Origin of the sequence: Pseudomonas sp. Sample_23, from assembly GCF_004307595.1 — a bacterium.
GTDB classification, from domain to species: domain Bacteria; phylum Pseudomonadota; class Gammaproteobacteria; order Pseudomonadales; family Pseudomonadaceae; genus Aquipseudomonas; species Aquipseudomonas atacamensis.
The window spans coordinates 1-57671 of record NZ_RCNX01000075.1; the positions used below are offsets into that span (position 1 = coordinate 1).

Annotated in this window: 45 protein-coding genes (1 of these 45 running past the window's edge); 19 read left to right on the forward strand and 26 right to left on the reverse strand. The window is 59.6% G+C overall.

Annotated elements, in window-relative coordinates; all coding sequences use genetic code 11:
* The 10 genes from D8U82_RS19350 to D8U82_RS19395 form a co-directional block, all read right to left on the reverse strand.
* On the reverse strand, positions 1-1672 hold a 1672-nt coding region (locus D8U82_RS19350), incomplete at its 3' end, for a S8 family peptidase (RefSeq protein WP_153189130.1).
* Between the two features lie 296 nt (positions 1673-1968).
* Entirely contained in the window at positions 1969-3339 is a 1371-nt protein-coding gene (locus tag D8U82_RS19355) for a TolC family outer membrane protein (protein WP_130902765.1), read from the reverse strand.
* Between the two features lie 2 nt (positions 3340-3341).
* Entirely contained in the window at positions 3342-4691 is a 1350-nt protein-coding gene (locus D8U82_RS19360; protein ID WP_130902766.1) for an HlyD family type I secretion periplasmic adaptor subunit, read from the reverse strand.
* Positions 4688-6463: a type I secretion system permease/ATPase gene (locus D8U82_RS19365; protein WP_130902767.1), complete on the reverse strand. Its 1776-nt coding sequence runs from the start codon at positions 6461-6463 to the stop codon at positions 4688-4690. Before D8U82_RS19365 ends, D8U82_RS19360 begins: the two co-directional genes overlap by 4 nt.
* Before the next feature lie 178 nt (positions 6464-6641).
* The gene (locus D8U82_RS19370; protein ID WP_153189131.1) at positions 6642-7064 is read right to left on the reverse strand and encodes an AprI/Inh family metalloprotease inhibitor; all 423 of its coding nucleotides are present in this window, start codon (positions 7062-7064) and stop codon (positions 6642-6644) included.
* 91 nt (positions 7065-7155) lie between these two features.
* Positions 7156-8601, reverse strand: a complete 1446-nt coding sequence (locus D8U82_RS19375) for a serralysin family metalloprotease (RefSeq protein ID WP_122706337.1) — start codon at positions 8599-8601, stop codon at positions 7156-7158.
* A 463-nt stretch (positions 8602-9064) separates the two neighbouring features.
* A complete protein-coding gene (locus D8U82_RS19380) occupies positions 9065-10150 on the reverse strand; it encodes a polyamine ABC transporter substrate-binding protein (protein ID WP_123442400.1) in 1086 nt (361 codons plus the stop codon).
* 55 nt (positions 10151-10205) lie between these two features.
* Entirely contained in the window at positions 10206-10550 is a 345-nt protein-coding gene (locus D8U82_RS19385; protein WP_024013066.1) for a cupin domain-containing protein, read from the reverse strand.
* Positions 10551-10581: 31 nt separating this feature from the next.
* Complete coding sequence (locus D8U82_RS19390; protein ID WP_130902768.1) at positions 10582-11988, reverse strand: FAD-dependent oxidoreductase; 1407 nt, start codon at positions 11986-11988, stop codon at positions 10582-10584.
* Between the two features lie 52 nt (positions 11989-12040).
* The gene (locus D8U82_RS19395) at positions 12041-12853 is read right to left on the reverse strand and encodes a nuclear transport factor 2 family protein (RefSeq protein ID WP_130902769.1); all 813 of its coding nucleotides are present in this window, start codon (positions 12851-12853) and stop codon (positions 12041-12043) included.
* Between the two features lie 265 nt (positions 12854-13118).
* Between D8U82_RS19395 and D8U82_RS19400 the strand changes: the two genes are divergently transcribed.
* Positions 13119-13391, forward strand: coding sequence for a DUF1652 domain-containing protein (locus D8U82_RS19400; protein WP_038862172.1), 273 nt, complete (start codon positions 13119-13121; stop codon positions 13389-13391).
* Positions 13392-13440: 49 nt separating this feature from the next.
* Here the strand turns inward: D8U82_RS19400 and D8U82_RS19405 are convergent, their stop codons facing one another.
* Complete coding sequence (locus D8U82_RS19405; protein WP_130902770.1) at positions 13441-15921, reverse strand: UvrD-helicase domain-containing protein; 2481 nt, start codon at positions 15919-15921, stop codon at positions 13441-13443.
* A gap of 257 nt (positions 15922-16178) precedes the next feature.
* On the opposite strand from D8U82_RS19405, the gene D8U82_RS19410 reads away from it, so the two are divergent.
* Positions 16179-16874, forward strand: a complete 696-nt coding sequence (locus D8U82_RS19410) for a pirin family protein (RefSeq protein ID WP_016774845.1) — start codon at positions 16179-16181, stop codon at positions 16872-16874.
* 54 nt (positions 16875-16928) lie between these two features.
* Here D8U82_RS19410 and pgm read toward each other — a convergent pair whose 3' ends face one another.
* The 4 genes from pgm to D8U82_RS19430 all read right to left on the reverse strand — a co-directional run bounded on the left by pgm (position 16929) and on the right by D8U82_RS19430 (position 23173).
* The gene (gene pgm / locus D8U82_RS19415; protein ID WP_095180093.1) at positions 16929-18575 is read right to left on the reverse strand and encodes a phosphoglucomutase (alpha-D-glucose-1,6-bisphosphate-dependent); all 1647 of its coding nucleotides are present in this window, start codon (positions 18573-18575) and stop codon (positions 16929-16931) included.
* Positions 18576-18683: 108 nt separating this feature from the next.
* Positions 18684-20084, reverse strand: a complete 1401-nt coding sequence (locus tag D8U82_RS19420) for a PLP-dependent aminotransferase family protein (protein ID WP_016774847.1) — start codon at positions 20082-20084, stop codon at positions 18684-18686.
* A 49-nt stretch (positions 20085-20133) separates the two neighbouring features.
* On the reverse strand, positions 20134-21600 hold the full coding sequence (locus D8U82_RS19425) for a hypothetical protein (protein WP_130902771.1): 1467 nt from the start codon (positions 21598-21600) through the stop codon (positions 20134-20136).
* 550 nt (positions 21601-22150) lie between these two features.
* Entirely contained in the window at positions 22151-23173 is a 1023-nt protein-coding gene (locus tag D8U82_RS19430; protein ID WP_016774849.1) for a zinc-dependent alcohol dehydrogenase family protein, read from the reverse strand.
* 270 nt (positions 23174-23443) lie between these two features.
* On the opposite strand from D8U82_RS19430, the gene D8U82_RS19435 reads away from it, so the two are divergent.
* Positions 23444-24358 carry a LysR family transcriptional regulator gene (locus D8U82_RS19435; RefSeq protein WP_016774850.1) on the forward strand — a complete coding sequence of 305 codons (915 nt, stop codon included), beginning with the start codon at positions 23444-23446 and terminating at the stop codon, positions 24356-24358.
* Positions 24359-24365: 7 nt separating this feature from the next.
* Here the strand turns inward: D8U82_RS19435 and D8U82_RS19440 are convergent, their stop codons facing one another.
* The 3 genes from D8U82_RS19440 to gcvA form a co-directional block, all read right to left on the reverse strand.
* Entirely contained in the window at positions 24366-25127 is a 762-nt protein-coding gene (locus D8U82_RS19440; RefSeq protein ID WP_130902772.1) for an SDR family oxidoreductase, read from the reverse strand.
* 29 nt (positions 25128-25156) lie between these two features.
* Positions 25157-25984 carry a DMT family transporter gene (locus tag D8U82_RS19445; protein ID WP_016774851.1) on the reverse strand — a complete coding sequence of 276 codons (828 nt, stop codon included), beginning with the start codon at positions 25982-25984 and terminating at the stop codon, positions 25157-25159.
* A gap of 75 nt (positions 25985-26059) precedes the next feature.
* On the reverse strand, positions 26060-26965 hold the full coding sequence (gene gcvA, locus D8U82_RS19450) for a transcriptional regulator GcvA (protein ID WP_130902773.1): 906 nt from the start codon (positions 26963-26965) through the stop codon (positions 26060-26062).
* A gap of 310 nt (positions 26966-27275) precedes the next feature.
* Here gcvA and D8U82_RS19455 point away from each other — a divergent pair, with 310 nt between their 5' ends.
* The 4 genes from D8U82_RS19455 to D8U82_RS19470 all read left to right on the forward strand — a co-directional run bounded on the left by D8U82_RS19455 (position 27276) and on the right by D8U82_RS19470 (position 33885).
* Entirely contained in the window at positions 27276-27728 is a 453-nt protein-coding gene (locus D8U82_RS19455) for a DUF805 domain-containing protein (protein ID WP_110600443.1), read from the forward strand.
* A 278-nt stretch (positions 27729-28006) separates the two neighbouring features.
* Positions 28007-29260, forward strand: a complete 1254-nt coding sequence (mexE, locus tag D8U82_RS19460; RefSeq protein WP_039761553.1) for a multidrug efflux RND transporter periplasmic adaptor subunit MexE — start codon at positions 28007-28009, stop codon at positions 29258-29260.
* Positions 29261-29275: 15 nt separating this feature from the next.
* Complete coding sequence (locus D8U82_RS19465) at positions 29276-32467, forward strand: efflux RND transporter permease subunit (RefSeq protein WP_024013078.1); 3192 nt, start codon at positions 29276-29278, stop codon at positions 32465-32467.
* Positions 32464-33885, forward strand: a complete 1422-nt coding sequence (locus D8U82_RS19470; RefSeq protein ID WP_016774854.1) for a TolC family protein — start codon at positions 32464-32466, stop codon at positions 33883-33885. Before D8U82_RS19465 ends, D8U82_RS19470 begins: the two co-directional genes overlap by 4 nt.
* Positions 33886-34118: 233 nt before the next feature.
* Here D8U82_RS19470 and D8U82_RS19475 read toward each other — a convergent pair whose 3' ends face one another.
* The 3 genes from D8U82_RS19475 to D8U82_RS19485 are packed head-to-tail and all read right to left on the reverse strand — an operon-like array spanning position 34119 to position 37393.
* Positions 34119-35063, reverse strand: coding sequence for an HlyD family secretion protein (locus tag D8U82_RS19475; RefSeq protein WP_071172553.1), 945 nt, complete (start codon positions 35061-35063; stop codon positions 34119-34121).
* Between the two features lie 4 nt (positions 35064-35067).
* Positions 35068-35268, reverse strand: coding sequence for a DUF1656 domain-containing protein (locus D8U82_RS19480; RefSeq protein ID WP_016774855.1), 201 nt, complete (start codon positions 35266-35268; stop codon positions 35068-35070).
* Positions 35258-37393 (reverse strand): FUSC family protein, encoded by a 2136-nt coding sequence (locus D8U82_RS19485; RefSeq protein ID WP_130902774.1) that lies wholly within the window; start codon positions 37391-37393, stop codon positions 35258-35260. Before D8U82_RS19485 ends, D8U82_RS19480 begins: the two co-directional genes overlap by 11 nt.
* A gap of 170 nt (positions 37394-37563) precedes the next feature.
* On the opposite strand from D8U82_RS19485, the gene D8U82_RS19490 reads away from it, so the two are divergent.
* From D8U82_RS19490 to D8U82_RS19500, 3 genes are all read left to right on the forward strand, one after another.
* The gene (locus D8U82_RS19490) at positions 37564-38619 is read left to right on the forward strand and encodes a tetratricopeptide repeat protein (RefSeq protein ID WP_130889124.1); all 1056 of its coding nucleotides are present in this window, start codon (positions 37564-37566) and stop codon (positions 38617-38619) included.
* Positions 38620-38752: 133 nt separating this feature from the next.
* The gene (locus D8U82_RS19495) at positions 38753-40255 is read left to right on the forward strand and encodes an ATPase domain-containing protein (RefSeq protein ID WP_024013082.1); all 1503 of its coding nucleotides are present in this window, start codon (positions 38753-38755) and stop codon (positions 40253-40255) included.
* On the forward strand, positions 40252-41922 hold the full coding sequence (locus D8U82_RS19500; protein WP_016774859.1) for an ATP-binding protein: 1671 nt from the start codon (positions 40252-40254) through the stop codon (positions 41920-41922). The genes D8U82_RS19495 and D8U82_RS19500 overlap by 4 nt, the downstream gene beginning before the upstream one ends.
* Before the next feature lie 46 nt (positions 41923-41968).
* On the opposite strand, the gene D8U82_RS19505 is transcribed toward D8U82_RS19500, so the two are convergent.
* Genes D8U82_RS19505 through D8U82_RS19525 form a run of 5 tightly spaced genes read right to left on the reverse strand, consistent with a single transcriptional unit; the run spans position 41969 to position 48495 of the window.
* Positions 41969-42346: a response regulator gene (locus tag D8U82_RS19505; RefSeq protein WP_016774860.1), complete on the reverse strand. Its 378-nt coding sequence runs from the start codon at positions 42344-42346 to the stop codon at positions 41969-41971.
* Positions 42347-42390: 44 nt separating this feature from the next.
* Complete coding sequence (locus tag D8U82_RS19510) at positions 42391-43605, reverse strand: hybrid sensor histidine kinase/response regulator (RefSeq protein ID WP_016774861.1); 1215 nt, start codon at positions 43603-43605, stop codon at positions 42391-42393.
* A complete protein-coding gene (locus tag D8U82_RS19515) occupies positions 43599-44192 on the reverse strand; it encodes a chemotaxis protein CheB (RefSeq protein WP_130902775.1) in 594 nt (197 codons plus the stop codon). Before D8U82_RS19515 ends, D8U82_RS19510 begins: the two co-directional genes overlap by 7 nt.
* Positions 44189-45022, reverse strand: a complete 834-nt coding sequence (locus D8U82_RS19520; RefSeq protein ID WP_016774863.1) for a protein-glutamate O-methyltransferase CheR — start codon at positions 45020-45022, stop codon at positions 44189-44191. Before D8U82_RS19520 ends, D8U82_RS19515 begins: the two co-directional genes overlap by 4 nt.
* Positions 45022-48495, reverse strand: a complete 3474-nt coding sequence (locus tag D8U82_RS19525) for a response regulator (RefSeq protein ID WP_130902776.1) — start codon at positions 48493-48495, stop codon at positions 45022-45024. The genes D8U82_RS19520 and D8U82_RS19525 overlap by 1 nt, the downstream gene beginning before the upstream one ends.
* Before the next feature lie 266 nt (positions 48496-48761).
* Here D8U82_RS19525 and D8U82_RS19530 point away from each other — a divergent pair, with 266 nt between their 5' ends.
* From D8U82_RS19530 to D8U82_RS19580, 9 genes are all read left to right on the forward strand, one after another.
* Positions 48762-49121, forward strand: coding sequence for a response regulator (locus D8U82_RS19530; protein WP_130902777.1), 360 nt, complete (start codon positions 48762-48764; stop codon positions 49119-49121).
* A gap of 117 nt (positions 49122-49238) precedes the next feature.
* Positions 49239-50543, forward strand: a complete 1305-nt coding sequence (locus D8U82_RS19535) for a glycosyltransferase (RefSeq protein WP_130902778.1) — start codon at positions 49239-49241, stop codon at positions 50541-50543.
* Positions 50544-50650: 107 nt separating this feature from the next.
* The gene (locus tag D8U82_RS19540; RefSeq protein WP_130902779.1) at positions 50651-51514 is read left to right on the forward strand and encodes a phospholipase; all 864 of its coding nucleotides are present in this window, start codon (positions 50651-50653) and stop codon (positions 51512-51514) included.
* 88 nt (positions 51515-51602) lie between these two features.
* Positions 51603-52508: an AraC family transcriptional regulator gene (locus D8U82_RS19545; protein WP_125926540.1), complete on the forward strand. Its 906-nt coding sequence runs from the start codon at positions 51603-51605 to the stop codon at positions 52506-52508.
* A 340-nt stretch (positions 52509-52848) separates the two neighbouring features.
* Entirely contained in the window at positions 52849-54159 is a 1311-nt protein-coding gene (locus tag D8U82_RS19550; protein ID WP_125926539.1) for a sugar ABC transporter substrate-binding protein, read from the forward strand.
* Between the two features lie 156 nt (positions 54160-54315).
* The gene (locus D8U82_RS19560) at positions 54316-55242 is read left to right on the forward strand and encodes a sugar ABC transporter permease (RefSeq protein ID WP_041480415.1); all 927 of its coding nucleotides are present in this window, start codon (positions 54316-54318) and stop codon (positions 55240-55242) included.
* Between the two features lie 8 nt (positions 55243-55250).
* Positions 55251-56081 (forward strand): carbohydrate ABC transporter permease, encoded by an 831-nt coding sequence (locus D8U82_RS19565; RefSeq protein ID WP_016774872.1) that lies wholly within the window; start codon positions 55251-55253, stop codon positions 56079-56081.
* A gap of 166 nt (positions 56082-56247) precedes the next feature.
* On the forward strand, positions 56248-57351 hold the full coding sequence (ugpC, locus tag D8U82_RS19575; protein WP_130902781.1) for a sn-glycerol-3-phosphate ABC transporter ATP-binding protein UgpC: 1104 nt from the start codon (positions 56248-56250) through the stop codon (positions 57349-57351).
* Between the two features lie 15 nt (positions 57352-57366).
* Positions 57367-57671: the start of a mannitol dehydrogenase family protein gene (locus D8U82_RS19580; RefSeq protein WP_130902782.1), read on the forward strand. The gene runs 1168 nt beyond the window's last position; 305 of the gene's 1473 nt are visible here — the first part of the coding sequence; its start codon is at positions 57367-57369; its stop codon lies off the right edge, out of view.

A 57671-nucleotide genomic window follows, 5' to 3' on the forward strand; every position in this document is an offset into this window, starting at 1 on the left:
CGCTGGCGCCGCTGACGGTTGCCGTGCCGCCGGCAACGATGCGGTCGCTGCTGGTAGGCGACAGCTCAACGGCGTACGTCGAGCCCGGGGCGAGTGTCACATCACCGCCGACGTTCAAGGTGCCGATGGAATTGCCCGGTGCGACCCGGCCACCGCTGTTGGCGGTCAACGCGCCGATGCGTCCGGAGCCGCCGAGGGTGCCGCTGTTGTTGACGGTGACCGCTGAGGTCAGCGAACCGTTGACCGTCAGCAGACCACCGTTGACCGTGGTCGGGCCGCGATAGGTGTTTGCGCCGCTGAGCAGCAATTGTCCGGCACCGGACTTGATCAGGCTGCCCTCGTACACCCGGTTCGCCGCTGCCGCATCACGCAGCATGCCGACGGCGTAATCGGTCTGCTCCTGCTGACTGGCGCCGGCCGGCACACCGTTCTGCCAGCCTTTGTCCTGCAGGGTTTGCTGCCAGGCGCTGTGCTCGGCGAGGTCTTCGCGCTGGCGCTGGGTCAGCGCCTTGTCGGAGATGTCATTGCTCCAGACATCGCGCTGCCCTGCCCCCAGATTGGCATCGAACGCACCGAGCAATTGCCCCGGCCCGCGCATCGCCCGGTCGAGGTTGGCGACGCCCCAGCCGACGCGCTCGTTCGGTGCGTTGGTGACCGAGCCATCGAGCTGGGTGGCGGTGGTCAGCAGCACTTCGAGCGCCTGCTGGTTGTTCATGTACGGATAACGCTCCATCACCAGCGCCAGGGCACCGGTCGCGTGCGGCGCCGCCATCGAGGTACCGGACTTGATCGCATAACCGCCGCCGGGGATGGTGCTGTCGATCTTCGCCCCCGGTGTGGTGATGCACCAGTACTTGGCGATGCCGCACTGGTTGTACTTCTGCTGATTGCTCTGATCGAGCCCGGACACCGCCAGCCAGTGACCTTCCAGATCCGGCTGAAAGTACGGCAGCGCCGAGCGTACGCTGGCGTTCGGGTAACCGCTGTTGCCGGCGCTGAACACATTGATCACACCGCGCCGCGAAACGTCGGCAGCGGCGTCGAGCCAGGTGCCCTTGTTCCAGTGCTGCGCGTAGGCGGCGTGCAGATCCGCCAGGGTGCGATAGCTGACATCCGGCGGCTGACTGCCCCAACTGTTATTGATCGCCCGCACGCCGGCGTCGGCAAGGCTGTCGTACACCGCTTTGAAATAACGCGGATCAGGGCTGGGGCCGAAGAGGAAACTGTCGTTCTTGTTGGTGTTGCCGACGTAGATCTGCGCGTTGTACGCCACCCCGTGCATGCCGCTGCCATCACGGGCAGCGCCCATGGTTCCGACCACGTGGGTGCCGTGGGAATCGTTGTTCGGGTTGAGCGTGCCGTCGACGTTGAACGCTGAGCCATCGACGTAGCTGCCGCTGGCGGTTACCGGGTGATAACGGTCGGCGGAGAATTCGGGGTGAGCGGCATCGAAACCGGAATCGAGCGCGCCGATCTTCACGCCCTTGCCGGTGATGCCGGCTGCGTAGGCCTGATCGGCCTGCATGCGTTGCAGACCCCAGTCGCGCAGGAACTCGGCACTGCGCCAACTGGCCGGATTGCCGGGCTGGCCGGTTTCCAGGTATTGCGCCTGCGTTGCCGAGGTCACCAGCAACAGCGTGCCGAGCGAAATCGGTTTGATGCGTACGTCCATGGTCATCACTCTCGTTTTTGTTGTTTTGTTCAGGGCTGAATTGCGGTGTCGCCTGTTCCCCTCACCCCAGCCCTCTCCCCGAGGAGAGGGAGCCGATTTGTGTTGATGTCAAAACCTGCGTCCAGCTCGGTGGTTCAGGTCGATGCAGCTATCGCAGGCCACTCGGTCAGTCCCCTGTCCCTGTGGGAGAGGGAGCCGATTTGTGTTGATGTCAAAACCTGCGTCCAGCTCGGTCGTTCAGGTCGATGTAGCTATCGCAGGCCACTCGGTCAGTCCCCTCTCCCCCTGGGAGAGGGTTAGGGTGAGGGCTGTTGCGCGACCACAAATGCTTCGTCCACCCGCGCCAGATCCTGCTCATTCAGCGTCCCGGCGTAGTAATGCAATTTGGTCCAGGCCATCAGGTAGTCGTAGCGTGCCTGGGCCAGGTCGCGGCGGGTGGTGAACAGTTGCTGCTCGGCGTTCAACGCGTCGAGATTGGTGCGTTCGCCGCCCAGAATGCTTTGTCGGGTCGAGACCACCAGCGCCTCGGCCGACTTCAGGGCCTTCTGATAAGCGCGCAATTTGCTCACTCCGGACAGGCAGGCGCTGAACTGGCGGCGCAGTTCGATCAGGGTTTCGCGGGTCTTGCCATCCAGTTCGTACTCAGCCTGTTCCATGGTGCGGCTGGCCTGCCGTGTGGAGGCCGACACCCCGCCGCCGGCGTACAGCGGCACGCTGACTTCCAGGCCGATGGTGTTGGTTTCGTAGCGCTGGTTATAGGTGTTGCCGCTTTCGGACTCGTTGTCGCGCATCGAGGCATAAGCACTGACTTTCGGCAGATGCCCGGCGCGGTTGCGTTCGACTTCGTAGCGCGCCACTTCCACGGCCTGCCGCTGCGAAGCGAGGTTCGGGTTGTTGCTGATCGCCAGTTCATGCCAGGTGTCGAAGTTGGCCGGTTGCAGGGTGAAGGTCTGAAATTGCTGACCAAGCGGCGCCAGATCGCCGATGTCCACCGCCGGCACGCCCACCAGCGCGCCCAGCTCGCGCAAAGCGGAATCCTGCTCGTTGCGCGCTTCGATCTCCTCGGCAGTCGCCAGTTCATAGCGCGACTCGGCTTCGAGAATATCGGTACGCGTGCCCTCGCCCTGCTTGAACATGTGTTCGTTCTGCTGGAACTGCTGTTCGTAGGCCTTCTTCTTCGCCTGGGCGATGTCGATCTGGTCCTGGGCGAACAAGGCTTTGGTGTAGTTATCCAGCACGCGCACCAACAGTTCCTGACTCTTGCCGCGAAACGCTTCGTCGGCGAACAACGACTGGGCGACACCTTTGCGATACGCCGCGTAAGCCTCGTAATCGAGCAGCGGTTGCTGCACCGTCAGCGCCGAGCCGTAACTGTTGTAGTTGCGCTCATCGGTGCGGTTGCGCGCACGATCATCCAGAGACGTCGCCTTGGAAGAATTGCGGCCCTTGTTGTAGGTGTAGCCGATCCGAGGCAGCAGGCCGGCGCGGCCAATCACGCGGTTTTCCAGGCCAGCATCGCGCTCCTTGATTGCACCGAGAAACACCGGATCGTTGCGCAACGCCTGTTCGTAAATCTCGAATGGCCCCATGGCCGCGACTGCCGAGTGACTCGCGAGCAGCATCATTGCCGCCCCCAGCATTGAAAGCTTATTCATACAGCCGAACATTCTTATTCCTCGGTCAACGCAGAACCGGCGCGATCGAGCAGCGGTTTGAACAAATAGTTGAGAAGTGAACGCTCACCGGTGCGCACGAACATTTCCGCCGGCATGCCGGGCTTGATCACCAGGCCGTTGAGCTTTTCCATGGCCTGATCGCTGACGCTGCTGCGCAACACGTAATACGGCACGCCGGTTTTCTCATCGACCATCTGGTCGGCGGAAATCAGGCTGACTGCGCCGGGCACGCGCGGGGTTTTGCTCTGGTTGAACGCGGTAAACAGGATGTCCACCGGCAAATGCGTGCCGACCTTGTCGATCAGGTTGATCGGCAAGTGCCCCTCCACTTCCAGGGTGGTGCCTTGCGGAACGATCTCCAGCAGGGTTTCGCCTTGGCGCACCACGGCGCCTTCGGTGTGCACACCGAGGTTGACCGCCACGCCATCGGCGGTGGCGAGGATCTCGCTGTGTTGCAGGTCGAAACCGGCGGAGGTCAGCTGTTCGGACAGCGTCACGCTTTTCAACTGCGCATCGGCCAGTTGCGTGCGCACTTCCTTCTGGTATTCCTCGCCGTGCTGCTGCAACTTCAGGCGCGATTCAAGGATGCCCAGCTCCACGCGGCCGCTTTCACCGGTGTTTTCTGCCAGCTGCTGCTGCACTTGCGACAGTTGCCGCTGGTAGTCCATCAAGCGGTTGCGCGGGATGTAGCCGTTGTCGGCCAGCGGTTGCAGATTGCTCAATTGTTGCTGCAAGGAACTGGCCTGAGCATTGAGGTCGCTGCGCGCGCGGCGCATGCCGGCCAGTTGCGCAGTGGCGCCTTCGATGTTGGCGCGCAGTGCCGCTTGTTCCCGGGAGAACGCTTCGCGGCGGCTGCTGAACAGTTGCCGCTGGCCTTCCAGCACCAGCGCCAGGCGTGGGTCCGGGTCGTTGCTCAATTCAGGCGGAAAGGTCACTTGTTTGAGGTTGTCGCGCTCGGCCTGCCAGCGCGCGAGGCTGGCCCAAGCCATGCGGTACTGCGCCTGCAGCGATTGCACATCGGCAGCCACTTGCGTCTGGTCAAGGCGGAACAACGGCTGGCCCTGCTTCACGATCTGGCCTTCGCGCACCAGAATACGGCTGACCACGCCACTGCTCATCGACTGCACAGCCTTGCGCTTGCCCGAGACCACCACCGTGCCCTGCACCGGAATGCCCTGATCCAGCGGCGCCAGTGCCGCCCAAGTGAAGAAACTGCCAGCGCCGACGATGGCCAGGATCCAGCCCAGGCGCGCGAAGAATTTCGCATCGCATTCCGGGCGCTCGGTGAGGTAGGCGTGTTCCATGTTCGCTTCGTTTTCAGTGTTCATGCTGGCGCTGCTCATACACCCGAATTCCTTGTCGTGGGCTGATACTGCCGGCTCATGCTGAGCCCGCCCGGTGCTTGTGCGGCTTTTTCGCGTTGCTGTTCCTGCTGACCGGAAAGTGCTTTGAGCACATCCTGACTCGGGCCGAACGCCTGCAAACGACCATCGTTGAGCACGAGCAATTTGTCAGCCTGAGCCAGCACCGAAGAACGGTGCGTGACCAGAATCACCGTGGTGCCTTGCGCCTTGAGTTGCGCAATGGCGCTGGCCAATGCCGCTTCGCCGACGGTGTCGAGGTTGGAATTGGGTTCATCGAGCACCACCAGACTCGGCGTGCCGTACAGCGCACGGGCCAGGGCGACGCGCTGTTTCTGGCCACCGGACAAGCCGCTGCCGTCCTCGCCCAGTTGCGTGTCGTAGCCTTGCGGCAAGCGCAGGATCATTTCGTGAACGCCGGCCTGTTGCGCGGCAGCTACGACTTTTTGCGGAACGGCTTCGCTGAAGCGCGCAATGTTCTCGGCGATGCTGCCGCTGAACAGCTCGATGTCTTGCGGCAGGTAACCGATGTAAGGACCAAGCTGATCGCGGTTCCAGCGATGAATATCAGCGCCGTCGAGGCGCACGGTGCCGCCCAGCACCGGCCACACGCCGACCAGCACTCGAGCCAGCGTCGATTTGCCGGAACCGGAAGCGCCGAGCACACCCAGCACTTCACCAGCACTCAGATTGAAATTGACCATGTGCAAAGTGGCTGCACGCTGCCCGGGCGGGCCGGCGCTGAGTTGTTCGAAGGTGATCTGGCCTTTCGGTGCCGGCAGTGCCATCGCCTCGTCGCTGGGTGGAAACGCCTGCAACAGCGCATCGAGACGGCGGTAAGCCAGCTTCGCCCCGCTCCACTGTTTCCAAACGGCGATAAGCTGATCGATCGGGCTCAGCACGCGGCCCATCAGGATCGAACCGGCGATCATCATCCCCGCCGTCATGTCGCCCTTGATCACCAGCAACGCGCCCAGGCCCAGCACCAGGGATTGCAGACACAGGCGCAAGGTCTTGCTCAGCGAACTGATCACCGCCCCGGTGTCGCTGGCCTGGTTCTGCAAGCCGAGAAAGCGCGAATGCACCCCGAACCAGCGCTTGCGCAGCGAGCCGAGCATGCCCATCGCCTGAATGGTTTCGGCGTTGTGCAAGTGGCTGGTGGCCAACTGGCTGGACTGCTGGGAAAAACCGGCGGCTTCGCCCAGCGGTTTTTTGGTCATGTATTCGTTGAGGCAGGCCAGTGCGATCAGCAGCAACGCGCCCGCCGTCGCCAACACGCCGAGCCAGACGTTGAACAGGTAGATGACAAACAGATAAACCGGGAACCACGGCGCATCGAAGAAGGCGAACAGCGCCGGGCCGGTGACGAACTGGCGAATGTGGGTCAGGTCGCCCAGCGACTGCCCGGCGTTGCCTTCGCCCTTGAACAGGTTGCGCTCGAACGCGGCCTGATAGACGCGCAGATTGAAGCGACGCTCCAGCTGGCTGCCGATGCGGATGACGATAAAGCTGCGGATCACTTCCAGCAGCCCGATAAAGGCGAAGAAACCGACCACCATCAACGACAGCATTGCCAGGGTGGTTTCGTTCTGTGACGACAGCACCCGGTCGTAAACTTGCAGCATGTAGATGGACGGCACCAGCATCAGCACGTTGATGAGCGCGGTGAAACAACCGACGCTGATCAGAATGCTTTTATAGTCGCCCAATGCCTTGATTAACGGAGCGGTGGCAGGAGACTTCGCCATCTTCATTGATTCTTCCTGAATTCATGCCTCGTCATTACAGGACGAGCATTCCATTGATATTCCGCCTGCCTGCCAAAGATGACTTGCAAGTAGCGCTTACAATTTCATAACAACTTGACCGTGTCGCGCTTATAACGCACGACCACTGGCTTATATCAACTTTCTTTCACTCGACAACCATTGCCTACTGCGCTGCGCGCTCTAACGTAATAAGCAGTTCGGCGCTCAAGGCCTTTGTATAAATGCCATCACGCTGGCGGCTGAAGAAGGCGATCCTCGAACCTTCCTTGCCGGTGATGGAAATGCCATCGGGCTCTGGAAACCAGCCGATTGGCGCTTCGCCCAACCACGCGGCCAGACATTCAGTGCCCTCGCCCAAAGTCTGGTTCGGCGCAAGCTCGACCAGGCAAGTGTTCGAGGGTTTGTCTTGCATCACCCGCGTTTCGGGTGTGTCGCTGTGACCGGTCAAAGTGGCCTGCCAGCGCCCGGCGAATGCCGAGGGTTCTTCGAGTCTGAGGCTGCTTGCCATGCTTGTCGCTCCGGTCATCATCAGCGTGACTGCCATCAGCCATGCCATCGTCGTGTCAGTTAAAACGTATCGAGTCATAGGAAACTTCACTTCCGCTCGTAGCCTTGCTCGGCGATCAGGCCGATGCAAGCGAAGAAAGCGACGCACGAGGCGCCGCTTTCCTTTCACATCACGCGACGATGTCGCTGGTCGCTGCCTGGCCCACGGTGCTGACGATGAAATCAGCCACGCCATGCCCGGAGAAATCCACCGACAACAGGCTGTTACCGCCCGACGAGGTCAGCACGGCATCACCGGCAGAACCGGTGAAGCTGTTGACGAAGTGCAGGCCCGCGCCGTTGGTGATGCCGGTCAGGTCGATTTTGTCCAGACCGCTGACGAAATCGAGAATCTGATCGATCGCACCCGGCTTGGAGTCCGAGCTGGCGGCGAACACGAAAGTGTCCGAACCAGAACCACCCCACAGTTTGTCAGCACCACCAGCGCCGTACAGGATGTCGTTGCCGGCACCACCCTTCAGCTCGTTGGCCACGCTGTTGCCGATCAACAGATCGCTGCCGGAACCACCAATCGCGTTCTCGATGACCGCGCCCTTGGCGATCGACACGTTGCCGACCATGCCGCCAACGTCGGAGAACGAAGCGCTGTTGAGGTTGATCTTCTGGTTCTGGGTGAAACCGGAGAAATCCAGGGTGTCCTTGCCGCCGGCATCCCAGACCGAGAACACCACTTTGTCGCTCGACGACGAAGCGCTGAGGAAGTCGCGACCGGTATTGGAGTTGAAGCCGTAGGTGGTGTCGCCGGTGCGGGTGGTGGTGTTGGCGCCGTAGAGCTTCTGGATCGCGGCGATGTCGTCCATCAGCGGGCCGGACGAGTAGGCTTCGACGCCGGCCTTGCTGAAGTTCTGGTTGGTGTTGCTCTCGCTCCAGTAACTCATGACGCTGTAGCCACGGGTGTCCTGGCCATAAGTCGCATCGTTGTAGGTCGGGTTGCCGTTGCCGGCGTTGTAGTCGCCGGGGTGCGCAAGGCCAAGGGTATGGCCGATTTCGTGGGTCAGGGTCTGACGACCGTAGTTGTTCAGATCCGGGTTCTTGTTCTGCGTGTAACCGCTGTTGATCAAGTACCACGAGGTGCCGTCATAACCAGCGCCGGTCCCCGGCAGATAGGCAAACGCCGCAGCGCCATCCTGGCCACCGCTGTAGTTACCGAAGGTCATGTGCCCGTCGCCGCCCGAGGCTCTCTCGGTGAAGGTGACATTGGCCACGTCGGCCCAGGACTGCATGGCGAGCTTGGCCTGGGCTTGCTGCTGTGCGCTGAACTGACTGAACCCGCTGATGCCGTGCTTGTTCATCGTGCTGTTCGAGGCCGAGGTCAGGAACGTGTAGGTCAGTTCGATCTTGCCGCTGCCGTCCTTGTCCTGGTAGGCAGCGCCGTCACGCAGCAATTGCGTAGCCGCCTGGTCGACGGTGTACGAGGGTTTGCCATTGACCGTGAGGTTGCCGCCGCGGTCGTACTGATGGCTGAAGCTATTGATCTGGTTGTACGCCGAGCTGAAGGCAGCCAGCTGGAAAGCCTGTTCGGCGGAATCAACAGCATTGGTTTTAACTTTCGACATAAACACACTTCCTTGTTTAGCAATGGAACAGTTTTTGTCCGACAGGACGATCTTTGGCGAGATCGTCCTATCACTCGCCCAATGAAGGCGTAACGAACCTGACACAATTGGAAATCTTTCGTAAAGAGTTTTTTTGCGATCCAATTTGGTGATATCAGGAAACTGCCGTAAACAAAGCGCGCGGGGAGGAAAGATTGTTTTTAGTTGCGGCGAGGGTGGAAATTGTCTGACGATTTTCTATTTAAATATTAAATATCGCTAAGTTTGAATTTGTTGGGCAAGTCACACTTTCAGTCAGCGGTGCCAGTGCTTTGATATCAACTATCCTGATTCATTGAATAACGAATGTGGGAGCGAGCCTGCTCGCGAAGGCGCCAAGCCAGTCAACATAAGTGTCGAATGACAAACCGCTTCGCGAGCAGGCTCGCTCCCACAGGGGTCTTGTATGTTGGCCTGAAAAAACTCAGCTACCGGTGCGAATCTTGTTCCACACCCTCGTACGAATCCGGTCGATATTCAACGGCATCGCTTCCAGCGCGAACAGCTTGCCCATCATTTCCGGGCTCGGGTAAACCTTGGTGTCGTTCTTGATCGCCGGGTCGATCAGTTTGTCGGCTTGTTCGTTGCCATTGGCGTAATGCACGTAATTGGTGATGCCGGCCATGACATCGGGGCGCAGCAGGTAATTCATGAAGGCGTAGCCGGCCTTTTCGTCTGGTGCGTCGGCGGGCATGGCGACCATGTCGAACCAGATCGCCGCGCCCTCCTTGGGAATCGCATAACCGATCTCGACGCCGTTCTTGGCTTCCTTGGCGCGGTTCTCCGCTTGCAGGATGTCGCCGGAAAAGCCCACCGCTACGCAGATGTCGCCGTTGGCCAGGTCACTGGTGTACTTCGAAGAATGGAAGTAGCTGACATAGGGCCGCACTTTCATCAACAGGGCTTCGGCTTTTTTGTAGTCTTCGGGATTTTTGCTGTGGTGCGGCAGGCCCAGATAGTTGAGCGCCGCCGGGAGCAGTTCCGGGCCGTTGTCGAGGATCGCCACGCCGCATTTTTGCAGCTTTTCCATGTATTCGGGCTTGAAGATCAGGTCCCAGGAATCCACCGGCGCGTTGTCGCCCAGCACCGCTTTGACCTTGGCGATGTTGTAGCCGATGCCAGTGCTGCCCCACAGATAAGGGAAACCGTGCTCGTTGTTCGGGTCGTTGGTCTGCAAGGCTTTGAGCAGCGCCGGGTTTAGATTCTTCCAGTTCGGCAACTGACTCTTGTCGAGTTTCTTCAGCGCCCCACCCTGAATCTGCCGCGCCATGAAGTGGTTCGACGGAAAAACCACGTCGTAACCGGATTTGCCGGTCATCAACTTGCCGTCGAGGGTTTCGTTGCTGTCGTAGACGTCATAGGTGACGCCGATGCCCGTGTCTTTCTGAAAATTCTTTGTAGTGTCCGGGGCAATGTAGTCGGACCAGTTGTAGACCTTGACCGTCTCGGCTGCATGACTGACGGAAGCGGCCAGCAGCAGCGGCGCCAATGCGAGGGTTTTCTGGATCATGGGGCGATTCCTGTATGGGCTTTTTTTGTTGGCAGGCAATCAAAGGATCAAACAATCAGAAAATCAGCACGTAGCTCTTGCGCACGGTTTCCTGGATATCCCAGATCCCGAGCGTGTTGGCTGGCAACATCAGTGCGTCGCCGCCTTGTATGTGCAGGGTTTCGCCGCCACCGTCGGGGGTGAAGGTGCAGCGCCCGGAAATGAAATGGCAGAACTCCTGCGCGGTGATCTGCCGCCGCCAGCGGCCCGGGGTGCATTCCCAGACGCCGGTTTCGACACCGTCGTCGCGCTCGACACTGGTGGTCGAGGCAATTGCGACGGGTTCGCCGAGGGGCACGGCGACCGGGTTGGATTCTTCGAGCTCAAGCGTGGCGGTGTTCTTGAATTGGGTGATGCTCATGGCGTGACCTGTTTATTGAGGGAAACGGCGTTCAGTGCATGAAACCTTCCATGAACCCGGCGACTTGGCTGGCGAGCTTGCGCCGCCAGGGCGCGGTCGCGGGATTGGCCAGGGTCTGGTCTTCGTGCACGAAACTTTTGATGATCGCGTTGTAGCCGAGCCAGCGGCATGGCTCTGGCTCCCAGGCACGCAGCGCATGAATGCCACCGTCGGGCAGGACCCACGGTTGTTGGGTCAGCTCGCTGTCGCGCTCAAGAATCAGATCGGCCAGCGTCCGGCCGCCGAGATTGCTGGCACCGACGCCCTCGCCGCCATAACCGCCCGATAGCGCGATGCCGTTGGCGCGGTCGCAAAGCATGTGCGGCTTGAAATGCCGCGACATGCCAAGGTTGCCGCCCCAGGCGTGGGTGATCTGCACATTTTTCAGCTGCGGGAACAGTTCGCCGAACAGATAGCGGCGCAACTCGACTTCATCGCGGGTGAGGTTGAAGTCATGGCGCAGCTTGCCGGCGAACTGATACCCGCCACGGGCGCCGAAGATCAGACGATTGTCGGCACTGCGCTGGCCGTAGGTGACCTGGCGGCTGAATTCACTGAAGGCCTGGCCGCGATTGAGGCCGATTTCGTCCCAGGTCGCAGCGGACAGCGGCTCGGTGGCGACAATCAGGCTTTGCACCGGCAATTGATAACGGCCAAGTGGCGGCAAGGTCACCGAATAACCTTCCACCGCCGGGACGATCCAACGGCTGCGCACGCTGGCTTTGGCGGTGCGCAGACTGCCAGGTTGCCAGTGGGTGACCGGGCTGTTTTCGTAGATTTTCACGCCCATGTTCTGCACGGTCCGCGCCAGACCACGGACCAGCTTCGCCGGGTGAATGGTCGCGACATGGGGAGCGAAGATGCCGCCGTAGGGCTTGGCCACGCGGATCTGCTGGGCCAACTGCTCGGGGCTGAGCCAGCGGTAGTCGTTATCGGTAAGGCCTTGGGCGTGCAGCTTGCTCAGGTAATCGCGCAGAACGGTTTCCTGCTCTGGGTAGCGCGCCGCACAATAAAGCACCCCGCCCTTACGGTAATCGCAGTCGATGCCTTCGCGTTCGAGGACGATCTCCACTTCATCGGGGATGCTGTGCAGCAGATCGAACGAAGCCCTGCGCTGCTGCGGCGATAAGCCTGCGAGCAAGCGATCCTCACCCAGCAAGTTACCCATCAGCCAGCCGCCATTGCGTCCGGATGCACCGAACCCGGCGGTTTGCGCCTCGACGATGGCGATATCCAGGCCGGGCGCCTGGTTTTTCAGGTAGTACGCCGTCCACAGTCCGGTGTAACCGGCGCCGATGATCGCCACGTCGACGTCCAGGTCACGCTCCAACGCGGGCCGCGCCAATAGCGGCTCATCGAGCTGATCCATCCACAAACTGATCGTGCGCCACGCCGACATGCCAGACTCCGCCACTGAAAACCTTCGATGGCGTCGATCCTAGTGGCTGCCTTCAGTGGATGTCTTGCGCGCGTGCCCGCAGAGAAATTTGTTTGGCGTAGGCCTTGGGCGACTGGCCGGTGTGTTCGCGGAAGCATTTGTAGAACGCTGACAGCGAATTGAAGCCGGCGGCAAACGCCAGCTCGTCGACACGCAACGGCGGCGTGGCGCTGTCCAGCGCACGCAGCAAATGCTGCAGGCGCGCCTGATTGACGTAGCGATAAAAGCTTTGCCCGAGCACCTGATTGAGCAGATAGGAAATCTGATTGCGGCTGTACCCGCACTCCTTCGCCACCCGTTGCAGGTCAAGCTCAGGGTCCAGATAGGGCTGCTGCTTTTCGAAATACTGCTGCAGGTCTTCGGCCATGAAACTCAGCTGCCGCGGTGACAGACCTAGCCTGCTGACCGCCGGACGGCTTGGCGCGGAGCTACCGTCGGCTTGACTACGCACCAGCGAGGCGTACTCGTTGACCCGCCAGATCAAGCCGTCCTTGACTGTGATCGCTTCGCTGGAGCGAAACGACACCAGGCCATCGCCGCCACGCAAGGTCACCTCGTATTGAATGAACGCGGTGTTGCCATCCACCCGGATTCGGTCGCAATGTTCGAGCAGTTCGTCGGATTCTCGCGGCATGCTCACGCGCACGTAGTCGCGTAACTCATCCAGACCGAGCACCCGGTTCTGAAAGAAATCGTTGTACTGGATATCGGCGTGATAAAGCGCCATGACGCTGTCCAGATCCCGGTGTTTCCAGCTCAGGTGATAGCGCATGACCGTGGCGGCCGTGGCCTGGGTCTGTTCTGGGCCGTCGTCATCGGCGTGCATAAGCGGCTCGGCGAAAAAGAACCGAGCTTGCCCAACTTCCTCTGCCGCTTCAATGAAAAATCCATGGTGGCGTTTTGGCGATAATCGATGAGCCAGTGACTTACATCAAAAAATGCGAATCAATCGCTAAACGGACTGAAAAAACTCACAGTTTTTTCACACACGGATGCTACTTTTAAAGCTCAAGCACTGGTTGAGCCAATGAAGGCTCTTCCCACCTAACATGAGCAAAAGGAAGCGCTCGATGAAGCAGGCGGGCAACACCATGAATAAAGGGTTCAGCAAAGTCACCTTTCCAAACGCTTGCCAGCTGATGCGCTGGCATTTTCATCCCATGGGTTTCGAGGCGACGATGGATGCGCCGGGCAGCATGATCGCCCGTCTTTTCGATCGGGCCAGCGGCGAAACCATGATCGCCATCGCCGGCATTCCCTGCGCAACGGTGATGAACGCGGCGGACGTCGAGCGCATGATCGAAGCCATCGAGGATGAGCTGGAAGCCTTCACTCCTCCGGAATCTCTCAAGAACTACGCATAAACACCTGATTTAAAACAAAAAGCCCGCAGCGATGCGGGCTTTTTATGGGTCAGGCGCTGGTCTTTTCCTTTTCGCGTCGATGGTCGACGAAGAAGGGTTTGCCCTTGGCGACTCGATCCGACGCCCTCGGCATGTTTACCGCTTGGGTTTCCTGCGATTCGACATACCAGTAGCAATGACTGACGGCGCGTGTGATACCGACGTAGGCAAGGCGCAGGATTTCGTCCTTTTGCGCAGTGTCATAAGGCTCGCTGTCGCCGCTTTTGCCCAATCCCGCCATGCGATAGACCTGATTCTTGTACGGAGAACTGGTCAGATGCTGGCAATCACCCAGCAGGAATACTGCATCAGCCTGCAAGCCTTTGGCGCTGTGATAGGTCAGTTGCTTCAGCCGCCGCGCGTCATAGGGCAAGCTCGAATCTACATTAAGTACAGGCTGAATATGCTGCTCTATCAATAACTTATCGCTGCTTTTTCGATAAAGCATCAAGATTGAATCGCCGCGCCGATAATGCTCGGCCAAGCGCTGACCCAATGCTTCATCGTCCCGCTCAAGCACGTTGACCGGGTGAAGCGGCTTGGGCTCACCACTGGCCTTGGCCTTCTTGCCTGCGATTGCCGGCGCTGCACGGACAATGTGTTCGGCGGCGTCGATGATGTGCTGATGGCTGCGATAGTTGTCACTGAGCATCACTCTTGTGGTGCTCGGTGAAGGAAATTCCTTGTTGAACTCCATGAAGTAGCTCGGTGAGCTGCCGCGCCAACCGTAAATCGACTGCCAGTCATCGCCAACACACAATAGCGACGAACGCTGCGCCCCTCGCCCAACGTGCATGGCCGGGCCACGGCTGCGGATTTCATTGAGGCTGGCGCGAATCCACGAAACGATCTGCGGCGATACGTCCTGGAACTCATCGATCATCAAATGCGCCATAGGCCGCAGCAACTCATCGCTGAGCAGCTTGAGGTTTTCCGGCGAGTGCTCGCTGAACAGCGCGAACATGCGGTTGTAGGTCATCACTGGCGGCTTCTGATCCAGCAAGTGATCTTCAAATGCGCGCCAGAACAGGCTCAGGGCTTCAAAGAAAAAGCGATCGGGATCGTCCTTGGCGAAGCTCATCCGACTGACCGCGTCTGGTACATCCAGGCCGAGGTTTTCGATAAAGCCTGCTGCGGCGACAAAACAATCCAGCAATGGCGCCGATGCCAGCTCGCCTTTGACCTTGTAATCAAAGCCTGGACCGGCGCTGGCATCTCCGGCCAACGTCGCAAGAACGCGCCTGGATGACTCGTAACTATCCAGCCATATCAATGGCTTACGGCAGAAAGCTTGAAACAGGGTGCGCTTGACCGCCCACTCTGCACGGACACTCAGCTTGGCGTTGGGTCGGGTCAGCTGGGCGTTTTCCCTGGGATCAAAGCCGAGCACCACCCAGGCATCGAGGCTGGGAATATAGCCGTGAGCGTGGAACTTCGAACCATTGATTTCGAAGGCCTGCCGATTCGGTTCGATGCCTTTGATCGGCCACGCCCCTGCGCGAAACCACAGATCCTCAATCACATCGCAGAGCTCTTCATCGCGCTTGGCCGCCAGTTCGGTGACCGCCATGCGTTTCTGCACATCGGGGTGATCGCGTTCCAGTTCCTTTAATTGCAAACCCGCGCGGGACAGCGGCTGGATCAACTGGCGGAAACGCTCATCGTCGTTGAACAGCCGGTGATAACAAGCATTAAGTTGCTGGCGCTGCGCGTCATTGATGCGCAGGTCAAACGGATTGCTGTCGACTTCCTCTGCGCCGCTTTGCGGGCGATCGCTGAGGTTCTCGAAGGCCTGCAAACGCTCGAAACCCGGCAGGCTGCGGACCATCGGCAGGATGCGTGAGTGGAAGGTTCTGACCAGCTCGCGGGCCTGCTTGAGGTTCAGCGGCTGCCCCCACAGCGTAAAGATTTCGATGAGTTTGTTGATGAAGTCCTTACGCGATTCGCGGGTGAAGGTCACCACGGTCATCGAATCCAGCTCAAAACCCAGATAATGGCTGAGCAACAGAATGCGCAGTACCAGCGTGGTCGACTTGCCGGCGCCGGCACCGGCCACCACCGAGGTGGACGGCGTATCGCTGAAGATCATCTTCCACTGCGCAGCGCTGGGCTGGGCGTGAGCCGGAAGCAAACGGGCGACGTCAGCCTTGATGCGCTTCTTCAGTTCCGCCGTCAGCGGCAAGCGCCAGTCATCGAACAGGTGGTTATCGACGCTGGGCGGCCGATGTTCGGTGTTGCGGCTGTCGCGAATCAGCAGAACCTGGCGGCCTTCCTCCAACCCCTCAAGCTTGCCCTCCTTGAAACCGTATTCGACGCCAGCGGTGTGGCCACTGCGAAATCCGTCGGCTTGCCCGTGCAGCCACGACGCCCGGTGCTGGGCGCGCAGCTTGGTCAACCCGTGACCAAAGAATCGCGCGGCCAGACGTTTGAACCAGGGCATCTCGGCCAGTGGACGAAGTTCAGGGGGAAGATCGGGGATGTGTTGCGCCACGCTGACGGACTCCAGGGTGTGAGGCTGTGGCGGCTATGGTGTCTGGATTTGCTGATGAGTTCTAGCGAAATGCTTACAGGTCATCTGTTTAGGCGACGAATTGAAAGTCGGATGAGACGATGTCGAGGCGCATTCCCATCAAATAACCTGATCATGATGCGGCAGTTTTTGCGCTTTTTATCGATGATTGCCTGATAGATGATCGCCGTCATCAACCACGGGGCCCGCCCCCTGACGACCCTTATTAGGAGACGATCATGCTTGAACTCAGACCCTTCAGCTCGCTGGGCGGCGCCCATCATGGCTGGCTGGACGCGCACCACCACTTTTCCTTTGCCGAATACTACGATCCGCAGCGGATGAGCTGGGGCAACCTGCGCGTGTGGAACGACGACATCATCGCCGCAGGAACCGGTTTCCCGCAGCATCCGCACCGCGACATGGAAATCATCACCTACGTGCGCGAAGGTGCCATCACGCACCAGGACAACCTCGGCAACAAGGGCCGCACCGAAGCTGGCGACGTACAAGTGATGAGCGCTGGCACCGGCATTGCTCACAGCGAGTACAACCTGGAAGACAAGGAAACCAAGATCTTCCAGATCTGGATTCTGCCGACCGAAACCGGTGCGCCGCCGTCGTGGGGCGCCAAGCCGTTTCCCAAAGGCGAGCGCGAAGGTTTTGTGACGCTGGCCAGCGGCAAGGACGGCGACGATGAGAGCCTGCACATTCGTGCCAATGCACGTCTGGTGGCGGCGAACATCAAGGCCGGTGAAACCGCTGAATACCGACTGGATGAAGGGCGTCGCGCCTATCTGGTGCCGGCCACCGGCGTGATCGAGGTCAACGGGCTGCGCGCGCAGGCGCGTGACGGCGTGGCGGTGGCCCATGAGCAAGTGCTGACGGTCACGGCGATCGAGGACAGCGAAATCGTACTGGTCGACCTGGCTTGATCTGCAGGCAATAAAAAAGGGCAACCAGTACGGTTGCCCTTTTTCATGTGCGCATCATTTGCTGGAAATGGCGCCGTCTACCAGAGTTTGCGCCTCGGCCACCAGTTGCTTGAGGTGGTCGTCGCCGAGGAAGCTTTCGGCGTAGATCTTGTAGATGTCTTCAGTGCCCGAAGGACGCGCGGCGAACCAGCCGTTTTCGGTCATGACTTTCAGACCGCCAATGGCTTGATCGTTGCCCGGTGCATGGCTGAGGATGCTCTGGATCTTCTCGCCTGCCAGCTCGGTCGAGGTGACCTGTTCCGGCGCCAGCTTGCTCAGCAGTGCCTTTTGCTCAGGGTTGGCCTTGGCGTCGACGCGTACCGAGAACGGTTCGCCCAGTTCGTCGGTCAGGGCGCGGTAGGCCTGGCTTGGATCGCGCCCGGTGCGCGCCGTCATTTCGGCGGCGAGCAAGGCTGGAATCAGGCCATCCTTGTCAGTGCTCCACACGCCGCCGTCCTTGCGCAGGAACGACGCGCCAGCACTTTCTTCACCGCCAAAACCCAGCGAGCCATCAAACAGGCCATCGGCGAACCATTTGAAACCGACCGGCACTTCGTACAGGCGACGGCCCAGGCGCTTGGCCACGCGGTCGATCAAACCGCTGCTGACCACGGTTTTGCCGACAGCGGCATCGGCGCGCCATTGCGGACGGTTCTGGAACAAATAGTCGATGGATACCGCCAGATAGTTGTTCGGCGCGAGCAAACCACCGGACGGCGTGACGATACCGTGGCGGTCATGATCCGGGTCGCAGGCAAACGCCACGTCGAAGCGCTCTTTCAGGCCAATCAGGCCCTGCATCGCGTGGCTGGACGACGGGTCCATACGGATCTGGCCGTCCCAGTCGACGGTCATGAAACGGAACGTTGAATCGACCTGTTTATTCACCACTTCCAGGTCGAGACGGTAGTGTTCGGCGATGGCCGACCAGTAGCGCACCCCTGCTCCGCCCAACGGATCGACACCCAGACGCAGCTTGGCGTCGCGGATGGCATCGAAGTCGATGACGTTGATCAGGTCGGCGACATAGGTGTTCAAGTAATCGTGACGATGGGTCGTGCTGGCCTTGAGCGCTTGCTCGTAGCTGATGCGTTTGACCCCGGCCAGTTTGTTCGCCAGCAGCTCGTTGGCCTTGGCTTCGATCCACTTGGTGATGTGGGTATCGGCCGGGCCACCGTTGGTTGGGTTGTATTTGTAGCCACCGCTCTGTGGCGGGTTGTGCGACGGCGTGATGACGATACCGTCCGCCAGGCCAGAGGTACGGCCGCGGTTGTAGCAGAGAATGGCGTGAGAAACTGCCGGGGTCGGCGTGTACTCATCGCCTTCGGCGATCATCACGGTGACGCCGTTGGCGGCGAGGACTTCCAGCGCGCTGGCGCCGGCCGGGGTCGACAATGCATGGGTGTCGATGCCGACGAACAGCGGGCCGGTGATGCCCTGGGCTTCGCGATACAGGCAGATCGCCTGGCTGATGGCCAGAACATGCCATTCGTTGAAACTCAAATCGAACGAACTGCCGCGGTGGCCGGAGGTGCCGAACGCCACTCGCTGGGTAGAAATCGATGCATCAGGCTGGCCGGTGTAATAGGCCGTAACCAGTCGCGGGATATCGACCAACAGTTCTGCCGGTGCCGGTTTGCCCGCAAAAGGACTGAGTGTCATGCAAAAACCTCTGAAATCGGAGTGGTTCAGGAAATGCAGCGCAGTTTACTGGCAGTTTGACCACTGTGCGACGGGATGTATCCGAAACTCGCCCGATGTTTTTTAACGTTATTGACCGGGCGACAGGCGCAAGGCATCACCGAGCAAGCCGATGACACTCGGCAGATCCCGCTCGCCGTGGTGCAACGCGCTTATCCGCAGATGATCCGCATGCAGACCTTGCAGGCTGAACAGCTCGCCGGGGGCCACGATGATCTGTTGCTTGAGCAGGCGACGGAACACATTCGCCATGTCGACCGGCCGTAACGAACGTACCCACACCGTCGCCCCGCCCTGCGGCTCGACTATCTGCAGCGTATCGCCCAAACGTTCGTGCAGAACCTGGATCAACACGGCTCGCCGCTCACCCAGCATTCGCCGCAGCACAGATAAATGCTGATCAAGCCGCCCGCCATTCAACAACCGGGCAATCGCCTTTTGGCGGATTGGCGACAAGCGAAATGCGCGCAGCAGAAAATGGCGTTGCAGCGCCTCACGCCAATGACGCGACAGGACAAAGCCGAATGGCGCTTCAGCGCCGATGAATTTCTCGAAAGTGGAAAACACCAGCAGACGCTCAGGATCAAGCCAACTGCGCAAACGCTGTGAATCATTGCGCTCGTCAAGCTCGCTGTAGCAGTCGTTTTCCAGTACCCAGACGCCATGTTGATTGAGCAACTGCGCGGCGGCCTGCTGACGCTCATGGGTGAAACCCTTGCCGTGGGGCATGCTCAGCACTGAAGACAAAAGAACCAGACGTACTGGCTCGTTCTCCAGCAGCGATTGCAGTACCGACAGATCAAGCACGCCTTCGGCCAGCAATGGCCATTCGATCACGCGCACCCCGCACGACTCGAGCAGACGCAATATCACCCAGTCGCACGGTGATTCGACAATTACGCTGGCGTGACGCAATTCGAGCACCGAAATCAGAATTTCCAGGACCCCGCGCAGATCAGCACCGATATAGATGTCATCGGCATGCCAGAAATGCTCTGTCGAACTCGTGTACCGCGCTGCCAGGGCAACCCGCAACTCCAGCTCTCCGCAAGGTTGCACGAATGTCTGTAGCTGACGCGGATATTGGCGCAGAAGCTCACGTTCCAACGTCAACAACGGACTGTCCAGCGGTTGCAGCGAGGCCGGTTCGTCGGCGCTCAACACACACATTCCGGGACGTCTGGCGTTGACGTACACGGTCTCCAGCAGATCATTGCCGTTGCCGGGCGCATCCATGCTGAACAGCGCTTGCGCGTAATACCCTGACTTGGCTATCGAATAGACTCGACCTTCCTTCTCCAGAAGCGAATAGGCGTACTGCACCGTTGAAATGGAGACATTCAGTCGATCCGCCAGTTGTCGCAAGGAAGGCATGCGTACCGCCGTACCACCTCCGGCGTCATCAATCAGCGTGGTCAGATATCGATAAACTGCCTGATAAACAAAGTCGTTGTCCCGCGCGCTTTTCACACCCTCATTTCCGTAGATATCGGTTCACAACTCAGGCTCCGGCTCACCGTCAGCGTTCCGTCGACCGCTCGAATGACGAGGCCGAACCCGCCTGATCCTCAGACGCGCTCTCCGAGGCTAATTGCGTGGGCGCATGAATCTGCACAGGGCCCGTCGCATAGAGGCGGATCACCAACCTGACCGGCAACCCGCTCACTTCCGTTATCCACTTCAAAACCTGCTCCGGCGCGTGCAAGCCTTGCATGGCGCGGTGCAGGTCAGGCATCGCGACCAGCATGCCGGGATGACAGTTGCGCAGGAACCGCTCGAGACCTTTGCCGTTGTCGATGAACGGTGCAAACAGCAGGCACACCAGCTGCGTTTCGCTCAATCCGAAACCATTGATGAGGTAATCCTCGGCAAGCGCCCGCAGCTGCTCTGGCCCGCCGGCATTGTCATAGCTGGCCAGCAAGTGCTCGCAGACAGATTCGGCGACCTGTTTTCGCCGCATGTCGGCCAGCGTGTGACGAACATAATCGTCGATACCCGCCTCATAGGCGCGCCCCTCGATGAAGCGTGCGTACAAACCTCGCACGTGCGCCGAGATCAGAGGGTCAGCGAATACCGCTTCGCCCTGGTACAGCGCCAAATCGTCAGGTTCATAACCGAGAAATTCGCCCAGCAGCGGCCAGCGATCCTCGATCTTGCCGACCATCATGTCGTTGATGTCGATAAAACTGGTGCGCCGGCAGGCTTCGAACTCACCTTCCGGGCGCCACGCTATCCGGTCATCATCTGCGCGCAGCTCGCGGTAAAAATCATCACCGAGCCCGTCGAGCAGCGGAAAAAGCGCTTCGAATCCCGCACTGGCCAGTTCTGGACCGGTTATTGCCACTCGCTGCATTGCACGGTTCAGGCCTTCGAGGAAATGCTGCTGACTGCCTTTGGTTTCAGTGCTGATCATGGCGTCGACACCATTGTTCCAGCGGGCGATCTGGCTGTAGTACTCGGCCGTCGCCAGATAGGCGTCATCCCATAATTCAGGCGTTTCCAGCCAGGTGCGACAGTGCCCGACCAGCAGCAGATTGACGCGACTGGCCTCACGCCCTTCGTTGCTCACAGGCGTGCGATGGTCGAACGGCAGCACTTCGCGGTTATCCACCATCAGCACCTCGACCCGCGGATCGTCATAAAGAAACAGCGCGCTGTAGCTGCGATGCAGGTTTTGCAGGGCGAGCGGGCTGTCGCCACTCCAGCGCAGGGAAGCCACACGCAACTGGAAGGTTGCCGGAGCACGTCCGGCAATGGTCAACTGCGCAGCCCGGAGCAAGGCCAGGGTGTAGCAGCCGTCACGCAGGCCGGACTGAGGCACCAGCACCTTGAATTGCCCAATGTTTTCCATGCCGCCTGCGGCCACCACCAGGCGCTGTATCAACAACTGCAATGCCGTACGCTCGGCTCGGGAAAAGAAACTCAGCAGACGCTGCAATACTTGCTGATAGACATAGTTCATTGCCTGATCATGGATCGTGCTCATCGGTATTTACCCGGTATCAAAAGTTTCATGCCGCGCAGACATGACAATGGGCGCGCGGCAATTGGATCAATAAGTAATAGACGCTGAAATGCTAACACTTACAAAGTTGTAGTTATTTGAAACACTTCACCTGAATAAAGCCATCCAGATGCCAAGCGTCACGTTCAACCACCCGTATTCATTGGGCTTTCGCCATTCGAAAATGATCTGAGGAAACTTCCCACAACGTCCCACGACAAATCATTACAAGAAAAGGAGAAGCAACTTCCGAAACGCCCTACAGCAATTAAACAGAAATTGGCGAAGCCAGCCGAGCCAGCCATTTGATATTGCCTTGGACAAATTGAATGCACAGCCATAGCTCATTCCTTGAGATGAAAGTAATCATTCAATTATCAGTGCTTATAGTGTGATTAGAAGATACAGATCGAAGGCAAAAACCAGTTCAGTTGCTGAAGGGCCGATGCTTCGATATCGGGAAGGGTTTACTGACAGCGGAGGATCTAAACAGAAAAGAGTCCGTGGCGGCCACGGACTCTGATGAGCGGATTTACGCGGTTTCCACTTGCAGGGCCACTCGCTCGCGGCATGGGCATTCGTCCATGTAGCGATGCGCTTCGACGAACTCGTTGAACGCGAATACACGCGTCTTGAGCGGCAGGAGCACGCGGTCAGCGGTCAACTGGTTGATGTCACGCAAAGCACGCTGCAGAGCGACGTGGTCCTGGACAATGCCCAGCTCCGGCTTGCCGGTGAAGTTGCCGATGCAGTGCACAAAGAACTGGATGTTCTTCTGAAACGCCGCACACGCCGGGAACGGGGTCTGGTTACCACCTTGCAAGCCGTACAGCACCAGACTGCCGCGTGGTGCCAGCACATCGCCGAGCAATGACATCTGCGGGCCGCCAAGACCATCGAACACCACATCGACGCCGCGGTTGTCGGTGATCTTGTTGATGCGCATCAACAGATCTTCCTCTTCGGTGACGATGACCTTCTCCGCACCGAGGGACAGCAGGTACTCCCGCTCCTCCGCCGATTTGGTCGCGGCGATCACTCGCACACCCAGCGCTTTGCCCAATTGCACAAACGACGGGCCGGCGCAGTGGCTGGCGTCAGTCACCAGGGCAAATTGACCCGGTTTGACCCGCGCCAGATCGGCATAAGCGAAGTAGGCGATCAGCAGCGGCGTGTAATGCACACTCGCTTCGATCGGGCTGAGCACATCGGGATAACGGGTCAGCGCGGTGCGCGGCAGGACGATCGACTCGCCGTACACCGGATAGTCGTTCGGGCTTTCCGCTGGAAAACTGGCCACTTTGTCGCCGACGGACAGGTCGTCGACATCAGCGCCCACCGCAGTGACCACACCAGCCATTTCATGACCGAGGCCCGAGGGAAGACGTGCCTGGGACGACGCGAGATTCTGGCGCCACAGGGTGTCGTACCAACTGATGCCGATTGCCTCGACACGCACCTGCACTTCGCCAGGACCTGGCTGAGCAGCCGCATGCTCTTCGCATTTGAGCACCTCGGCCGGACCAAACTTGTGAAAACGGATCGTGCGGGACATCGCAAACCTCGTCAAAGTAACCTCTAATGCCATGAACTCTATCTGGGCTTTGGACCCAAGACCATCAGTGGCTATTAATAGTCGACATGCCTGTCATTGATTCCGCATCAAGGGCGGCATTGGCAAAATCCATGAAAAAAGGCCTGCCACCGTCGCAGTAAAGCTGAATTTTCCGGTGCAGAGTACCAGCCTTTCCCCGTAAGATTCATGCCGGCCATTGTTCTCATATGGTCGCCCTCGTCAAGTTTGATGACTCTGCCAGGACTCCAGATGAATCGTAATGACCTGCGTCGTGTCGACCTGAACCTGCTGATCGTGTTCGAAACATTGATGCACGAACGCAGTGTGACTCGGGCCGCGGAAAAATTGTTCCTCGGCCAACCGGCTATCAGTGCGGCCTTGTCGCGCCTGCGCAGCCTGTTTGACGATCCCTTGTTTGTCCGCACCGGCCGCAGCATGGAGCCGTCCGCCCGCGCGGTGGAAATCTTCGCCCTGCTCTCGCCCGCCCTTGATTCGATCTCGACCGCCGTCAGTCGTGCCGCCGATTTCGATCCGGCGACCAGCACGTCGGTGTTCCGCATTGGATTATCCGACGACGTCGAATTCGCCCTGCTGCCCATGCTGCTCAAGCGCCTGCGCGCCGAAGCACCAGGCATCGTCCTCGTGGTGCGGCGGGTCAACTACATCTTGATGCCTGGCCTGCTGGCCTCCGGCGAGATTTCCATCGGCGTCAGCTACACCACCGACCTGCCAGCCAACGCCAAGCGCAAGGTCCTGCGCCGCAGCGCACCGAAGCTGCTGCGCGCCGACACCGTGCCGGGGCCGTTGAGCCTCGACGACTACTGCGCCCGACCGCACGCACTGGTGTCGTTCGCTGGCGACCTCAGTGGTTTCGTCGATGAAGAACTGGAAAAACTCGGACGCAAACGGCACGTGGTGCTGGCGGTGCCACAGTTCAACGGACTCGGCACGCTGCTGGCGGGCACCGATATCGTCGCGACCGTGCCGGATTACACGGCTGAGGCACTGACGGCAGCCGGCGGTCTGCGGGCTGAAGATCCACCGCTGCCGACGCGGACCTTCGAATTGCACATGGCATGGCGTGGCTCGCAGGATAACGACCCGGGAGAGCGGTGGTTGAGGTCGCGGATTCAGATGTTTTTTGGCGATCCGGATAGCCTGTAGCCCGGACTTACTTGCCGCCAGACACATCCAGAAAAGTACCCGTGACAAAGGAGGCCTCCGCGCTGGCCAGCCACAAGATGGCCCGCGCCACCTCTTCCGGCTGACCGCCCCGCCCCATCGGGATCGTGTCCTTCACGCGATCCACCCGCCCCGGTTCGCCGCCGCTGGCGTGCATGTCGGTATAGATGTGCCCCGGGCGAATGCAGTTGACCCGAATACCCGCGCGCGCGACTTCTTTGGCAAAGCCGACGGTGAAAGTTTCCAGCGCGCCTTTCGATGCTGCGTAGTCAACGTATTCATTCGGGCTGCCCAGGCGCGCCGAGGCAGAAGAAACGTTGATCACTGCCCCACCTGTGCCGCCGTGCCGATAAGCCATGCGCTTCACCGCTTGCTGCGCGCACAGGATCGGTCCCAGAGCATTGACCGCGAAGATGCGCTGCATGCGTTCAAAGCTCAGGTCCTCCATGCGTGACTGTTTTGCCAGAACGCCAGCGTTATTGACCAGAACATCGATCCGTCCAAATGAGCGATCGAGGGCCGAGAACAGTTCAGCAACCTGCCCGGGGTCAGCACTGTCAGCACGCAGCGCGAGGCCCTTGCGCCCCAACGCTTCGATATCCGCCACCACCTCAAGAGCGGCGGACTCGTTGGCAACGTAGCTGATGGCAACGTCGTAGCCTTGCGCGGCAGCGAATCGGGCGGTGGCGGCGCCGACTCCGCGACTGCCGCCGGTGATCAGAATCAGCGGGGCCTGCGAAACGTTATCCATGCGACGTTCTCCTGAGCAGTTGGGCTGTGTCAGCCGATGATGATGGCGCCGCTGGCGATGACCACGCACGCCAGCATCCTGCGGACGGTGAGCTTTTCACCGAGGAACAAATAGCCGAGCAATGCGGCAAACAACACGCTGGTTTCGCGCAAGGCCGACACCGCGCCCAGCGGCGCTTCGTTCATGGCGTAGATAACGATTGCGTAGGCCAGCAACGAGACCAGTCCGCCGCCCACTGCGGCGAGCATTCCGGGCCGTACGGAAAACAGACTGCGAGCATCGCGCAGGCCGATATACACCAGCGGCATCAGCACGCCCCACAGGGCGCTCATCCACACCGTGTACGCGAGCGGCGCACCGGAAAGCCTGGCGCCAATGCCATCGACGACGCTGTAGGCGGCGATGAAACAACCGGTGCCCAGCGCATACGGCAGGCTCGGCACCGACAGGCTGCGCCCGCGAAAGGCCAGGGAAATGATTCCGCCGGATACCAGACCGATGCCGAGCAGCTCAGCGGGAGTAATGGTTTCGCCGGCAAACAGCGCGGCGCCAAGGGTGATCAGCGCCGGTGACGAGCCGCGGGAAATCGGATAGATCTGCCCTAGATCGCCGACCCGATAGCTGCGTACCAGGAACAGGTTGTAGCCGACATGCAGCAGTGCCGAAAGCAGCGCATACCCCCAGCTCTCAGGTGCAGGCGCGGCCATAAAAAAGGTGGCAATGAGGCAGACGATGGCGATGGCCACGCACATTATTGTCATCGACCAGAGCCGATCGGCACCGCCGCGCAGCAGCGCGTTCCAGCTGGCGTGCAGGAGCGCGGCGAACAGAACGAGGAGTACGAGATGGATTGGCATGCGGCATTCTAGGCATCTCGGGCATTGGCATTACAGCGAAGTTTCCTCATTGCAGCATGAGCAAAAGCTCATGCTTCAGCGCTGGGGGTTCTGCACCTTCAATGCTTCACTGAGCAACCAGTCACGAAAACTGAGAATGTGTGCCTGGGCTTCGATGCCTTTGGGGCAGACGAGATAGTAGGCCAAAGGCGAAGTGAACGGCACATCGAACAGCCTCACCAGACGGCCATCGGCGATTTCGTTTTCGACATGGCCGCTGCGCACCAGCGCCACACCCTGGCCGAGCAACGCAGCTTCCACCGTCATGTTGGTGTCGCCAAACCTGACGCTTTCGCGCAGCGGTAAAAACTCCAGCCCGACGGACTCAAACCACACCTCCCATTTCGGCGCCAACTCGGCGCCGTCGCGGATAAGTAACGGCATCTGCAGCAACTCCGCGGGACTGCCCGGCCTGCCGACGCGCTGCAGCAGTTCGGGGCTGGCCACGGGAAACACCTGTTCGCCGAACAGGAACTCTGAATACAGGCCGGAGTAATTGCCCTTGCCCAAGCGGATTGCGACATCGGCTTCGCCATTGGCGAAGTGGATGATCTTGTCCGTGGTGTCCAGCGACACCAACAGCTCCGGGTGCAGGCGCGACAGGTTCGGCAAGCGTGGCAGCAGCCACTTCAACGCGAACGAATAGGTGGTGCTGACGGTCAGGCGAACCCTGTCCTTTTGCTCGCGCAGATCCTCCAGCGTTGCTTCAAGGCTCATGAAAAACTCGCGCACGATCGGCGCCAGCGTCGCCCCCGCTGTTGTAAGGCGTAACGCCTTGCCGCGCTCGAACAATTGCAAGCCCCAAAGTTCTTCGAGGTGCCGGAGCTGGTGACTGACGGCGCTTTGGGTTACGTGCAGTTCTAGAGCGGCAGCCGTGAACGTCGGGTGCCGGGTGGCCACTTCGAAAGCCCGCAGGGTCGCGGTCGGGGGCAGGTCTCGCATATATGAAAGTTCCGGGGGTGGCAGAAGCTGACGGCATGAATATCAGCTCATGTTAGAGCGAAATGCGTTCGTATGCCTCTGGCCCCAAGTGGATTTGGTGACGATCGGGTTTGGGTTTAGCCGCAGACCCACAAATCGAAAGCCGAGAGCCGATGACAAACCTTATGGTAACGATTAGATTACCGCCGCCCCGCCAGTGGAGAGTCGGGCATTCAGTCTCTGCTCTCGTTGGCGACGACATCTGCACCAACGAAAACACCGGGATGTATCTGTCCCGTCTTTCGACTGACCATTTTTTAGGGAAAAAAACATGAGCCTGGTTTTCTGCCGTGGTTGCGCCAAGGAAATAAGTACTCTGGCACTGGCATGCCCCCAATGCGGCGCACCTCAAGCGCCACTGCATTCCATTGCCAGTGGCCCCATCATGGCGAGCGGCAACCCATACGTAGAGGCACTGAAGAAATATGCCGTGTTCACCGGACGCGCCACGCGCCGTGAATACTGGATGTTTTTTCTGATCAACATGGGCATCGCTATTGTCATGAGCGTTTTCGACGCCATGCTCAAGACCGGTGGCGCCTTGCAGAGCCTGTACAACCTGGCAATGCTGTTGCCGAGCCTCGCTGTTGGCGTACGGCGCATGCACGACACTGACCGCAGCGGCTGGTGGATTCTGCTGCCCATCGTCAACATCGTGTTTCTGGCGCAAGACAGCCAGCCTGGCCCCAATCGCTTCGGTGCCAACCGCAAAGGCTTCAACTGATCAATAGCCGCAATAGCGGATCGAAACGGCCTTCATGGCCGTTTCTTAATATATATGACTCCCCTCTCACAAAGGCCTTGCTCAATCATTGCTCGTCACGCAAGACAGATTTGCAAGAAAACACATTGTTAGCCCCCTAACGAAAGGTGCATGCTAGAGGGCTGCCTCGGCGCTTATATCATTCCGAATGATAGTTACCTTTGCTTCATTCGATTCGTGCCATCACACCTGCGCCGAGCATCATCCGCCCATCTTCAATACTTCGGCGGATTGCATCCATGGAACAATCACTCAAACATTTGCGCTTCCCGTTGGCCATGCTGGCCGTACTGGTGATGAGCGCCTGCGGCAAAACTCCGGAGACTGCCGGCGCCCCGCCCGCTGCCAAAGTCAGCGTGGCCAAGGTGCTGGAACAACCGGTCAACGAGTGGGACGAATTTACCGGGCGCCTCGAAGCGCCGGAAACCGTTGAAATCCGCCCACGGGTTTCGGGCCAGATCGATCAGGTCGCGTTCACCGAAGGCGCGCTGGTCAAAAAAGGCGACCTGCTGTTCCAGATCGACCCGCGTCCGTTCCAGGCCGAGGTACGCCGCCTCGAAGCTCTGGTTGCTCAAGCCCGCGCCACCGCCACTCGCAGCGAAAACGAAGCCGCTCGCGGCGAACGCCTGCGTACCAGCAACGCCATTTCCGCTGAACTGGCCGACTCGCGCACCAGCGCCGCCCAAGAAGCCCGCGCCGCCGTTGGTGCCCTGCAGGCACAACTGGACCTGGCCAAACTGAATCTGAGCTTCACCCGCGTGACCGCACCGATCAGCGGCCGCGTCAGCCGCGCCGAAATCACTGCCGGCAACCTGGTGACCGCCGACACCACCGCGCTGACCAGCGTCGTCTCCACCGACAAGGTCTACGCCTACTTCGACGCCGACGAACGCGTGTTCCTCAAATACACCCAACTGGCCCGCAACGGTCAGCGCGGCGCCACCACACCGGTGTACATGGGCCTGTCCAACGAAGACGGCAACCCGCACCTCGGCCAGATGAACTTCGTCGACAACCAGGTCAATCCGAAAACCGGCACCATCCGTGGTCGCGCAGTCTTCGACAACGCTGACGGCACCTACACCCCTGGCCTCTACGCTCGCTTGAAGCTGGTCGGCAGCGGCACCTACAACGCCATGCTGATCAATGACGAAGCCGTGGGCACTGACCTGGGCAAGAAGTTCGTGCTGGTGATGGATGGCGACAACAAGACCGCCTACCGCGCCGTCGAACTCGGTCCGAAGATTGAAGGCCTGCGCATCGTCCGCAACGGTCTGAACAAGGACGACACGATCATCGTCAAGGGTCTGCAACGGGTTCGTCCTGGCTCACCGGTCACCCCTGAAGTGATTCCGATGGCCAGCGAGCAGACCCTCGCCGCCCTCGCTCAACAACGTCAAGCGCTGGAAGCCAGCAACCTGCCCAAAGTTGCCCCTGCCAAGGGCGCATCGGGTTCGGCTGCGAAGCTGGCCGCTACGACCCCACGCGGTTAAGGGACGACAACTCCGATGAATTTTTCCCAATTCTTCATTTCCCGGCCGATCTTCGCAGCGGTGCTGTCGCTGTTGATCCTGATCGCCGGTGCGATCTCGCTGTTCCAGTTGCCGATCAGCGAATACCCGGAAGTCGTGCCGCCGACCGTGGTCGTGCGCGCCAACTTCCCGGGCGCTAACCCCAAAGTCATCGGTGAAACCGTGGCCGCTCCGCTGGAGCAAGCCATCACCGGCGTCGAGAACATGCTGTACATGTCCTCGCAATCGACCGCTGACGGCAAGATCACCCTGACCATTACCTTCGCCCTGGGCACTGACCTGGACAACGCGCAGGTGCAGGTGCAGAACCGGGTGACCCGGACCGAGCCGAAGCTTCCCGAGGAAGTGACGCGTATCGGTATCACCGTCGACAAGGCTTCGCCAGACCTGACCATGGTTGTGCACTTGACCTCACCGGACAAGCGCTACGACATGCTCTACCTGTCCAACTACGCGATCCTCAACATCAAGGATGAGCTGGCTCGCCTGGGTGGTGTCGGTGACGTGCAGTTGTTTGGTATGGGCGACTACTCGCTGCGCGTCTGGCTTGATCCGAACAAGACCGCTTCGCGCAATCTGACCGCGACCGATGTGGTGACCGCGATTCGCGAGCAGAACCGTCAGGTCGCCGCCGGTCAACTGGGCGCGCCCCCTGCCCCGACCGCGCAAAGCTTCCAGCTGTCGGTCAACACTCAAGGCCGTCTGGTTTCCGAGGAAGAGTTCGAGAACATCGTCATTCGTGCAGGCGACGACGGTGAGATCACTCGCCTGAAGGACATTGCGCGCATTGAACTGGGTTCCAGCCAATACGCCTTGCGCTCGCTGCTGAACAATCAGCCGGCGGTGGCAATCCCGATCTTCCAGCGTCCCGGTTCCAACGCCATCGACATTTCCAACGAAGTGCGCGGCAAGATGGAAGAGCTGAAGAAAGGCTTCCCGCAGGGCATGGATTACAGCATCGTGTATGACCCGACGATCTTCGTCCGTGGCTCGATCGAAGCGGTGGTTCACACCCTGTTCGAAGCGCTGATCCTTGTGGTGCTGGTGGTGATTCTGTTCCTGCAGACCTGGCGCGCCTCGATCATCCCGTTGGTGGCGGTGCCGGTATCGTTGATCGGTACGTTTGCGGTCATGCACCTGTTCGGCTTCTCGCTCAACGCCCTGTCGCTGTTCGGCCTGGTGCTGGCCATCGGTATCGTGGTGGACGACGCCATCGTCGTGGTGGAGAACGTCGAACGGAACATCGAACTCGGACTGACGCCGGTCGAAGCGACCAAGCGCGCCATGCGTGAAGTGACCGGGCCGATCGTGGCCACGGCACTGGTGCTGTGTGCCGTGTTCATTCCGGCGGCATTCATTTCCGGCCTCACCGGGCAGTTCTACAAACAGTTCGCACTGACCATCGCGATCTCGACAGTGATCTCGGCGTTCAACTCGCTGACCTTGTCGCCAGCGCTGGCTGCTGTGTTGCTGAAGAGTCACGACGCACCGAAAGACCGCTTCTCGAAAGTGCTCGACAGAATCTTCGGTGGCTGGCTGTTCCGTCCGTTCAACCGTTTCTTCGACCGTGCCAGTCATGGCTACGTCGGCACCGTGCGCCGGGTTATCCGCAGCAGCGGCATTGCCCTGCTCGTGTATGCAGGCCTGATGGTGCTGACCTTCTTCGGTTTCTCCAGCACGCCGACCGGTTTCGTACCCGGCCAGGACAAGCAATACCTGGTGGCCTTCGCGCAATTGCCGGATGCCGCGAGCCTGGATCGCACCGAAGACGTGATCAAGCGCATGTCCGACCTCGCGCTGAAACAGCCGGGCGTGGAAAGCGCCGTAGCGTTCCCGGGCCTGTCGATCAACGGCTTCACCAACAGCCCCAACGCCGGCATCGTCTTCGTGACCCTGAAACCGTTCGACGAGCGTAAAGACCCGAGCATGTCCGCCGGTGCGATTGCCGGTGCCTTGAACGGCCAGTACGCGAACATTCAGGAAGCGTACATGGCGATCTTCCCGCCACCGCCGGTACAAGGCCTGGGCACCATTGGCGGTTTCCGCCTGCAGATCGAAGACCGGGGCAACCTCGGCTACGACGAGCTGTACAAAGAAACCATGAACATCATCAACAAGAGCCACAACGTGCCGGAACTGGCCGGCCTGTTCACCAGCTACACGGTGAACGTGCCGCAGGTCGATGCCGCCATCGACCGCGAAAAAGCCAAGACCCATGGCGTGGCCGTCAGCGACATCTTCGACACCCTGCAGATCTATCTGGGTTCGCTGTATGCCAACGACTTCAACCGCTTCGGGCGCACCTATCAGGTCAACGTTCAGGCCGAACAGCAGTTCCGTCTTGAATCCGATCAGATCGGTCAGCTGAAAGTACGCAACAACAAAGGCGAGATGATCCCGCTGGCGACCTTCATCAAGGTCAGCGACACCTCGGGACCGGATCGCGTGATGCACTACAACGGTTTCATCACCGCTGAAATCAACGGTGCCGCAGCCCCGGGCTACAGCTCTGGCCAGGCAGAAAAAGCCATCGAGAAACTGCTCAAGGAAGAACTTCCGAACGGCATGACCTACGAGTGGACCGACCTGACCTACCAGCAGATTCTGTCCGGCAACACCGCGCTGTTCGTGTTCCCGCTCTGCGTGCTGCTGGCGTTCCTGGTGCTCGCCGCACAATACGAAAGCTGGAGCCTGCCACTGGCGGTGATCCTGATCGTACCGATGACCCTGCTGTCGGCCATTACCGGTGTGATCATCTCCGGCGGTGACAACAACATCTTCACCCAGATCGGCTTGATCGTACTGGTGGGACTTGCCTGTAAAAACGCGATTCTCATCGTCGAGTTCGCCAAGGATAAACAGGAAGAAGGCCTCGATCCGCTCGCAGCGGTGCTGGAAGCCTGCCGCCTGCGTCTGCGGCCGATCCTGATGACCTCCTTCGCGTTCATCATGGGTGTGGTGCCACTGGTGTTCTCCAGCGGTGCCGGTGCCGAGATGCGTCACGCCATGGGTGTGGCGGTGTTCTCCGGGATGCTCGGGGTGACCTTCTTCGGTCTGCTGCTGACGCCAGTGTTCTACGTATTGATCCGTAACTTTGTCGAACGCGGCGAGCAGCGCAAAGCAGCCAAGGCGCACACTCTTCAAAAGCCACTGGAGGCGCAACAATGAGTCTGAAAGTCTTCCTGCCGAGTCTGCTGGTGCTGGCCCTCAGCGCCTGCGCCGTCGGCCCCGACTACAAGACCCCAGCCACGGAGGCGGCCAATATCACCACCGCCACCGACGGCGCCGCCGGACAAAAGAACTTCGACCGCTCGAAATTCGAAGGCATCTGGTGGCAGCAATTCGATGATCCGACCCTGAACCAGTTGGTGAGCCAGTCGCTGCAAGGCAACCGTGAACTGCGCGTGGCGTTCGCCCGCTGGAAAGCCGCCCGGGCAATCCGCGACGACGCCAGCAATGACGCGATGCCGACCATCACCAGCCGCGCCAGCAGTGACCTGGGCAAGGGCCAGATTCCCGGCCAGACCACCGACCGGGTCAATAGCGAGCGCTATGACCTCGGTCTGGACATGGCCTGGGAGCTCGACCTGTTCGGCCGCATCCAGCGCAATCTGGAAGCCAGTGATGCCGACCAGCAAGCCGCCGAAGCCGATCTGTATCAGCTGCAAGTCACCATGATTGCCGAACTGGTCGACGCCTACGGTCAACTGCGCGGCGCCCAGCTGCGGGAAAAAATCGCCGTGGCCAACCTGAACAACCAGCAGGAGTCGCGCAAGATCACCATCAGCCTGCGTGACGCCGGCGTCGGTGATCAGCTTGATGTCGAGCGCGCCGATGCGCGTCTGGCCAACGTCGAAGCCACCGTGCCGCAGTTGCAGGCGGAACAGGTTCGGCAGAAAAACCGTATAGCTACCCTGCTCGGCGAACGCCCGGACAAACTGACCGTCGACCTGAGCCCGAAAGACCTGCCGGCCATCGCCAAAGCGCTGCCGATCGGTGATCCGGGTGAACTGCTGCAACGTCGTCCGGACATCCTCAGCGCCGAACGGCAACTGGCTTCGGCCACTGCGCGCATCGGCGTTGCCAAAGCCGACCTGTTCCCACGGGTCAGCCTCAGCGGCTTCCTTGGCTGGACCGCCGGACGTGGTTCGCAGATCGGTTCCTCGGCAGCGAATGCCTGGGCACTCGGCCCGAGCATCACCTGGGCTGCGTTTGACCTCGGCAGCGTCCGTGCCCGTTTGCGCGGCGCCGATGCTGACGCCGAAGGCGCGCTGGCCAACTACGAGCAACAAGTACTGCTGGCGCTGGAAGAATCGGAAAACGCCTTCAGCGATTACGGCAAGCGTCAGCAACGCCTGATCTCACTGATCCGTCAGAGCGAATCGAGTCGCAAGGCTGCTGACCTGGCAGAAATCCGTTATCGCGAAGGCACCACCGATTTCCTCGTCCTGCTCGACGCCCAGCGTGAGCGCCTGAACGCCGAAGACACTCAGGCCCAGGCCGAAGTTGAGCTGTATCGCGGCATCGTCGCGATCTACAAGGCCCTCGGCGGTGGCTGGCAACCGGAGACAGTCGCCAGCAAGTAAAGGTTGTTAAAGAGCTCCTTTGGTTGGCCGCAACCAACCAAATTTTTTGCCCCGCGTATCATTCGGTCGCGGGGTTTTTTTATGCCTTTGTGCAGCACAAGGTTTCTTGTTGATCGTTCCCACGCTCCGCGTGGGAATGCCTCAAGGGACGCTCCGCGTCCAGTGACGCGGAGCGTCACGGGCTGCATTCCCACGCGGAGCGTGGGAACGATCAACACAGCTCCTACCGGGGATCAGGGTTCCAGGACGGTGACGGTGGCGGTTGTACCGGCGCGCAGGCGATGCTTGCCGGCAAAGTCACCATCAATGCCAATGCGCACCGGCACCCGTTGCGCCAGTTTCACCCAGGTGTAACTCGGGTTGATGTTCGCCAGCAGACGACTGCCCGGCGCGTTTTCGCGGTCGGCGATGGCGAAGGCGATGCTTTCTACCGTACCGCCGAAACGCTCACCGCTCATCAATTGAATGCGTACCCGATCACCCTCCTCGATTCGCGGCAACTTGGTTTCCTCGAAGTAACCACTGACATAGAACGAATCGCTGTCGACCAGCGCCAGCAGTGCGCCGCCGGCTTGTGCATAGTCACCCTGGCGGGTCAGCAGGTTGGTCACGTAACCGCTCACTGGCGATTCAACGCGGGTGCGCTGCAAGTCCAGTTCGGCTTGGGTCAGCGCGGCAATTGCCAGTTGCACATTGGCTTCGGCCAGCCCGAGGTTGGCCTGATTGCGCAACAGATCCGCCTGGGCAACCGCCACGTCGGTACTGGCCTTCTCCCATTCTTCACCGGAAATCGCGAAGCCCTGCTTCAGCGTGCGGCGGCGGCGCTCCTCGCTCTGACGTTGTTTGAGCAACGCCTCACTGGCGACGATTGCCGCTTGCGATTGCCCCAGCGACGCCTTGGACACTTCCACCGAACGCCGGGCATGCTCGACCGCCAGTTGATAACGCGCCGGATCGATCTCCAGCAACAATTGGCCCTTGTCGACATGCTGGTTGTCCTGCACTGCCAGTTTGACGATTCGCCCCGAAACATCCGCCGACAGCGTCACCACATCCGCCCTCACCCGAGCATCCCGTGTCCACGGCGCGCGAGTGTAATACTCCCAGGCGAACCAGCCGAGGACGATCGCCAGGATCACCACTGCCACGGTCATCATTCGTGCAACTAGTGCTTTCAAGACATCAGGCTCCCATCAACAGAATCAGCGTGGCGCAGACACAGGCATACAGTGCGCCTTCGAACAGTGCTTCATGCCACACCAGGCGCAGCACGCCGAGGCGCCGCAGACACCAGTCCAGCAACATGAAAATCGGAATCGCCAGTAACAGTGCCTGGGCAATCGGCGGCAGATAAACCCCGCCAATTTCGAAATCAATGGGCAAGTTGCGGTTCTCCTTCCAGGCCTTGAGGTTGCAAATAATCGCCGTGCCGCTCAAGGAACGACACCACAATCAGCAGCGCCACACGCATGCGAAACACCGACCATAGATGTTCATGACTGGTGGCGTGCAGCTCGTCCAGCTCGTCTCCGAGCTGGTGCAACGTGGCCAGCAGCGCCGCAAGCTGGACATCGTCGCGACCGGCAACCAAACGACCAGTCTTGCGCAACGCCGACGCCAGGCGTTGGCCGAACGCATCGGTAAGTAGCGCGTTGTTCTGCGCCTGCTGTCGCAGCTGATGCATGGCCACGCCCAAGGCCACGCATGCCAGGCTGATTTCATACAAGCGCTGCATGGCACGATCGTTCGCCGCTGGCAGCAGGCCGAGCATGCTGGTCAGGCGATCCGTCATCCGACTCTCGAAAGCGAATTGTTGTTCATCGGTCGCCGGCATTTTGCTCAGTTGGTACACCTGCTCCCGCGCTTCGCCATACAGGCGGCGGATGCGCAAGCCCGGGCGGAACGGGAAGATCAGCGCATAAACGATCAGGGCCAGCATCGCTGCGCTGACGTAGGCGCCGGCAAATTCGAACCATTGGATCGCCGTGTTCTGCCCAGTGCCGGTATTTTGCGGTCCGAGCATGAGAAAACTGGACAGGCCAAGACCCATGCCGATACCGGCGGTGGCCGGACTGGAAATGCCCACAGCAATGGCATACAGCAGCGGCGCCAGCAGCAAGGCCAGCAGCTCGAAATCACTGATCGCCGGCACCAGCATGAATTGATAGAACGCCGACACCACCAGTGCCAGGCCCAAGCCTCGCGCATAGCTTTGCGCAGCCATCAGCGGACGCGGAAAAGTCGCCATCAGCGAGCAGAGAATCCCCACCAGAATCATTCCGCCGCGCGCGCCATCCCAGGCCGTTTCGATCCAGATCAACCCGCTGACCAACAGCGCGGTAAAGGCGCGGATCGCATTCATCGAGGCCAGGGTGAAATCCAGATGCAACGGACTGCTCTGGCCGCGATACAGACAACTGGCCGGGCGCCCTTCCTGAATCGCGTCGCTCAGTTCGAGGATCTGCTCAAGTTGCTGCAACAGGCGCGCCTGCTCCCAACGCAGCGCCCAAGCCAATGAACGCAGGGTCGCGCTCATGTTCTCGGTCTGCTGCTCGGCCTTGTACGCCAATGCTTCGAACTGTTGCTGCAAGGTGACGAAACGCTGCCGATCGGCGCCAGACAGCGCGCGGCCCTGTTGCGCCAGCTGCTCAAGCAACGCCAGTTCCTCGGCACGCAACTGCTGGACCTCCAGCGGCAGATCGCCCTCCCAGCGTTCGATGAGCAATTCACGCTGATGACGCAGCGCGGTCAGTCGCGAGGTCAGCAGCATCAGTTGGTTGCCGAGCAGCAATACCAGGTTGTCGGCACTGCGCAAACGTGGGGCATCGAAATACAAATGACGTCGCAAACCTTCCAGTGCGCTGATCTCACCGAGCAGTTGCATCTGCCGACGCTGGAAATCGGCTTCGCTTTCTTCCGTGCGAAGCACTTCGGCGGCGTGGCTGGCGGCCAGTTTGATGACCTGATCGATTTTGGCGAAATAGCCCTTGGCGACGGCTTCAGGCCGGGCCGTCAGCAAACTGACCACACAGACACAGGCAACCGCCAACAGGGTTTCGGTGACGCGGGTGACCGCCAGCAGAAAGGTGCCGTCCTGATCCGGAATCGCCAGCAAGGCCACCACGACTGCGGTGTAACCACTGAGCACGAACGCTTGGGAACTGGTGTAGCGCAACAAGGTGCCGCCCGCCGTGCACAGCGCCAGCCACAACGCCAATGTCGTGATGAACGGCAGCGGCGCCTGAGGGAAAATCGCCATGATCAGCACCGCCACCGCCGCACCCACGGTGGTGCCGATCACCTGGCCGAAACTGCGCGCCAGTGCCATCCCTGCCAGTGGCTGGCTGACGATCACCACGGCCATGATTGACCACTTCGGCTGTTCGAGATCGAAGATGAACGCCAGATAAAGGGTCAACAGCCCGGCGGCGATGGTCCGCAGGGCAAACAGCAGAACAGCCTGACCGGGATGGATCAAAGCCTTGAAATAGGTGTACAGCGCAGACATGGGCACTCTCTTTAAAACGACTTCTGCAAGCGTAGACATTGCAGCAAAAGCCTGACGGATTTCACAGTCGACACGTGTTGTAGGACGATTCGCTGGCAACGGTTTGACTCACGCGCCAAGCTGAACGAAGCTTGCCGCTCTGCTCAAGTTCGAAGCTTTCGGAAACCCGCATGACTCAGTCCCGCCGCAACCTGCTGATCGGCTTAGGCCTCGTACTGATCCTCGGCGTCGTCTGGCTGTCCTGGCGCAGCAGCACTCCGACCATCCCCGATGCTATCAAACATGGCTACAGCGAAGCGCTGAACGCCGCGCGCACCGGTGAACCCGGAGCGGCGCGCCAGTTGTACCAGCAATTGGGCCGCCCGGACATCTCGGTCAAGCGCCGGGTCTGGCTGCATGGCGAACTGCCCAATTACCCCAGTCCGCAGGCGTTGAAGCTGGCGGACATCGACTTGCATCACGAAGCGCCGCAAGTGCGCGTCGCAGCGATCAAAAGCATCGTCGGTCTGGTGCCCGGCGGGCAGCGCAGTCTGCTGCTAGGACCGTTGCTCGATGATGAAGAACAAGCTGTCCGTTTCGCCGCGATCAATGCCCTGCTCGGCCTGGCCCCGGACGAGCTCGGCCTGTATTTCGCACCGCTACAGCAGGCCATCGACGGCTGGCAACAGACCCTGGAAAGGCAGCCGGAAAGCGCCGCCAACTATGCGCAACTGGCCCGTCTCTATATTCACAACGCCGAATACAAACAGGCCCAACAGGCTTTGGACAATACCTTGCGCCTGGAACCGGGCAACCTGCCGGCGCTGGTCATGCAGATCGATGTGCTCGACCGCCAGGGCCAGAGCGATGCCGCTCGCCAGTTGCTCGCCCGCCAACTCAAGGCGCAGCCCGATTCGGCCTATCTGCAACATGCCCTCGGCCTGTGGCTGCTGCACCACGGCCAGCGCGAATATGCCCTGCTCGGCCTGTCCAAAGCGGTCGAGCTGGAACCGGACAACAAGGATTATCGCTACGACCTCGCCACCACTCTGCACAGCGCGGAAGAACTGGAAGCGGCGCAGAAACAATTGCAGGAAATCGTTCAGCGCCACCCCGCCGACCGCAAGGCGCGGGTGTTGTTGATCAACTATTGGAAGGAAAGCGGCCAATTGCAGAATGTGCAAATTCTGCTGGCGCAACTGGAGCAGCTGAATCCGGACGACCCGGCCCTGCAACAGGGTCTTTAATCAAGGTAGAGCGGGTGCAATCAACCACCTGTCGAAAGAAAAAGCGGAACCGTGAACATGCCCTGAGGTCAAGTTATTCAGGCGGCTCACTTAAGCCAGCCGCCGAATTACCCTAGTCATAAGAGGGCGTTTTTTGACTACATCAAACGAGTTGATCAGTGCAAAGGCCGCCGTCGGCATCGTAGGTCTGGATGACATCCTTGCCGGTGGCCTGTCCCGCGGCCATGTGTTTTTGCTCGAGGGGGAACCCGGAACCGGCAAAACCACCGTGGCTTTGCATTTCCTCCGCGCCGGTGCGCTGGCCGGGGAACGTTGCTTGTACATCACTCTCTCGGAAACCGAGAAAGAACTGCGTCAAGGTGCGCTCTCCCACGGCTGGGAGCTGAACGAAAACATCAAGATCTTCGAGCTGACACCGCCGGAAAGCCTGCTCAATGCCGAACATCAGCAAAGCCTGCTGTATTCCTCGGACCTTGAACTGGGCGAGGCGACCAGGCAGATTTTCGAAGTGGTCGAACGCTTCAAACCGACCCGTGTAGTGCTCGACAGCCTTTCGGAGATCCGTCTGCTGGCGCAGAGCTCGTTGCGCTATCGTCGCCAGATTCTGGCGATCAAGCATTACTTCGTGCGCTACGACGCCACCGTCCTGCTGCTCGATGACCTGACTACAGAATCCCTCGACAAGACCGTGCACAGTGTCGCCCACGGCGTGATCCGCCTTGAAGAGCTGACGCCTAGCTACGGCGCCGAGCGTCGTCGGGTACGAGTGGTCAAATATCGCGGGCAGAAATACCGTGGCGGTTTCCACGATTTCACCATCATGGGCGACGGCGTCCATGTTTTCCCACGCCTGGTAGCGGCGGAACATCGCGGCGACTACCCACGTCTGCAGCTGTCCAGCGGCATCCCGCAAATGGACGCCCTGCTCGGCGGCGGCATCGAAACCGGCTCCAGCACGCTGATTCTCGGCCCGGCCGGTACCGGCAAATCAATGATTTCGATGATCTTCGCCGCCGCAGCGGTGGCCCGAGGCGAAAAAGCCGCGCTGTTCATTTTCGATGAAGAACTGGGCCTGCTGTTCGAACGCATGCGTCATCTCGGCATCGACCTCAAAGCCTTGCAGGCCACCGGTAATCTGCTGATCGAACAAGTAGACGCCGCCGAATTGTCTCCCGGTGAGTTGTCCCATCGCGTGCGCCGTTGCGTCGATGAGCTGGGTATCAAAACCGTGGTAATCGACAGCATCAACGGCTATCAGGCAGCGATGCCGGAAGAAAACGCGCTGGTGCTGCACATGCACGAGCTGCTGCTGTACCTTAACCGCAAAGGCGCGGCGACTTTCATGACGGTCGCCCAGCACGGTCTGGTGGGCGATATGCAGGCGCCGGTTGATATCACTTACCTGGCCGACACGGTGATTCTGTTGCGCTACTTCGAAGCCCTCGGCAAAGTCCGCCGGGCGATCTCGATTATCAAAAAACGTACCGGCAACCACGAGTCGACCATCCGTGAATACCGGATTTCCTCGCGCGGCATGACCATCGGCCAACCGCTGGAATCCTTCCAGGGCGTGCTGCGTGGCGTGCCGACCTACATGGGAGCGAGCAATCCATTGCTTGAGGATGAAAGCTTGTGACGGTCAACACGCCGTTGGCCGAGCGGGTGCTGGTGCTGGCGCCCATGGGTCGCGACAGCCAGATCGCGTTGATGATTCTCAACGAAGCCGGTTACGGCGGCATGGTGGCGCCGAATCTCGGCGCTCTGTGCACCGAACTGGAGGTCGGCGCCGGGTTGCTGCTGATTGCTGCTGAAGCGCTGCGCGGACCGGAACTGGAAGGGCTTATCGCCTACCTTGACCAGCAACCCGCGTGGTCGGACATGCCCATCGTGCTGCTGACTCATCATGGCGGCGATGAACAAGGTCCGCCGTCGCGTCTCAGCACCCTGCTCGGCAACGTGACTTTTCTCGAGCGCCCCTTCCATCCCGCGACGCTGGTCAGTCTGGTCTCCGCCGCCCTGCGCGGGCGGCGACGACAATATGAAGCGCGCGATCGGCTGATCGACCTGAGTGAAAGCGAACGCCGCCTGCAATCAACTCTGGAAACCCTCGAGCAACAGGTTGAAGAGCGCACCGCACAACTTCGCCACAACGAAGAAGCGCTGCGCCAATCGCAGAAAATGGAAGCGGTCGGCCAACTCACTGGCGGCATCGCTCACGACTTCAACAACATGCTTACCGGCATCATTGGTAGCCTGGAGCTGCTGCGCCGACGTCTGGCCCGGGGCCGCACCGAAGACCTCGACAGTCTGATCGACCTTGGCGTGACTTCCGCCAACCGCGCCGCTGGCCTCACCCACCGCTTGTTGGCGTTCTCCCGCCGGCAATCCCTCGACCCGAAAGCCGTGCAGATGAACACGCTGGTGCTGTCGATGGGCGAGCTGCTGCAACGCAGCCTCAATGAAAGCATTCATCTGGAAATGCGCCTGGACGACAACCTCTGGGTTGCCGAGGCCGATCCCAATCAACTCGAGAGCGCCCTGCTCAACCTGGTCATCAATGCCCGTGATGCGATGCCCGAGGGTGGCAAACTGGTGGTGGAAACCAGCAATCAGGTCCTGCATAGCGACTTCACCGCCGCTTACAGCAATCTGGAGCCGGGCGATTACGTGATGCTCAGCGTCACTGACAACGGTAGCGGCATGCCGCAGAGTGTGGTCAGCCGCGCGTTCGATCCGTTCTTTACGACCAAGCCGATCGGCCAGGGCACCGGCCTCGGACTGTCGATGATCTATGGCTTCAGCAAGCAGTCGCGCGGGCATGTGTCGATCGACAGTGAAGTCGACCAAGGCACCACGGTAAAACTCTACCTGCCGCGTTTCCGTGGTGAAGAAGTGGAAATTCCCGTCTCGGATTCGCAGCAGGCTCCGTATGCGATGGATGGCGAAACCGTACTCATCGTCGAAGACGATCCGGCTGTGCGCGTGTTGGTCAGCGCCGTGCTCAGTGAGTTGGGTTATGCGTTCGTGGAGGCCGGTGATGCCGACGGCGCCATGCCGATTCTAAATTCGACGCAGCGTATTGATTTGCTCATCAGCGACGTTGGCCTGCCGGGGATGAACGGTCGTCAACTGGCGGAGGTTGGTCGGCAATACCGGCCAGGTCTGAAAGTGTTGTTCATCACCGGTTATGCCGAGCACGCGGCGGTGCGCGGTGGCTTCCTCGACTCGGGAATGCAGATGATCACCAAGCCCTTCACCTTTGATCTGCTCACCGCCAAGGTGCGCGAGATGATCAATAGCTGATTCTCATGCAGGAGCTGCCGAAGGCTCGGCAGCTCCTGCATGACCATCAGGCCAGCAATTCCTGAATCTTTTCCTGCAACACATCCAGATCGAACGGTTTTTCCAGGATCGGTGCCTTGCTGGTGATCGGGCTGCCGGTTTCACGGATTTCCTGCGGGTAGCCGCTGATGAAAATCACTTTGAGGTCCGGTCGCAATTTCACCGCTGGCTCGGCAATCTGCACGCCGGAGATCCCGCCCGGCAGGCGGAAATCGGTAATCAGCATGTCCAGGTGAGGTTTGCTGGCGAGGATCTCGAAAGCCTGCTCGCCATTTTCCGCTTGCAACACGCGATAGCCCTGCCCTGACAGGTAATCCGTCAGGACCATCAAGATAACCGGTTCGTCTTCGACGACGAGTACTACATCTTGCGCATCTACGCTCATGGGAAGCCTTTGTTCGGTCAATAGCTGCTGATACGACCGTGTGGTCACTCAGAGGTTGCGTCGGATATGCCGTTTTCCTGGATCGGCAGACAAACGCGAAACAGGGCGCCTTCGTTGATTTCACTCTCGACGACGATGGAGCCGCCATGGGCGGCGACGATCTGCTCGGAAATGAACAGACCCAGCCCGAGCCCGGCCACCACCGTCTTGGCGGACACCCGTTCGAACTGCTGAAAAATACGCTTCTGGTTCTCGGCGCTGATGCCGATGCCGTGATCCTGGACCTCGACCCGAGCCTCGTCAGCTTCGCGATAGACGCGCACCTGAATCGGGCTGCGACCGCCGTAACGCAAGGCGTTGGTCAGCAGATTGGACACCACTTGCTCGATGCGGAACTCGTCCCAGCAACCTTCGACCGGCTCGGACGCCTCAAAGGAAACGCTGGTTTCCGCCGCTTCCATTTGCGGTGCAAAATTTTGCAGCAGATTGCTGACCAGTTGCACCAGATCGAAACGACTCGGGCGGATCGACAGTTTGCCGGTGCGGATTCGCGAGACATCGAGCATGTCTTCGATCAGGCGAATCAGACTTTTGATCTGCCGCTCATCGCGATCGACCATCGCCTGCATCTTGTCGAGGGTGAACGCCGCGGCGTTGTCCCGCGCCAGGTGCATCTTGCGCAGCTGGGTTTCAAGGATCAGGCCATTGAGCGGTGTACGCACCTCGTGGGCAACGATGGACATGAAGTCATCGCGCATGCGCACCGCTTGTTCCAGCTCAAGCTGCGTGCTTTGCAACTGTTGCAGCAGCGCTTCCTGCTCGCGTCGGGCCTGCTCCAGCGCCTCGACCTGCTGTTTCATGGCCTTGCTCTGGCGATACAGATCAACGAAAACGTTGACCTTGCTCTTCACCGCATGAATGTCCAGCGGCTTGTGCAGGAAGTCCACCGCACCGCTTTCGTAGCCCTTGAACGCGTAGTTGAGTTCACGGCCAGCGGCGCTGACGAAAATGATCGGAATGTTCTTGGTCTTCTCGGTGCCGCGCATCAACTCGGCCAGTTCGAAGCCGTTCATGCCCGGCATCTGCACGTCGAGAATGGCCATGGCGAATTCGTGTTGCAGCAATAGCGACAGTGCCTCGTCCGCCGACAGAGCCTTGTAGACCGTGCGATCCTCGCGCTTGATCAGCGCTTCCAGCGCCAGCAGGTTTTCTGGCAGATCGTCAACGATCAACAGTTTGGCTTGGATATTACTCAGCATGCGATTCGTTCCAGCTCGACTAGCAGACGGCCGATGCCGTGAATGGGTAGGACATGATCCGGCTGCAGAACGTTCAGTGCAGCCTGGGGCATGGTGGCGACTTGTGCATCATCGGGGTCTTGAACAATGGTCAGGCCGCCGCAGCGCTTGACGCAGGCCAGACCGCGCGCGCCATCCTGATTGGCGCCGGTCAGCAGCACGGCGGCGAGTGTCTCGCCGTAAACGTCAGCGGCCGATTCAAACAGGTAATCGATCGAAGGCCGCGAATGATGCACGCGATCCTCCAGGCTCAGCGACAGGCTGCGATCCGCTTCGACCGACAAGTGATAACCGGGCGTGGCGAAATACACCGTGCCGGCTTGAATGTCCTGCTTGTCTTCAGCTTCCTTGACCGGCATCGCCACACGGCGGGAGAACACTTCGGCCAGATGACTGCGGCGCTCTTCCGGCAGATGCAGAACGATGATGATCGGCAGCACATAGCCTTTGCGTAATGGCCCGAGCAGGGTCAGCAACGCCTCGACACCGCCTGCGGAGGCGCCGATCACGACGGCCTCGATGCGAGGCAGGCTCGGGGTGTCGTTCATGATTTGCGGTAGATCCGTTCTTGTTTGACCAACGCCTCGAACTGGTTCGAATAGTTGGAAAAATCCAGGGTTTCCTTGCTGCCCAGCACCAGAAAGCCGCGATGCGACAACGATTCATGGAACAGCCCGAACGCCCGGTCCTGCAACTTCTTGTTGAAATAAATCAGCACGTTGCGGCAGGAAATCAACTGGGTTTCGGAGAACACGCTGTCGGTGGCCAGGCTGTGGTCGGCGAACGTCACGTTCTCGCACAGGCTCTTGTCGAAAATCGCGTAGCCGTAGGCTGCCGTGTAGTAATCGGCAAACGAACGCTGACCGCCGGCCTGCTGATAGTTGGCAGTGTAGGCGCGGACGTTTTCCATGGAGAAAATCCCTTGCTTGGCCTTCTCCAGTGAGCGCGGGTTGATGTCGGTGGCGTAGATGATCGTGCGGTCGAGCAGGCCTTCTTCGCGCAGCAGGATCGCCATCGAATAGACCTCCTCGCCCGTGCTGCAGCCGGCAATCCAGATTTTCAGCGACGGATAGGTACGCAGCAGCGGCACCACTTCGTTGCGGATCGCCAGGAAGTGCGACGGATCGCGGAACATCTCGCTGACCGGGATCGTCAGCAGTTGCAGCAGCTGCATGAACGCGGTCGGGTCGTGCAGGACTTTTTCTTGCAGGGCCGAGATGGTCGCGCATTCGAACTGACTCAGCGCGTGCTGCACCCGGCGCTTGATCGAAGCGCCGGAGTAGTCGCGAAAGTCATAGCTGTATTTCAGGTAAATCGCCTCGATCAACAAGCGTAATTCGATTTCGCTGTTGCGCTCGGCTGAACTGCTGCGTTCCACTAGATGCGTTCCATTTTCGGTAACCACACACGTATCAGCGAGAACAGACGATCAAGGTCGATGGGCTTGGCCAGGTAATCGTTGGCGCCCGCTTGCAGGCAGCGCTCCTGATCGTCCTTCATGGCCTTGGCCGTCACCGCGATGATCGGCAGCTTGCGCCAGCGCGGATCCTTGCGGATTTCCATGGTGGCTTCGAAGCCATCCATTTCCGGCATCATCACGTCCATCAGCACCAGGTCGATGTCCTCGACTTCATGAAGTCTCTCAATCGCTTCGCGGCCATTACGGCCGATCACCACGACTGCGCCTTTGTGTTCCAGCGCGCTGGTCAGGGCGAAGATGTTGCGCACATCGTCGTCCACCAGCAGCACTTTGCGACCTTCAAAGACTTTGTCGCGGCTGCGCGCGGTCTTGAGCATCTTCTGCCGTTCATGGGACAGCTGCGATTCGACTTTGTGCAGAAAGAGTGTGACCTCGTCGAGCAATCGCTCCGGGGAGCGTGCGCCCTTGATGATGATCGAGCGTGAATACTTGCGCAGTTCGGCCTCTTCGTCGCGGGTCAGGTTGCGTCCGGTGTAAACGATGACCGGCGGGAACGAGCAGATGTCCTCGGTGGACATGCGCTTGAGCAGATCGTTGCCGAGCATGTCCGGCAGCTTGAGGTCGATGACCATGCAGTCGTAGATGGTCGTGCGCAGCAGTTCCAGTGCGTCCTGGGCCAGGCCGACGGCAGTGATTTCGATGTCTTCGTCGCCAATCAGCCGCGCGATGCTTTCGCGTTGCAGATCGTCATCTTCGACCAGCAGCACGCGCTTGACCTTCTGTGTCAGCTTGGCCTCGAGACGGGCGAACACATCCTTGAGCTCTTCGCGGGTGGTCGGTTTCACTGCGTAGCCGATCGCGCCCATGTGCATGGCCGCTTCGACGCGGTCTTCCACGGAAATCACGTGCACTGGAATGTGCCGGGTTTCGGCGCGTTCTTTCAGGCGTTGCAGCACGGTCAGACCGGAATGATCCGGCAGGCGCATGTCGAGCAGGATCGCATCCGGCACGAATTCGCGCGCCAGGTCGTAACCTTCGTCAGCGCCATGGGCGACCAGGCACTGGTAGCCCAATTCATGGGCGAGGTCATAGAGGATACGGGCGAAGTTCGGTTCGTCCTCCACCACCAGAATGCAGCGGGTGGCGAACGGAGCCTTGTCGCGATCGTCGGCGAAGCGCGGGATAACTGCCGGAATTGCCGATGCCAGCGGAGCCGCAACAGCAACTGGCGCAGGCGTCACAGGTGCCGGGTGGAAGGTCAGCGGCGCGGCCGGCGTTTCACCGAATTCGTGATACTGACGCGGCAACACCAGCGTAAACGTGCTGCCCTGCCCCGGTACGCTGTCGACGCTGATAGAACCGCCCAGCAACGTCGCCAGATCCCGCGAGATCGACAGGCCAAGGCCGGTGCCGCCGTATTTGCGATTGGTGGTGCCATCCGCCTGACGGAACGCCTCGAAAATACTTTCCTGCTGATCGGCAGCGATACCGATCCCGGAATCCTTGACGCTGAAAGCGATGTGATCATTCGGCTGCGCGGTGATGCTCAGGCTGACGGCGCCGTGCTCGGTGAACTTAATCGCATTGGACAGCAGGTTCTTGATGACCTGCTCCAGACGCTGACGGTCGGTGAACAGCAAGCCCGGTGCGTCCGGCTGAACCTCGACGCTGAAGGCCAGTTTCTTGTCCGCCGCCAACGGTTCGAACATCGAGCGCAAGCCATCGACCAGACGATCGACGCGGGTGTTTTCGGCAATCACTTCAAGCTTGCCGGCCTCGACCTTGGAAATGTCGAGGATGTCGTTGATCAGGTTGAGCAGATCGTTGCCGGCCGAATAGATCGATTCGGCAAACTTGACCTGTTCCGCCGACAGATTCTGCTGCGGGTTCTCCGCCAGCAGCTTGGCCAGAATCAGCGAACTGTTGAGCGGCGTGCGCAGTTCGTGGGACATGTTGGCGAGGAATTCGGATTTGTACTTGCTCGAGCGTTGCAGCTCTTCGGCACGCTCTTCGAGCTGGATCTGCGCCTGATTCAGCTCGGTGTTTTTCTTGTCCATCGCATCGCGCTGTTCGGCGAGCTGCTCGTTGGTCTGCTCCAGCTCGACTTGCTGGGTTTCCAGATGCGCCTGGGATTCCTTGAGAATCCGCGACTGTTCTTCCAGCTCTTCGTTGGCAGTCTTCAGCTCTTCCTGCTGCACTTGCAGCTCTTCATTGAGCTGCTGGGTTTCGGCGAGCACTTCCTGCAAGCGCTGACGGTAACGCGCCGCTTCGATCGAGGTGCCGATGTTGCCGGCAATCAATTCCAGCAGTTCGATGTCGCGCTCGGACAGCGGACGCAGGAAACCCAGTTCGATCACGCCATTGACGCGGTCATCATCACTGGTCGGCACCACCAGCACACTGTGCGGCAGGCCTGCACCGAGACCGGAGCTGACTTTGAAATAGTCGCCCGGCACCGCGTCGAGACGGATCAGGCGTGCCTGCTCTGCCACTTGGCCGACGATGCCTTCGCCGCTATAGATCGTTTGATTGAGCTCTTCCTGCTCGCGGGAGAAACCATAAGTCGCCACGCGCTTGAGGCCGCCATGTTCTTCGCGCACATAAAGCGCGGCGACGGCAGTGCCGAGGTATTGCGCGCAGAATTGCAGAATGTTGCGCCCCAGCAGGTTCAGCGTCAGTTGCCCCAACACCTGCTCGGCCAGTTGCGTCTGGCCGTTGCGCAGCCACGCCTGCTTCTCGAGGCGTTCGGCGCTGGCCAGTTGCGCGGCGAGGTTGGCGCTGTAGTTGGTCGACAGGTTGAGCAGATCACGGCGGCCGATGTAGGCCAGCAACCCACTGATACCGACGATGAAAATCAGATAAAGGGTGATGCTCCAGATCGTCGTGCGGCGCACATCCTCATTGCGGGTGGCGCGCAGCACCTGCTCGGTCTCGATGACGTCCTCGAATTGCTTGCGGATTTCATCGGTCAGGCGCTTGCCCCGCCCGGCCTTGACCGCACCGCGATAGTCGCCACTGCTGCGCTGCAGATCGATCATCGACTGCGCGTAGTTGGCCCACTCCATCTGCAAGGCTTGCAAACGGCGCAGGCGATCGGTCTGCACCGGATTATCGGCGGTCAGCTCCAGCAATGTATTGAGAGCGACCTCGATACGCGGCTTGGCAACTTCGTACGGGTCGAGAAAGTGCTCGTCACCGCTGAGCAGATAGCCGCGCATGCCGGTTTCGAGATCGACAGTGAGTTTCACCGCCTCATTGGCGTTATTGATCACCCGGTCGGTATGCTCGACCCACTGGATGACGGACAGCAAATAGGTGATCAGTGAGACGAAAAACACCGCACTGAGCACGCCGACGCCCAGCGGCAGGCTGACGTTGCGACTCAGAAGTTTGCGGAACCGTTGTTCATCAACCGAGGACGGAGAGGACATGGGGCAGCCTTGTCGAACTGTTGAAAACCCGAGAGTTTGCCCCAAAACCCCGCCATGGATCCATTTTTCTCACACAAATGATGGCATTTTCCTACACACGCCTGCGCATTGGACGACGCCAACGGTTATCCTTGCCGCACCGCACTGACCTGTTCTTTTTTGTATCAGCTCGGGAACTTGTGGCTACGCGCCACTTACTCATGCAAGAGTCCGGCAAAATTCGCTTGCCCGGTATCCCCCGATTTCATTTTTCTGAGAGTCCCGCCATGTCTGCCAATGCCTCCACTATCCTTGTCGTAGAAGATGACGACATCGTGCGCATGCTCATCGTGGATGTGCTGGAGGAGCTGGAATTCACCGTGTTGGAGGCTGAAGACGGCGGCAAGGCGCTTGCGATTCTTGCGGATTCTGATAACGCCATCGATTTGATGATGACCGACTACGGCCTGCCTGGCATGGATGGCCGCGAACTGTCTCAAAAGGCCCGTCAGCTGCAACCTGCTCTGCCCATCCTGTTTGCCAGCGGTTATGCCGAGACTATCGAAGTACCCGGCGACATGCATGTCATCGGCAAACCGTTTTCGATTGACCAGCTACGCGACAAGGTAAAATCCATACTGGAATAGTCCTGCGCATCTACCTGCATTGGCTGGAACCAGAGCAATCGTGATCAACCTGAACTGGCGATGAGCACGCATCACTGTGGTTTAATTGCGCCTTTTTTAAGCGCCGAGAATCCAGCGATGTCCCACTCAGTTCCCACCAAAGTCCTGGTCATCGGCTACGTCTGGCCCGAGCCCCGCTCTTCGGCGGCCAGCGGACATGTCATGCAGATCCTCGAGACATTTCTCGATCAGGGATGGGACATCACGTTCAGCAGCCCGGCCGGCCCGGGTGAACACAAGGCTGATCTGACGGCGCTGGGCGTTCGCGAAGTATCGATCGAGCTCAACAACAGCAGTTTCGACACGTTCATCAGCGAGTTGGCGCCGGATATCGTGCTGTTCGATCAGTTCATGATGGAAGAACAGTTTGGCTGGCGGGTGGAGAAACACTGCCCGGGCGCCCTGCGCATCCTGGAAACCTCCGACCTGCAAAGCCTGCGGCATGCGCGTCATCAGCGTCTGAAAGACCGGCTGAAAAGCGACGACGAGCAGACTGATTTCACCGAACTGTTCGCACCGGCATTGCACGAAGAATTCCAGCTGATGGCGAGCACCGATCTGGCCAAACGGGAAATCGCTGCGCTGTACCGGTGTGATTTGAACCTGATGATTTCCGAAGTCGAGATCGACCTGCTGGTCGAGGAATTCGGTCTGCCTCGGCAGATCCTGCATTGGTGTCCGTTGATGATTGATCTTCCGGACACCGCCGCGCCAGGTTTCGAAGAGCGCGCGCATTTCCTCAGCATTGGCAACTTCCGTCACGCGCCAAACTGGGATGCCGTGCTCTGGATGAAGACCACCCTCTGGCCGCTGATCCGCGCGCGCTTGCCTCGCGCGCAACTGCATATCTATGGCGCCTATACGCCGCCCAAAGCCACCGCATTGCACAACCCGGCCCAAGGCTTTCACATCATGGACTGGGCCGAAGATGCGCTTGAAGTGATGTCGGCAGCGCGGGTCTGCCTTGCGCCATTGCGCTTTGGCGCGGGAATCAAGGGCAAACTGGTCGATGCCATGCTCTGTGGCACGCCAAGCGTGACGACACCGATCGGCGCCGAAGCCATGCACGGCGATGCTCCTTGGCCGGGCGCCATTGCCCTGGACGCAAATACCTTCGCCGAACAGGCCGTGCAACTGTACGAAGATCCAGCGCGCTGGCAGCAAGCGCAGATTCAGGCTTCGGCACTTTTGCAGCAACGTTATCAGCGCAGCGTACATGGCCCGCGTCTGATCAACCGGATAGATGATTGCCGACAACACTTGGCACAACTTAGAAACGACAACTTCACCGGCGCCATGTTGCGACATCACACACTCAAAAGCACTCAATACATGGCTCAATGGATCGAAGCGAAAAACCAGTTGAATCCAACAGAGCGTTGATTACATCAATTACATGACTTGCATTAAAAGCGAACTTTCGCAATAACGCGAACATGCCTATAAACATCCTGCGCGCAACTAATCAACCACTTCGCAGGATATGCAACATGGAAAACTTCGACGATATACCAACCCATCAATGGATGGCTGATTCACCACAAATCGATAATCTTTCGTTATTCGAAATGACCCTGCCCGGCGCGCACAACGCCGGCTGTGACTGGGAAGCTTCTTATGCCCTGATTCCCGGTAAAAACTGGCTTGCCTGCCAGGACGTTTCGTTTTATTCGCTGTTGAATCGCGGCGCTCGCGCACTTGATGTACGCCTTGTTTACAACAGCAAGGCGAAACAACTGGCGAGATTCCGTTTCCAGCACAATGGATTCAACTCTTCGCGAACGCTTGAAGACCTGATCAGAGACCTCAAGGGATTTTATGAAAGAAGCCAGAACGAGTTTATCGTTCTGGACTTTCATGAACTTTCCAACGCTACAGATCCATTCAACCATGAGGAATTCAGAGCAGCTTTGCTGGAGCACCTTGGGGAACGGATCATTCCCACCGAAAATCTGCATCTGACAATTGGCCAACTCAAAGCCATCGATCCATTGCAGCGCGTTATGGTGGCTGCGCCGATGACCTGGGAAACCCTGGACTTCCGCTTTTATAGCCAGATCAATCACAAGTGGATCGGCAAATCACAGGTCAGCACCTCGGATCTTTATGGCTATATAGACAACGTACTGAGCACACCTGTCAGTACGCGCCGCCCGTGGTCGCTGTCGGCAACCAGTTACACACTCGGCGGGCCACAGCGAATCCTCGACAGTCTTGACGAGTGGTTCGATCCGGAAAAATCCGATTGGGCGCGCAAGTGCAACATCATCAATTTCGACTTCATCAAGAATTCGAATATCGTGCGCTTCTGCCAAATGGCCAACTTGCAAAAGGCCCGCGACAAGCTCAGTTGAGCGGTCTCCACGGACGGCCGGTCGGAAGTGGCACAAATGGCAAAAAACGAGGCATGATCGCGCAGCGATAATAAAAAAGTGCCTCGTCATGACCCGAACCGCTCGCGTGACCGACCCTTCCTACGAGTTGATGGACGACCATAACGGCTTGTCCATCATCTACCGCCAGCACGGCTTTCCCTGCCCGCTGGTGCGCTGGCATTTCCACAAGGAATACGAACTGCACCTGATCGTTGCCAGTTCCGGCAAGGTGTTCATCGGCGATTACATCGGCAACTTCTATCCGGAAACCCTGTTTCTGACCGGTCCCAACCTGCCGCACAACTGGATCAGCCAGGTCGCTGAAGATGAAGTGGTGGAGAAGCGCGACATGCTGGTCAACTTCACCGACGAATTGTTCGAGAGCGGGCATCAGGTGTTCGCTGAGCTGAAATCCCTGGCGCCACTGCTTGAGCGCGCGCAGTACGGCATCGAATTTCGCTGCAAGCGCACGATCCGTCAGGCCATGACGCTTATGCAGCGGATCGCCGACAGCACCGGCATCACCCGCCTCGGGCATTTTTTCATCCTGATGGAACTGCTCGCGGCCAGTGAGGATTACCTGTTGTTGTCCGGTGCCACCACGCCGCAACTGGCCGACGAACACAACATCGACCGCACCAACCGCGCGGTCGATTACATCTTCAGCCATTACGCCCGGGACATTTCACTGGAAGAAGTGGCCGAGCACCTGGGCATGACGCCGACCTATTTCAGCCGGGTATTCAAACAGGCCACCGGACGCAACTTCATCGAATTCGTCAATCGCCTGCGCATCAGCAAATCCTGTGAGCTGCTGGCCGATGGCGACAAACCGGTGACCGAGGTGTGCTTCGAGTCGGGCTTCAACAATATTTCCAACTTCAATCGGCGCTTTCAGCAACTCAAGGGCATGACGCCGTCGCACTATCGACGGCTGGCGGTGCAGCGGCTGACTGAACAGAATCATCTCTGACGACACGCCACCTGTGGGAGCGAGCCTGCTCGCGAAAGCGTTCTGTCAGTGAAAAATCCCGTGCTGACACACCATCTTCGCGAGCAGGCTCGCTCCCACAAGAGGTTGTGCCCGGCTGGCGAAATCTGTACGCATTCGTTAACCGCACCTCGCGCAAAACCCCTTCCCTGCGTTCCCCCCACCAAACCCCAGTGCAAAAAAGTATCAACAAAAGTGCTAGGGATGATTTGTCAGCCCCGCCGTTGAAGGCTGTAATCAGCGCAGATTCTTCCTGCATTCGGAAGACACAAAAACAATAACTGTCCTTCTGCCCCGTCGGGTGCCAGAAAAGGAGTGCACGATGCAACCCACTGCAAAAGCTCTGCTCGCTCTCACCTGCATGACCCTCAGCAGCGTCAGCCTTGGCGCCCAGACTCTGACCATCGCCACCGTCAACAACAGCGACATGATTCGCATGCAGAAACTCTCGAAAACCTTCGAGAGCGAGCATCCGGACATCAAGCTCAATTGGGTGGTGCTGGAAGAAAACGTGCTGCGTCAGCGCCTGACCACCGACATCGCCACTCAGGGCGGCCAGTTCGACGTATTGACCATCGGCATGTACGAAGCCGCACTCTGGGGCGGCAAGGGTTGGCTGGAGCCGATGAAGGACCTGCCGGCCAGTTACGCCCTCGACGACGTCTTCCCGTCGGTGCGTGAGGGCCTGTCGGTGAAGGGTTCGCTGTATGCGCTGCCGTTTTACGCGGAGAGTTCGATCACCTATTACCGCACCGACCTGTTCAAGGCAGCCGGGCTGACCATGCCGGAGCGGCCGACCTGGGAAGAGATCGCCGAGTTCGCGGAAAAGCTCACCCAGAAAGACAAAGAGCAATATGGCATCTGCCTGCGCGGCAAGGCCGGCTGGGGTGAGAACATGGCGCTGGTCACCACTGTCGCCAATGCTTACGGCGCGCGCTGGTTCGATGAGCAGTGGAAACCGGAATTCAGCGGCCCGGAGTGGAAAAACGCGCTGAATTTCTACGTCAACACCATGAAGAAATCCGGCCCGCCGGGCGCATCCAGCAACGGTTTCAACGAAAACCTCGCCCTGTTCAACAGCGGCAAATGCGCGATCTGGGTCGACGCCAGCGTCGCCGGCTCGTTCGTCACCGACAAGACCCAGAGCAAGGTCGCCGATCACGTCGGTTTCACCTTCGCTCCGCATCAGGTCACGGATAAAGGCTCGGCGTGGCTGTATTCGTGGGCGCTGGCGATTCCGACCAGCTCCAAGGCCAAGGACGCAGCAAAAACCTTCAGCGCCTGGGCCACGTCCAGAGAGTACGGCGAACTGGTTGCCAAGACCGATGGCATCGCCAACGTGCCGCCGGGCACCCGCGCTTCGACCTACAGCGATGCTTACATGAGCGCCGCGCCGTTTGCCAAGGTGACGCTGGAATCACTCAAGGCCGCTGACCCGAGCAAGCCGACGCTGAAACCGGTGCCGTACATCGGCATTCAATTGGTGACCATTCCTGAATTCCAGGCAGTGGGCACCCAGGTCGGCAAGCTGTTCTCGGCAGCACTGATCGGCCAGACCACGGTAGATCAGGCTTTGGCGGCGGCGCAGCAGACTACGGAACGCGAGATGAAGCGCGCGGGTTATCCCAAGTAACCGCTGAATGCCTTGCTCCTGCCTCTTGTGGGAGCGAGCCTGCTCGCGAAGGCGTCGTGTCAGCCAACACACATGACACTGACCCAGCGCTTTCGCGAGCAGGCTCGCTCCCACATGGGGATCTCCATAGGTCTGTATGACTCGGTTGTGAATGCCATGAATACTTCAACTGCCAAAGCCCACATCGACCTGTCGCCACCCCAGCGCAAGCTGCGGGTGCGCAATCCCGGCTGGTTTCTGGTCAGCCCTTCGGTGGCGCTGTTGCTGCTGTGGATGATCGTGCCGCTGGGCATGACCCTGTACTTTTCGATGATCCGCTACAACCTGCTCTACCCCGGCGAAAACGAATTCGTCGGGCTTGAGAACTTCACTTACTTCCTCACCGATTCGGGCTTCATGCCCGGCGCGACCAATACGTTGTTGCTGGTCGGCAGCGTGCTGCTGATCAGTGTGGTCTTCGGTGTGTTGATCAGCGCGTTGCTGGAGGCCAGCGAATTTCTTGGTCGCGGCCTGGTGCGGGTGATGCTGATCTCGCCGTTCTTCATCATGCCCACCGTCGGCGCGTTGATCTGGAAAAACCTGATCTTCCATCCGGTCTCGGGGATCCTCGCCTACATCTGGAAGCTGTTCGGTGCGCAACCGGTGGACTGGCTGGCGCACTACCCACTGCTGTCGATCATCATCATCGTTTCGTGGCAATGGCTGCCCTTCGCGATCCTGATTCTGATGACCGCCATGCAGTCGCTGGATCAGGAACAGAAAGAAGCTGCGCGCCTGGATGGTGCCGGCCCGATCGCGATTTTCTGGCACCTGACCCTGCCGCATCTGGCGCGGCCGATCGCTGTGGTAGTGATGATCGAAACGATCTTCCTGCTCTCGGTGTTCGCCGAAATCTTCACCACCACCAACGGCGGCCCCGGCTACGCCTCGACCAACCTCGCCTACCTGATCTACAACCAGGCGCTGGTGCAGTTCGATGTCGGCATGGCCTCGGCGGGCGGCTTGATTGCCGTGGTCATCGCCAACATCGCCGCGATCATTCTGGTGCGAATGATCGGCAAAAACCTGACTGACAAAGCGTGAGGCCTGCCATGACGCTCCAACAATCCCGCCGCCTGCAAAGCCTGCTGCTCGGCACGCTGGCCTGGGCCATCGCGATCGTGATTTTCTTCCCGATCTTCTGGATGGTGATGACCAGTTTCAAGAGCGAAATCGACGCCTTCGCCACGCCGCCGCAGTTCATCTTCACGCCGACGCTGGAGAACTACCTGCACATCAACGAGCGCAGCGACTATTTCAGCTTCGCCTGGAACTCGGTGGTGATCTCGTTCAGCGCCACGGCCCTGTGCCTGTTGATCGCGGTGCCTGCGGCGTACTCGATGGCGTTCTACGAAACCCAGCGCACCAAAGGCACGCTGCTGTGGATGCTCTCGACCAAGATGCTGCCGCCGGTGGGCGTGCTGATGCCGATCTACCTGCTGGCCAAGAGTTTCGGCCTGCTCGATACGCGCATTGCGCTGATCGTGATCTACACGCTGATCAACCTGCCGATCGTGGTCTGGATGGTTTACACCTACTTCAAGGACATCCCCAAGGACATCCTCGAAGCCGCCCGCCTCGATGGTGCGACGCTGTGGCAGGAAATGGTTCGCGTACTGCTGCCGATCGCCAAGGGCGGCCTCGCCTCTACCGTGCTGCTGTCGCTGATCCTGTGCTGGAACGAGGCGTTCTGGTCGCTGAACCTGACCTCATCGAATGCCGCACCACTGACCGCGTTGATCGCCTCGTATTCAAGTCCCGAAGGATTGTTCTGGGCCAAGTTGTCGGCGGTCTCGACCCTGGCCTGTGCGCCGATTCTGATCTTTGGCTGGATCAGCCAGAAGCAACTGGTGCGCGGCCTGTCGTTTGGTGCCGTGAAATGAATATCCCTGAACCAACACGACTCCTGTGGGAGCGAGCCTGCTCGCGAATGCGGTGCGTCATTCAACGTTGAAGGCGGCTGACACGGCCCCATCGCGAGCAGGCTCGCTCCCACAGTCAGAATGTGCGGCTGGTTCAATCGAATAATAAATTGCGGAGGCCCATCTCATGGCCAACCTGAAAATCAAGAATCTGCAAAAAGGCTTCGAAGGCTTTTCCATCATCAAGGGCATTGACCTGGAAGTGAACGACAAGGAATTCGTGGTCTTCGTCGGCCCGTCGGGCTGCGGCAAGTCCACCCTGCTGCGCCTGATCGCCGGGCTGGAAGAGGTCAGCGGCGGCACCATCGAACTCGATGGCCGCGACATCACTGAAGTCAGCCCGGCCAAGCGCGATCTGGCGATGGTGTTCCAGACCTACGCGCTGTACCCGCACATGACTGTAAAAAAGAACATGTCGTTCGCCCTCGATCTGGCCGGCGTGCCGAAAGCCGAGGTCGAGCGCAAGGTTGGCGAAGCGGCGCGCATTCTCGAGCTCGGACCGATGCTCGAGCGCAAGCCGAGACAGCTCTCCGGCGGCCAGCGCCAGCGCGTGGCGATCGGCCGTGCCATCGTGCGCAACCCGAAGATTTTCCTCTTCGATGAGCCGCTGTCCAACCTCGACGCGGCGTTGCGCGTGCAGATGCGTCTGGAGCTGCTGCGCCTGCACAAGGACCTGCAAGCAACGATGATCTACGTGACCCACGATCAGGTCGAAGCGATGACCATGGCCGACAAAGTCGTGGTGCTCAATGGCGGCAGAATCGAACAGGTCGGCTCGCCGCTGGACCTGTATCACAACCCGGCCAACCTGTTTGTCGCAGGCTTTCTGGGCACGCCGAAAATGGGGTTCCTCAAAGGCAAGATTGCCCGCATCGACGGCGCCAGCTGCGAAGTGTCACTGGACGCCGGCACGCGCATCACCCTGCCGTTCAACGCCGCCAACCTCAGTGTCGGCAGCGCAGTCACATTGGGTATTCGCCCTGAACACTTGGAGCTGGCACAACCCGGCGACTGCACGTTGCAGGTGACTGCCGATGTCAGCGAACGCCTTGGCAGCGACACCTTCTGCCACGTCACCACCAGCGCCGGTGAAGCCCTGACCATGCGCGTGCGCGGCGATCTGGCCAGCCGTTATGGCGAGCAATTGAGTCTGCGTCTGGACCCGACTCACTGCCACCTGTTCGACGCTGAAGGTGTGGCGCTGACCCGCCCACTGCGCGCTGCCGCCTGATTTCGAGACTATCCGATGAAACTCAACCAACAGAACCTCAATCGCCTCGCCGCCGAAGTGCAACTGCCGGGCTACAACCTCGGCGACACCCGCCAGGGCATCGCCCACATTGGCGTCGGCGGTTTCCACCGCGCACATCAGGCGTATTACACCGATGCCTTGATGAACACTGGCGAAGCATTGGACTGGGCAATCTGTGGCGTCGGCCTGCGACCGGAAGATCGCCGTGCCCGCGATGATCTGCGCGAGCAGGATTACCTGTTCACCCTCTTCGAACTGGGCGACAGCGACGACACCGAAGTGCGCGTCATCGGTGCAAT

What these genes read in the sequence shown, in the direction of transcription:
- gcvA (WP_130902773.1), bottom strand. Translation starts at nt 26,965, where the DNA reads ATGCGAGACCTGCCCCCGACCGCGACCCTGCGGGCTTTCGAAGTGGCC.
- D8U82_RS19550 (WP_125926539.1), top strand. Translation starts at nt 52,849, where the DNA reads ATGCAACCCACTGCAAAAGCTCTGCTCGCTCTCACCTGCATGACCCTC.
- ugpC (WP_130902781.1), top strand. Translation starts at nt 56,248, where the DNA reads ATGGCCAACCTGAAAATCAAGAATCTGCAAAAAGGCTTCGAAGGCTTT.
- D8U82_RS19535 (WP_130902778.1), top strand. Translation starts at nt 49,239, where the DNA reads ATGTCCCACTCAGTTCCCACCAAAGTCCTGGTCATCGGCTACGTCTGG.
- D8U82_RS19430 (WP_016774849.1), bottom strand. Translation starts at nt 23,173, where the DNA reads ATGTCCCGCACGATCCGTTTTCACAAGTTTGGTCCGGCCGAGGTGCTC.
- D8U82_RS19545 (WP_125926540.1), top strand. Translation starts at nt 51,603, where the DNA reads ATGACCCGAACCGCTCGCGTGACCGACCCTTCCTACGAGTTGATGGAC.
- D8U82_RS19385 (WP_024013066.1), bottom strand. Translation starts at nt 10,550, where the DNA reads ATGAGCATCACCCAATTCAAGAACACCGCCACGCTTGAGCTCGAAGAA.
- D8U82_RS19370 (WP_153189131.1), bottom strand. Translation starts at nt 7,064, where the DNA reads ATGACTCGATACGTTTTAACTGACACGACGATGGCATGGCTGATGGCA.
- D8U82_RS19440 (WP_130902772.1), bottom strand. Translation starts at nt 25,127, where the DNA reads ATGGATAACGTTTCGCAGGCCCCGCTGATTCTGATCACCGGCGGCAGT.
- D8U82_RS19490 (WP_130889124.1), top strand. Translation starts at nt 37,564, where the DNA reads ATGACTCAGTCCCGCCGCAACCTGCTGATCGGCTTAGGCCTCGTACTG.
- D8U82_RS19355 (WP_130902765.1), bottom strand. Translation starts at nt 3,339, where the DNA reads ATGTTCGGCTGTATGAATAAGCTTTCAATGCTGGGGGCGGCAATGATG.
- D8U82_RS19565 (WP_016774872.1), top strand. Translation starts at nt 55,251, where the DNA reads ATGACGCTCCAACAATCCCGCCGCCTGCAAAGCCTGCTGCTCGGCACG.
- D8U82_RS19560 (WP_041480415.1), top strand. Translation starts at nt 54,316, where the DNA reads ATGAATACTTCAACTGCCAAAGCCCACATCGACCTGTCGCCACCCCAG.
- D8U82_RS19395 (WP_130902769.1), bottom strand. Translation starts at nt 12,853, where the DNA reads ATGCACGCCGATGACGACGGCCCAGAACAGACCCAGGCCACGGCCGCC.
- D8U82_RS19390 (WP_130902768.1), bottom strand. Translation starts at nt 11,988, where the DNA reads ATGTCGGCGTGGCGCACGATCAGTTTGTGGATGGATCAGCTCGATGAG.
- D8U82_RS19510 (WP_016774861.1), bottom strand. Translation starts at nt 43,605, where the DNA reads ATGCTGAGTAATATCCAAGCCAAACTGTTGATCGTTGACGATCTGCCA.
- mexE (WP_039761553.1), top strand. Translation starts at nt 28,007, where the DNA reads ATGGAACAATCACTCAAACATTTGCGCTTCCCGTTGGCCATGCTGGCC.
- pgm (WP_095180093.1), bottom strand. Translation starts at nt 18,575, where the DNA reads ATGACACTCAGTCCTTTTGCGGGCAAACCGGCACCGGCAGAACTGTTG.
- D8U82_RS19470 (WP_016774854.1), top strand. Translation starts at nt 32,464, where the DNA reads ATGAGTCTGAAAGTCTTCCTGCCGAGTCTGCTGGTGCTGGCCCTCAGC.
- D8U82_RS19455 (WP_110600443.1), top strand. Translation starts at nt 27,276, where the DNA reads ATGAGCCTGGTTTTCTGCCGTGGTTGCGCCAAGGAAATAAGTACTCTG.
- D8U82_RS19425 (WP_130902771.1), bottom strand. Translation starts at nt 21,600, where the DNA reads ATGAGCACGATCCATGATCAGGCAATGAACTATGTCTATCAGCAAGTA.
- D8U82_RS19485 (WP_130902774.1), bottom strand. Translation starts at nt 37,393, where the DNA reads ATGTCTGCGCTGTACACCTATTTCAAGGCTTTGATCCATCCCGGTCAG.
- D8U82_RS19400 (WP_038862172.1), top strand. Translation starts at nt 13,119, where the DNA reads ATGAATAAAGGGTTCAGCAAAGTCACCTTTCCAAACGCTTGCCAGCTG.
- D8U82_RS19445 (WP_016774851.1), bottom strand. Translation starts at nt 25,984, where the DNA reads ATGCCAATCCATCTCGTACTCCTCGTTCTGTTCGCCGCGCTCCTGCAC.
- D8U82_RS19380 (WP_123442400.1), bottom strand. Translation starts at nt 10,150, where the DNA reads ATGATCCAGAAAACCCTCGCATTGGCGCCGCTGCTGCTGGCCGCTTCC.
- D8U82_RS19360 (WP_130902766.1), bottom strand. Translation starts at nt 4,691, where the DNA reads ATGAGCAGCGCCAGCATGAACACTGAAAACGAAGCGAACATGGAACAC.
- D8U82_RS19465 (WP_024013078.1), top strand. Translation starts at nt 29,276, where the DNA reads ATGAATTTTTCCCAATTCTTCATTTCCCGGCCGATCTTCGCAGCGGTG.
- D8U82_RS19365 (WP_130902767.1), bottom strand. Translation starts at nt 6,463, where the DNA reads ATGAAGATGGCGAAGTCTCCTGCCACCGCTCCGTTAATCAAGGCATTG.
- D8U82_RS19530 (WP_130902777.1), top strand. Translation starts at nt 48,762, where the DNA reads ATGTCTGCCAATGCCTCCACTATCCTTGTCGTAGAAGATGACGACATC.
- D8U82_RS19540 (WP_130902779.1), top strand. Translation starts at nt 50,651, where the DNA reads ATGGAAAACTTCGACGATATACCAACCCATCAATGGATGGCTGATTCA.
- D8U82_RS19435 (WP_016774850.1), top strand. Translation starts at nt 23,444, where the DNA reads ATGAATCGTAATGACCTGCGTCGTGTCGACCTGAACCTGCTGATCGTG.
- D8U82_RS19505 (WP_016774860.1), bottom strand. Translation starts at nt 42,346, where the DNA reads ATGAGCGTAGATGCGCAAGATGTAGTACTCGTCGTCGAAGACGAACCG.
- D8U82_RS19525 (WP_130902776.1), bottom strand. Translation starts at nt 48,495, where the DNA reads ATGTCCTCTCCGTCCTCGGTTGATGAACAACGGTTCCGCAAACTTCTG.
- D8U82_RS19375 (WP_122706337.1), bottom strand. Translation starts at nt 8,601, where the DNA reads ATGTCGAAAGTTAAAACCAATGCTGTTGATTCCGCCGAACAGGCTTTC.
- D8U82_RS19515 (WP_130902775.1), bottom strand. Translation starts at nt 44,192, where the DNA reads ATGAACGACACCCCGAGCCTGCCTCGCATCGAGGCCGTCGTGATCGGC.
- D8U82_RS19410 (WP_016774845.1), top strand. Translation starts at nt 16,179, where the DNA reads ATGCTTGAACTCAGACCCTTCAGCTCGCTGGGCGGCGCCCATCATGGC.